At 65.9% G+C, this 57671-nt stretch carries 45 protein-coding genes (2 of these 45 running past the window's edge); 33 read left to right on the forward strand and 12 right to left on the reverse strand.

Annotated elements, in window-relative coordinates; all coding sequences use genetic code 11:
- On the forward strand, positions 1 to 17 hold the 3' end of the coding sequence (trmL, locus tag HNP46_RS09235; RefSeq protein WP_184587993.1) for a tRNA (uridine(34)/cytosine(34)/5-carboxymethylaminomethyluridine(34)-2'-O)-methyltransferase TrmL. The gene continues 445 nt to the left of window position 1, outside the view; the window shows 17 of its 462 coding nt (coding positions 446–462); its start codon lies beyond the left edge, outside the window; it ends in the stop codon at positions 15 to 17.
- A 480-nt stretch (positions 18 to 497) separates the two neighbouring features.
- Here the strand turns inward: trmL and ntrC are convergent, their stop codons facing one another.
- The 4 genes from ntrC to HNP46_RS09255 form a co-directional block, all read right to left on the reverse strand.
- Positions 498 to 1928 carry a two-component system response regulator NtrC gene (gene ntrC / locus HNP46_RS09240; protein ID WP_184587996.1) on the reverse strand — a complete coding sequence of 477 codons (1431 nt, stop codon included), beginning with the start codon at positions 1926 to 1928 and terminating at the stop codon, positions 498 to 500.
- 2 nt (positions 1929 to 1930) lie between these two features.
- Entirely contained in the window at positions 1931 to 3007 is a 1077-nt protein-coding gene (gene glnL / locus HNP46_RS09245) for a nitrogen regulation protein NR(II) (RefSeq protein WP_184587998.1), read from the reverse strand.
- Positions 3008 to 3213: 206 nt separating this feature from the next.
- Positions 3214 to 3798: a DUF4124 domain-containing protein gene (locus HNP46_RS09250; protein WP_409372426.1), complete on the reverse strand. Its 585-nt coding sequence runs from the start codon at positions 3796 to 3798 to the stop codon at positions 3214 to 3216.
- The gene (locus HNP46_RS09255) at positions 3795 to 4343 is read right to left on the reverse strand and encodes a DUF4124 domain-containing protein (protein ID WP_184588003.1); all 549 of its coding nucleotides are present in this window, start codon (positions 4341 to 4343) and stop codon (positions 3795 to 3797) included. The genes HNP46_RS09250 and HNP46_RS09255 overlap by 4 nt, the downstream gene beginning before the upstream one ends.
- A gap of 205 nt (positions 4344 to 4548) precedes the next feature.
- Here HNP46_RS09255 and HNP46_RS09260 point away from each other — a divergent pair, with 205 nt between their 5' ends.
- Entirely contained in the window at positions 4549 to 6747 is a 2199-nt protein-coding gene (locus HNP46_RS09260; protein WP_184588005.1) for a mechanosensitive ion channel domain-containing protein, read from the forward strand.
- A gap of 108 nt (positions 6748 to 6855) precedes the next feature.
- On the forward strand, positions 6856 to 8121 hold the full coding sequence (locus tag HNP46_RS09265) for a tetratricopeptide repeat protein (RefSeq protein ID WP_184588007.1): 1266 nt from the start codon (positions 6856 to 6858) through the stop codon (positions 8119 to 8121).
- A gap of 787 nt (positions 8122 to 8908) precedes the next feature.
- On the opposite strand, the gene glnA is transcribed toward HNP46_RS09265, so the two are convergent.
- Positions 8909 to 10318: a glutamate--ammonia ligase gene (glnA, locus tag HNP46_RS09270; protein WP_184588009.1), complete on the reverse strand. Its 1410-nt coding sequence runs from the start codon at positions 10316 to 10318 to the stop codon at positions 8909 to 8911.
- Between the two features lie 331 nt (positions 10319 to 10649).
- Here glnA and thiI point away from each other — a divergent pair, with 331 nt between their 5' ends.
- The 9 genes from thiI (at position 10650) to HNP46_RS09315 (ending at position 24396) form a co-directional block, all read left to right on the forward strand.
- A complete protein-coding gene (gene thiI / locus HNP46_RS09275; RefSeq protein WP_184588011.1) occupies positions 10650 to 12149 on the forward strand; it encodes a tRNA uracil 4-sulfurtransferase ThiI in 1500 nt (499 codons plus the stop codon).
- A gap of 126 nt (positions 12150 to 12275) precedes the next feature.
- Entirely contained in the window at positions 12276 to 14096 is a 1821-nt protein-coding gene (typA, locus tag HNP46_RS09280) for a translational GTPase TypA (RefSeq protein ID WP_184588013.1), read from the forward strand.
- A 458-nt stretch (positions 14097 to 14554) separates the two neighbouring features.
- The gene (locus HNP46_RS09285; RefSeq protein WP_184588016.1) at positions 14555 to 18280 is read left to right on the forward strand and encodes a DUF2339 domain-containing protein; all 3726 of its coding nucleotides are present in this window, start codon (positions 14555 to 14557) and stop codon (positions 18278 to 18280) included.
- Positions 18277 to 19641 carry a DUF3999 domain-containing protein gene (locus HNP46_RS09290; protein WP_184588018.1) on the forward strand — a complete coding sequence of 455 codons (1365 nt, stop codon included), beginning with the start codon at positions 18277 to 18279 and terminating at the stop codon, positions 19639 to 19641. The genes HNP46_RS09285 and HNP46_RS09290 overlap by 4 nt, the downstream gene beginning before the upstream one ends.
- Positions 19642 to 19741: 100 nt before the next feature.
- A complete protein-coding gene (estP, locus tag HNP46_RS09295; RefSeq protein ID WP_184588020.1) occupies positions 19742 to 21649 on the forward strand; it encodes an esterase EstP in 1908 nt (635 codons plus the stop codon).
- 198 nt (positions 21650 to 21847) lie between these two features.
- Entirely contained in the window at positions 21848 to 22861 is a 1014-nt protein-coding gene (locus HNP46_RS09300) for a class 1 fructose-bisphosphatase (protein ID WP_184588022.1), read from the forward strand.
- Positions 22861 to 23466, forward strand: a complete 606-nt coding sequence (locus HNP46_RS09305; protein ID WP_184588024.1) for a DUF924 family protein — start codon at positions 22861 to 22863, stop codon at positions 23464 to 23466. Before HNP46_RS09300 ends, HNP46_RS09305 begins: the two co-directional genes overlap by 1 nt.
- A gap of 73 nt (positions 23467 to 23539) precedes the next feature.
- Positions 23540 to 23794, forward strand: coding sequence for an outer membrane protein assembly factor BamE domain-containing protein (gene bamE / locus HNP46_RS09310; protein WP_184588026.1), 255 nt, complete (start codon positions 23540 to 23542; stop codon positions 23792 to 23794).
- A 35-nt stretch (positions 23795 to 23829) separates the two neighbouring features.
- Positions 23830 to 24396 (forward strand): lipocalin family protein, encoded by a 567-nt coding sequence (locus HNP46_RS09315; protein ID WP_184588028.1) that lies wholly within the window; start codon positions 23830 to 23832, stop codon positions 24394 to 24396.
- 291 nt (positions 24397 to 24687) lie between these two features.
- Here the strand turns inward: HNP46_RS09315 and HNP46_RS09320 are convergent, their stop codons facing one another.
- Positions 24688 to 26052, reverse strand: coding sequence for a formimidoylglutamate deiminase (locus HNP46_RS09320; RefSeq protein ID WP_184588030.1), 1365 nt, complete (start codon positions 26050 to 26052; stop codon positions 24688 to 24690).
- 248 nt (positions 26053 to 26300) lie between these two features.
- Between HNP46_RS09320 and hutC the strand changes: the two genes are divergently transcribed.
- Together hutC and HNP46_RS09330 are read left to right on the forward strand one after the other, a co-directional pair.
- On the forward strand, positions 26301 to 27011 hold the full coding sequence (gene hutC, locus HNP46_RS09325; RefSeq protein WP_184588179.1) for a histidine utilization repressor: 711 nt from the start codon (positions 26301 to 26303) through the stop codon (positions 27009 to 27011).
- Complete coding sequence (locus HNP46_RS09330; RefSeq protein WP_184588031.1) at positions 27008 to 27598, forward strand: HutD/Ves family protein; 591 nt, start codon at positions 27008 to 27010, stop codon at positions 27596 to 27598. The genes hutC and HNP46_RS09330 overlap by 4 nt, the downstream gene beginning before the upstream one ends.
- A 384-nt stretch (positions 27599 to 27982) precedes the next feature.
- On the opposite strand, the gene hutH (HNP46_RS09335) is transcribed toward HNP46_RS09330, so the two are convergent.
- Positions 27983 to 29512, reverse strand: a complete 1530-nt coding sequence (gene hutH, locus HNP46_RS09335; protein ID WP_184588033.1) for a histidine ammonia-lyase — start codon at positions 29510 to 29512, stop codon at positions 27983 to 27985.
- A gap of 234 nt (positions 29513 to 29746) precedes the next feature.
- Between hutH (HNP46_RS09335) and HNP46_RS09340 the strand changes: the two genes are divergently transcribed.
- The 9 genes from HNP46_RS09340 to hutG all read left to right on the forward strand — a co-directional run bounded on the left by HNP46_RS09340 (position 29747) and on the right by hutG (position 41205).
- A complete protein-coding gene (locus HNP46_RS09340) occupies positions 29747 to 30763 on the forward strand; it encodes an ABC transporter substrate-binding protein (RefSeq protein WP_184588035.1) in 1017 nt (338 codons plus the stop codon).
- A 569-nt stretch (positions 30764 to 31332) separates the two neighbouring features.
- On the forward strand, positions 31333 to 33000 hold the full coding sequence (gene hutU, locus HNP46_RS09345) for a urocanate hydratase (RefSeq protein WP_184588037.1): 1668 nt from the start codon (positions 31333 to 31335) through the stop codon (positions 32998 to 33000).
- A 220-nt stretch (positions 33001 to 33220) separates the two neighbouring features.
- Entirely contained in the window at positions 33221 to 34633 is a 1413-nt protein-coding gene (locus HNP46_RS09350; RefSeq protein WP_184588039.1) for a purine-cytosine permease family protein, read from the forward strand.
- Positions 34634 to 34713: 80 nt separating this feature from the next.
- Positions 34714 to 35679, forward strand: coding sequence for an ABC transporter substrate-binding protein (locus HNP46_RS09355; protein WP_184588041.1), 966 nt, complete (start codon positions 34714 to 34716; stop codon positions 35677 to 35679).
- A 62-nt stretch (positions 35680 to 35741) separates the two neighbouring features.
- Entirely contained in the window at positions 35742 to 36596 is an 855-nt protein-coding gene (locus HNP46_RS09360; protein WP_184588043.1) for an ABC transporter permease, read from the forward strand.
- Positions 36593 to 37408 carry a quaternary amine ABC transporter ATP-binding protein gene (locus HNP46_RS09365; RefSeq protein ID WP_184588045.1) on the forward strand — a complete coding sequence of 272 codons (816 nt, stop codon included), beginning with the start codon at positions 36593 to 36595 and terminating at the stop codon, positions 37406 to 37408. The genes HNP46_RS09360 and HNP46_RS09365 overlap by 4 nt, the downstream gene beginning before the upstream one ends.
- 48 nt (positions 37409 to 37456) lie before the next feature.
- Positions 37457 to 38989 carry a histidine ammonia-lyase gene (gene hutH, locus HNP46_RS09370; RefSeq protein WP_184588047.1) on the forward strand — a complete coding sequence of 511 codons (1533 nt, stop codon included), beginning with the start codon at positions 37457 to 37459 and terminating at the stop codon, positions 38987 to 38989.
- On the forward strand, positions 38986 to 40182 hold the full coding sequence (gene hutI / locus HNP46_RS09375) for an imidazolonepropionase (protein WP_184588049.1): 1197 nt from the start codon (positions 38986 to 38988) through the stop codon (positions 40180 to 40182). Before hutH (HNP46_RS09370) ends, hutI begins: the two co-directional genes overlap by 4 nt.
- A gap of 219 nt (positions 40183 to 40401) precedes the next feature.
- Entirely contained in the window at positions 40402 to 41205 is an 804-nt protein-coding gene (gene hutG, locus HNP46_RS09380; protein WP_184588052.1) for an N-formylglutamate deformylase, read from the forward strand.
- Positions 41206 to 41319: 114 nt separating this feature from the next.
- Here hutG and HNP46_RS09385 read toward each other — a convergent pair whose 3' ends face one another.
- The gene (locus HNP46_RS09385; protein ID WP_184588054.1) at positions 41320 to 42717 is read right to left on the reverse strand and encodes a hypothetical protein; all 1398 of its coding nucleotides are present in this window, start codon (positions 42715 to 42717) and stop codon (positions 41320 to 41322) included.
- Positions 42718 to 42877: 160 nt separating this feature from the next.
- Positions 42878 to 43786 carry a LysR family transcriptional regulator gene (locus HNP46_RS09390; RefSeq protein ID WP_409372423.1) on the reverse strand — a complete coding sequence of 303 codons (909 nt, stop codon included), beginning with the start codon at positions 43784 to 43786 and terminating at the stop codon, positions 42878 to 42880.
- Between the two features lie 126 nt (positions 43787 to 43912).
- Between HNP46_RS09390 and HNP46_RS09395 the strand changes: the two genes are divergently transcribed.
- The 3 genes from HNP46_RS09395 to HNP46_RS09405 are packed head-to-tail and all read left to right on the forward strand — an operon-like array spanning position 43913 to position 46472.
- A complete protein-coding gene (locus HNP46_RS09395; RefSeq protein ID WP_184588059.1) occupies positions 43913 to 45157 on the forward strand; it encodes a D-amino acid dehydrogenase in 1245 nt (414 codons plus the stop codon).
- A gap of 24 nt (positions 45158 to 45181) precedes the next feature.
- Positions 45182 to 45532, forward strand: coding sequence for a RidA family protein (locus HNP46_RS09400; RefSeq protein ID WP_184588061.1), 351 nt, complete (start codon positions 45182 to 45184; stop codon positions 45530 to 45532).
- A 40-nt stretch (positions 45533 to 45572) separates the two neighbouring features.
- Positions 45573 to 46472 (forward strand): transporter substrate-binding domain-containing protein, encoded by a 900-nt coding sequence (locus HNP46_RS09405; RefSeq protein WP_184588063.1) that lies wholly within the window; start codon positions 45573 to 45575, stop codon positions 46470 to 46472.
- Positions 46473 to 46476: 4 nt separating this feature from the next.
- Here HNP46_RS09405 and HNP46_RS09410 read toward each other — a convergent pair whose 3' ends face one another.
- Positions 46477 to 46953 carry an NUDIX domain-containing protein gene (locus tag HNP46_RS09410; RefSeq protein WP_184588065.1) on the reverse strand — a complete coding sequence of 159 codons (477 nt, stop codon included), beginning with the start codon at positions 46951 to 46953 and terminating at the stop codon, positions 46477 to 46479.
- Positions 46950 to 47378: a hypothetical protein gene (locus HNP46_RS09415; RefSeq protein WP_184588067.1), complete on the reverse strand. Its 429-nt coding sequence runs from the start codon at positions 47376 to 47378 to the stop codon at positions 46950 to 46952. The genes HNP46_RS09410 and HNP46_RS09415 overlap by 4 nt, the downstream gene beginning before the upstream one ends.
- 179 nt (positions 47379 to 47557) lie before the next feature.
- Between HNP46_RS09415 and pip the strand changes: the two genes are divergently transcribed.
- The 7 genes from pip (at position 47558) to HNP46_RS09450 (ending at position 56082) form a co-directional block, all read left to right on the forward strand.
- Positions 47558 to 48529 (forward strand): prolyl aminopeptidase, encoded by a 972-nt coding sequence (pip, locus tag HNP46_RS09420; protein ID WP_184588069.1) that lies wholly within the window; start codon positions 47558 to 47560, stop codon positions 48527 to 48529.
- Positions 48526 to 48963 (forward strand): D-aminoacyl-tRNA deacylase, encoded by a 438-nt coding sequence (gene dtd / locus HNP46_RS09425; protein WP_184588071.1) that lies wholly within the window; start codon positions 48526 to 48528, stop codon positions 48961 to 48963. The genes pip and dtd overlap by 4 nt, the downstream gene beginning before the upstream one ends.
- A gap of 200 nt (positions 48964 to 49163) precedes the next feature.
- Positions 49164 to 50732, forward strand: a complete 1569-nt coding sequence (locus HNP46_RS09430; protein ID WP_184588073.1) for a glucan biosynthesis protein G — start codon at positions 49164 to 49166, stop codon at positions 50730 to 50732.
- Positions 50725 to 53298, forward strand: coding sequence for a glucans biosynthesis glucosyltransferase MdoH (mdoH, locus tag HNP46_RS09435; protein ID WP_184588075.1), 2574 nt, complete (start codon positions 50725 to 50727; stop codon positions 53296 to 53298). Before HNP46_RS09430 ends, mdoH begins: the two co-directional genes overlap by 8 nt.
- A gap of 223 nt (positions 53299 to 53521) precedes the next feature.
- Positions 53522 to 54319, forward strand: a complete 798-nt coding sequence (locus tag HNP46_RS09440) for a transporter substrate-binding domain-containing protein (RefSeq protein WP_184588077.1) — start codon at positions 53522 to 53524, stop codon at positions 54317 to 54319.
- Positions 54320 to 54392: 73 nt separating this feature from the next.
- A complete protein-coding gene (locus HNP46_RS09445) occupies positions 54393 to 55355 on the forward strand; it encodes an amino acid ABC transporter permease (protein WP_184588079.1) in 963 nt (320 codons plus the stop codon).
- A complete protein-coding gene (locus tag HNP46_RS09450; RefSeq protein ID WP_184588081.1) occupies positions 55348 to 56082 on the forward strand; it encodes an amino acid ABC transporter ATP-binding protein in 735 nt (244 codons plus the stop codon). The genes HNP46_RS09445 and HNP46_RS09450 overlap by 8 nt, the downstream gene beginning before the upstream one ends.
- 299 nt (positions 56083 to 56381) lie before the next feature.
- Here HNP46_RS09450 and HNP46_RS09455 read toward each other — a convergent pair whose 3' ends face one another.
- Positions 56382 to 57671, reverse strand: the 3' portion of a protein-coding gene (locus HNP46_RS09455; protein WP_184588083.1) for a DEAD/DEAH box helicase. It continues 780 nt past the right edge of the window; 1290 of the gene's 2070 nt are visible here — the last part of the coding sequence; the start codon falls outside the window, past its right edge; the stop codon is at positions 56382 to 56384.

The following is a 57671-nucleotide window of genomic DNA, read 5'->3' on the forward strand; positions in this document are numbered from 1 at the left end:
ACTTCGCCATGGACTGAGCATTTTCTGATCGATCCGCGCAAACCCGCGCCAGGTGAGGAGCGCAGCGGCTTGCCCCAAGCTTATCCACAGGCGGGCGCACAGTGGATGTGGGCAAGCTGGGATTTTCTGCACAGAAACCGCGCAAACCCGCAGACCGCGCGTGCCCTGGGCTGTAGCACGTTCCTTCCCCGTGCCGTGCACAGGGTTATCCACAGGCTCTGGGGATGGATGTTGCGGGCTTGTGACGGCGCCTGCGGGCGTTGATCGCGGGTATGGTCCGCACCTATGCGGAGGGTTTTCCGCTGGGGCAGCCCCTCACCCTAACCCTCTCCCAGAGGGAGAGGGGACCGTACGGTGCAGGATGAAGCCATCGCGTCAGCCGGTACAGGCAGCTCCCTCTCCCTCTGGGAGAGGGCCGGGGTGAGGGAGGGGCCGGTATTGGACCGACAGGTGGCAGAAAAGCAGGGCCTTCCGGCCCCTTTTTCCACTCGAGAACTTCAGTCCTCGCCATCCTCGTCCGGGCCGTCGATCTTCATGCCCAGTTCCTTGATCTTGCGGGTCAGGGTGTTGCGTCCCCAGCCCAGCAGCACGGCGGCGTCGCGACGGCGACCGGCGGTGTGCTTGAGCGCGGTCTCGATCATGATCCGCTCGAAGGCCGGCACGGCGGTGTCCAGCAGGTTGGACTGGCCGCGGCCCAGGGCCTGGTCGGCCCAGTGGCGCAGGGCCTGCTCCCAGTTGGCGGCGGGCAGGCTGTCCTGCGGCTGGGTGAGCAGTTCCGGCGGCAGGTCGTCGACGTGCACCTCGCGGCCGGAGGCCATGACGGTGATCCAGCGGCAGGTGTTCTCCAGCTGGCGCACGTTGCCCGGCCAGCCGAGGTTCTTCAGGTATTCCTCGGTCTCCGGCTTGAGCAGCTTGGGCTCCACCGCCAGTTCCTGGGCGGCGCGGGCGAGGAAGTGCCGGGCCAGCGCGGGGATGTCCTCGCGGCGGTCGGCCAGGCGCGGGATGTGCACGCGGATGACGTTCAGGCGATGGAACAGGTCCTCGCGGAACTTGCCCTCGCGCACCAGGTTTTCCAGGTTCTGGTGCGTGGCGGCGATGATCCGCACGTCCACCTTCACCGGGGTGTGGCCGCCCACCCGGTAGAACTCGCCGTCGGCCAGCACGCGCAGCAGGCGGGTCTGGGTATCGGCGGGCATGTCGCCGATCTCGTCGAGGAACAGCGAGCCGCCGTCGGCCTGCTCGAAGCGGCCGCGGCGCTGGTTGGCCGCGCCGGTGAAGGCGCCTTTCTCGTGGCCGAACAGCTCGGATTCCATCAGGTCCTTGGGAATCGCCGCCATGTTCAGCGCGATGAATGGCGAGGCTGCCCGCGGGCTGTGGCGGTGCAGGGCGTGGGCGACCAGCTCCTTGCCGGTGCCCGATTCGCCGTTGATCAGCACGGTGATGTTGGAGTGGGACAGCCGGCCGATGGCGCGGAACACCTCCTGCATCGCCGGTGCCTCGCCGATGATCTCCGGAGTGCGTGTCTGGTTGGCCGGCGCTTCCAGGCCCTGTTGTTCCTGGGCGTGCTGGTTGGCGCGCTTGACCAGGGAGACGGCTTCGTCGACGTCGAACGGCTTGGGCAGGTACTCGAACGCGCCGCCCTGGTAGGAGGCCACGGCGCTGTCCAGGTCCGAATGCGCGGTCATGATGATCACCGGCAGGCGCGGGTGCACCTCGCGGATCTGCGCCAGCAGGTCCAGGCCGCTGGAGCCGGGCATGCGGATGTCGGAAATGATCACGTCCGGCTGCTGCCGGCCCAGCCGGCTCATGACGCTGTCGGCGCTGTCGAAGCTGACGGTGGTCATGCCTTCCTGTTGCAGGGCCTTCTCCAGCACCCAGCGGATGGAGCGGTCGTCGTCGACGATCCAGACGGTCTCTGATCGGCTCATGGTCAATGCACTCCTTGTTCCAGGGGCAGGAACAGACTGAATACGGTGTGGCCCGGATGGCTGTCGCATTCGATCAAGCCCTGGTGCTGGCTGATGATGTTCTGGGTGATGGCCAGGCCCAGGCCGGTGCCGTCGGCGCGGCCGCTGACCATGGGATAGAAGATGGTGTCCTGCAGTTCAGCCGGGATGCCGGGGCCGTTGTCGATGATCTCCACCTTGCACACCAGGCGATGGCGCGTGTGGCCGATGGTGAACTGGCGCAGGGTGCGGGTGCGCAGGGTGATGCGGCCCAGCTTGAGTTCGTTCTGCGCGGCGATCGCCTGCATGGCGTTGCGCACGATGTTGAGCACCGCCTGGATCATCTGTTCGCGGTCGATCAGCAGGTCGGGGATGCTCGGGTCGTAGTCGCGCAGCAGCGGGATCGTGCCCTGGGTCTCGGCCTCCACCAGGCTGCAGACGCGCTCCAGCACCTCGTGGACGTTGGTCACCGAGAGCTGCGGCAGCTTGTTCGAGCCGAGCATGCGGTCCACCAGGTTCCGCAGACGATCGGCCTCTTCGATGATGACGTTGGTGTAGTCCTTGAGCGACTCTTCCGGCAGCTCGCGGGAAAGCAGCTGTGCCGCGCCGCGAATGCCGCCCAGCGGGTTCTTGATCTCGTGGGCCAGGCCGCGCACCAGCAGCTTGGTGGTTTCCTGCTTGGACAGTTGCGCCTCTTCCTTGGTGATGCGCAGCAGCCGGTCACGCGGGTGCACTTCGAGCAGCAGCAGGGTGTCGCGACGGTCGAGGATCGGCGTCACCGCGTAGTCCACGGTGATGGTCTGGCCGGTCAGCGAGGTCAGGGTCGCTTCGCGCTTGGTGAAGGGGTGCGCCTCTTCCACCGCCTGGCGCAGCGACTGCAGCGCCTCGGGCGACTCGGTGAACAGCTCGCTGATGAACTGCCCGTGGCTGCGTTGGCCGCTGACCGCCAGCAGCATCTCCGCCGCCGGGTTCATGTACTCCAGGCGCAGCTCGGCATTGAGCAGGATCACCGCCGTGGTGAGGTTGTCGAGCAACAGGCGGAGCTGGGTTTCTGTAGGCATGGCGTAAGAGATGTCCCAAGACTGTGCGGGAAAATGCAAAAAGCAAACCAGGCCCAGAAAAGGCGCGTATTTCGCGGCATCGCGCTGATTTGCGGTGCGCAAGCGGCCGAATCGGGTCAGGAGAATGACCCGAAATGGGGAGAGTATAGAAAGTGGTGCAGGCTAACGCACCGATATGGTGCGTTTGTGTCCCGGCGCACGCCGCCTCAGTGGCTGGCGGCGCTGAGCGGGAGGGAAGTGTCGAGGTGGGTCGCCTCGGCCACGGAAACGCGGAACATGTGGAAGGGCTGGTTGGGCGTCTGCTCGATGGTGCGGCCGAGGGTGTCGACTATTTCCACCGACAGCTGGTGCGTGCCGCGGTCGATGTTGTCCAGCGGGAACACCGGGCTGCGGCCGGGTTCACCCACCGGCTTGCCATCGAGCAGCAGGCGGTACAGGTGGCCGGGCAGCAACGCCGGGTCGCTGGTGGCGGAGACGATCAGCGCGCCGTCGTTGGCGCGGATGGTGGCGTCCGGCTCGGGCACGAGGATGCGCAGCAGTTGGTAGGCCGGCGGGCCCGCCGGCAACGGCGGGGTGGCCGGGGCGTAGAGCGGCGGCGGCATGCGTACGCCGTGGGGCGCCTTCTGCGGGTCGTTGCGCGGTGTCATGTCCAGCTTCTGCGCGTTGCCGCGCGGTGGCTGGTCGGTGAAGACGCGGTTACCGTCCTTGTCGATGTAGGTGTAGACCTCGGCGTTGGCCGTCAGGCAGAACAGCATCGAGAACAGGAAAACTGCCAGAAGGCGCATCGTCAGCCGCCCGTCCTCGGTTGCACCTTGGGTCGTTGCGGGCTGTTGGTGCTGATCCGCTGCAGGGTGAAGCTCACCGGCGAACTGGCCTGGATCACCCGGCTGCCCTGCAGGACCTGGACGGCCAGGGTGTGCTCGCCGCGGTCGAGGTTCTGCATGGTGATGCTGGTGTCCCGCGCAGGGCTGCCGTAGGGCTGGCCATCGAGCAGCAGTTGCAGCAGGTGGTCCGGGTTGAGGGCCGGCTGCACCACCACATCGACCTGCACGGTGCCGTTGTTGACCCGCAGCGCTTCGTCGCTGGGAATGTTGCTCAGCGCCAGGATCGAGTAGGCGCGTGCGCTCTGGTCCTGGGTGCCGCTGGTGGCCGGTGCGGCGGCCGGGGCCTGGGTGCCGACGGTATTGGTCGGCGGCAGCTCCACGGGGGTGGCGCCGACGTTGGTGGGCGGCTGGTTGGTGAACACCGTCTTGCCGTTGGCGTCGGTGTACTTGTAGATCTGCGCGCTGGCTGGCAATGCGGCGGCGAGCAGCAGGGCGGTGAGGATCAGGCGCATGAAGGATCTCCGGATGGACTTGCCAAGCCTTGCACTGCCGACGGCAGCTGGCAAGTTGCCTATTGTCTTTCAGCAGGGCGTCGCGCGTTGTGCGCTGCTGCTCGTCGAAGGACCTTTCATACAGCGGCGCAGTCCATTACCGGTCCGAGTCCGGCGTGTGCGTCTGTATGATGCGGGCTGGCGTGATTGTCCATCGTTTCGGGGTGTGCTTGTGATTCCATTTCGTTACCTGCTTCGTCAGTGGCTGCTGCTGTGCTGTCTCGGGCTCGGCCTGGGCGTCGCCGGCCCGGCGTTGGCCGCACTTCCCGGCCCGCTGGCGGGCGTGTCGGGCGGCAGCGATGGCAAGGTCAGCGACGCCCAGTTGCAGCAGTCGCTGGACCAGGTGATCAAGACCCTGGAGAGCGACCAGCAGCGCGCCGACCTGCTGAAGAAGCTCAAGCAGCTGCGCGACGCGACGAAGAAGGGCGCCGAGGAGCAGGGCGGCGTGCTGGGCCTGATCGGCGACACCCTGGGCAGCCTGGAGAAGCAGTTCGAAGGCGCCAACAGTCCGCTGGTGCGCTGGTCCGACCTGTTCCAGGGTGCCGGCTACGAGCTGGATGCGCGCACCCCGTCGCTGGCCGAGTGGCCGGGCATGATCCTCGACTTCGCCCTGGTGCTGCTGCTCTGGGCCTGCGTCGCCCTCGGCCTGCGCTGGGTCGCCGGGCGCATGCGCAAACGTTTCGGCCTGGAAGATGAGCTGCCGCAGCACCCCAAGACCCGCGACCTGATGCTGTTCGCCCTGCGCAAGCTCGGTCCCTGGCTGGTGGCCTTCCTGATCACCGTGTACCTCTCGGTGGTGCTGCCCAGCTCGCTGGGCAAGCTGGTGGCCATGGTGATCGCCTATACGCTGGTGTGCGGCACGCTGTTCTCGGCGCTGTGCGTGATTTCCCTGTCGCTGCTCAGCGGCCCGCACCGCATGCGCGCCCTGGACATCCTGCGCCGTCGCGCCTTCCGTCCGCTGTGGCTGATCGGCAGCCTGGCCGCCGCCGGCGAGGTGATGCATGATCCACGTGTGATCGAGAGCCTGGGGCAGAACATCTCGCTGTTCGTCGGCTCGCTGGCGAACATCTGCGCGGCGCTGCTCACCGCGCTGTTCGTCCTGCAGTTCCGCCGGCCTATCGCCCACCTGATCCGCAACCAGCCGCTGGAGCGGCGCCTCAAGCGGCGCGGCCTGAGCGATCTGGTCGAGCTGATCGGCTCGATCTGGTTCCTGCCGGTGCTGGTGCTGGTCGGCATCTCGCTGTTCGCCACCGTGGTCACCGCCGGCGACAGCAGCTATGCCCTGCGCCGGGCGCTGGTCTGCGCGGTGGTGGCAGTGGTGGCGCTGACCGTCAACGGCCTGATCCGCCGTGCCCACCAGCGTTCGGCCCGCCGCGGTGCGCGCCGCCATGCGCCCTACATCGAGCAACTGCAGAGCTTCGGCTACACCCTGCTGCACATCGCCAACCTGCTGTTCTTCCTGGAGATCGGCCTGCGCGTCTGGGGCATGTCGCTGATCCGTTTCGCCGAGGGCGACGGCTCGCAGATCAGCCTGAAGTTCTTCAGCTTCGGCAGCACCCTGCTGGTCGCCTGGCTGGTCTGGATCCTTACCGACACCGCGGTGCAGCACAGCCTGGGCCTGGGCAGCAAGAGAAGCGCCAACGCCCGCGCGCTGACCATGCTGCCGCTGATCCGCAACGTGCTGTTCGTGACCATTGCGGTGATCGCGCTGATCGTCGCCCTGGCCAACATGGGCATGAACGTCACGCCGCTGCTCGCCGGTGCCGGCGTCATCGGCCTGGCCATCGGCTTCGGCGCGCAGTCGCTGGTGGCGGACCTGATCACCGGGCTGTTCATCATCATCGAGGACTCGCTGTCCATCGACGACTACGTCGACGTCGGCGGCCACCTCGGCACGGTCGAAGGCCTGACCATCCGCACCGTGCGCCTGCGCGACCTGGACGGCGTGGTGCACACCATCCCGTTCAGCGAGATCAAGAGCATCAAGAACTACTCGCGGCAGTTCGGCTACGCCATGTTCCGCTGGCCGGTGCCGGCGAGCATGCCGATCGACGACGCGCTGGCGCTGGTCAAGGAAGTCTCCAGCGAACTGCGCGGCGACCGCACCATCAACCGCGCCATCTGGTCGCCGCTGGAAATCCAGGGCATCGAGAGCTTCGACGCCGGCCAGGCGATCCTGCGCTTCCGCTTCAAGACCGCGCCGATCCGCCAGTGGGAAGTGCAGCGCGCCTTCAACCTGCGCCTGCGGCAGAAGCTCGACAAGGCTGGACTGGAGCTGTCGATGCCGCGCCTGAACGTGCAGCTCACGCGACCGTCGAGCCGGCGGGAAGAGGGCGACGAGCCTGGAGAACCGGCAGGTGTCTGAACCGACTTCATTCAATCCTGTCGGGTTTTTCGGAGTTCTCCGATGGGGGCGTCGGTAGCGTCCGCTTAGAGTGCCCGCCATTCCCTGAATGTGCGAGGCGCGGACGCGATGAAACCCCGAATTCCCCGTCAGACCGGCGGCACGAACCTGAAGCAGCTCAATGCCGCGCTCACCGCGCTGGGCGAGAAGGCCAATGCTGCCAGCGCCGCCGGTGACTACCGCACGGCACTGCAGTGTGCGCACCAGGCCCTGCGCATGGCGCCGCAGCACGCGGTGCTGTGGTCGGACGCGGCGGTCTACTGCATCAAGCTGCAGCTCTGGGATGAAGCGATCCAGCACGCCAGCCGCGCGCTGAAGGCCAAGGGCGATGGACTCGCCATCTATGATTCGCTGTCCCACGCCTGGGGCGCCAAGGGCGATGCCGCCCAGGTGCGTCGCTGGGGCGTGGCTGCGCTGAATCAACGCGACCAGCGCTTCGGTCTCGCGCCAGCGCTGGCCCATGACGTTCGTGGCAGCGCGCTGCCAGCCCCGCCCTCGGCTGCCACCCGTGACAGCAATCTGATCGCCTTCTCGCTGTTCGGCGGCAACCCCAAGTACTGCGAAACCGCGGTGCTCAACGTGCTGGAGCAGCCGGCAATCTACCCCCACTGGCGTTGCGTGTTCTTTGTCGACGCCAGCGTCCCGGCCGATGTCGTCGAGCGGCTGCGTGACGGCGGGCGGGTGATCGAGGTGACCGAGCCGGCTCTGCTCAGCGCTCCCGGCCCGATGTGGCGCTTCCTCGCCTATGACCTGCCGGACGTGCACCGGGTGATTTTCCGCGACGCCGACTCGGTGATCAGCCAGCGCGAGGCCGAAGCCGTGCAGGAGTGGATCGACAGCGGCGAGCGCTTCCACCTGATGCGCGACTACGCCACCCACACCGAGCTGATCCTCGCCGGGCTATGGGGCGTGTGTGCCGGCGCGCTGCCGCCGATGCGGGGGCTGATGGACAGCTTCCTGGCCCAGCCGGTGTCCTCGCAGCATTTCGCCGACCAGTACTTCCTGCGCTCCTGGGTCTGGCCCTATGCGCGGCAGAGCCTGCTGCAGCACGACTCGCAATTCGGTTTCCTCGAGGCCCGGCCATTCCCCTGCGGCACGTGGACCGCGGCCTCTCATGTGGGGGCGGCGGAAGGGGCTACCCACTTCAGCATGCCGATTGATGCGGCTGACGGAACGCCGGTGCTCTGGGTGCTGCACCACAAGGATGCTGAAGAGCGCGAAATCTGCCGCTATAAGAGCGTCGTGCAGCAAGGCTTGCTGACCGCCAACCTGCCGGCGCGCTATGGGCGCTCGATCAATGCGGGTGAAATGGGAATTCGCTACCAATTGATATGAGTGACAAGTGTGTGCAGCAGGCAGGGTTCCGCGCGCTACCAGAGGCTACCGAGAGCGATTGCTCTCATAGCGCCTTTGGGAGGCTGCTGCACAGATTCGCCTGATGTCGGCATTGCTGATACCACTGCAGCTGGATGGATAATCTCTCGTCATAGAGCGACAAGCGCGGCGCATATCGCGGTTGTCCAGTTTTTCGCATCGTTTGGCTTCCCCGGACGCAATCGCGATGCATTGCCGACGCATCTCACTGCTCTCTATTTCTTCACATCCGTAGCCGTCGGGAGATAACAGTGCTGTGCAGTAACGTCGCAGGTCCTTGCTCTCGATAGTGCCACAGTCCCATCTACTGCCACTTTCCTGGGCTTTGCACATCTGTTTGAGGTCGGGATCGGCGATTTTCTTGCAGCTGCTTTGGGCTTGCGCAGGCGCAATAACGAGAAATCCCAATAGCGGTACCAGCCAGAAAAATTTGCGCATGACGTCCATTTCCAAGTTAAGGCTGAGCACGCAGGACTACGAACGCGGGTTCGAAGCGCATCTGTCCTGCGCGAAAATGGGCCAAAGGTAATACGGGGGGATGAGCAGGTGCTGCGAGAGCTGCAGTAGGCGCAGCGATTTTCCAGACTGAGACCCGGGCAACACTCTGGGGGAAGCTGAGCTTCCCACCGTCATCTACGTAATCCTGAGGAAAACGCTGTGGTAGGCATTGGGGCCTTGCAGAAGAGGGCATAAAAAAGGCCTCCCGAAGGAGGCCTTAATACTGACGCTGTTTCTAGGTATTCGTGGATCAGACGCTGTAGTACAGGTCGTATTCCAGCGGGTGCACGAAGGTGCGCACCTTGATTTCTTCTTCCGACTTCAGCTCGATGTAGGCATCGATGAACTCGTCGGTGAACACGCCGCCCTTGGTCAGGAACGCACGGCCCTTGTCGAGTTCTTCCAGCGCCTCTTTCAGGCTGCCGCAAACCTGCGGGATTTCCTTGGCCTCTTCCGGCGGCAGGTCATACAGGTTCTTGTCGGCGGCATCGCCGGGGTGAATCTTGTTCTGGATGCCGTCCAGGCCGGCCATCAGCAGCGCGGCGAAGCACAGGTAGGGGTTGGCAGCCGGGTCCGGGAAGCGCGCTTCGATACGGCGGGCTTTCGGGCTGGAAACGTACGGAATACGGATCGAGGCGGAACGGTTGCGGGCCGAGTAGGCCAGCATGACCGGGGCTTCGAAGCCCGGAACCAGACGCTTGTAGGAGTTGGTGGCCGGGTTGGTGAAGCCGTTCAGGGCCTTGCCGTGCTTGATGATGCCGCCGATGAAGTACAGGGCGGTGTCGGACAGGCCGGCATAGCCTTCGCCTGCGAAGGTGTTCTTGCCATCCTTGGAGATGGACATGTGCACGTGCATGCCCGAGCCGTTGTCGCCGTACAGCGGCTTCGGCATGAAGGTCACGGTCTTGCCGTAGGCATCGGCAACGTTGTGCACGCAGTACTTCAGGGTCTGGACTTCGTCAGCCTTGGCAACGAGGGTGTTGAACTTCACACCGATCTCGTTCTGGCCAGCGGTGGCCACTTCGTGGTGGTGAACTTCCACGACCAGGCCCATTTCTTCCAGGGCGTTGCACATGGCGGTACGGATTTCGTGGTCGTGGTCGACCGGCGGTACCGGGAAGTAGCCGCCTTTCACGCCCGGACGGTGACCTTTGTTGCCGGTCTCGATGTCGGCGTCGGTGTTCCAGGAAGCCTGCTCGGAGAAGATCTTGAACATCGAGCCGGAGATGTCGGACTTGAACTTCACTTCGTCGAAGATGAAGAACTCCGGCTCCGGGCCGACGAAGACGGTGTCACCGATACCGGTGGACTTCAGGTATTCCTCGGCGCGCTTGGCGATGTTGCGCGGGTCGCGCTCGTAGCCTTGCATGGTGCTCGGCTCGATGATGTCGCAAACCAGGATCAGGGTCGGCTCTTCGGTGAACGGGTCGAGCACGGCGGTGCTGTCGTCCGGGAGCAGGATCATGTCGGAGGCTTCGATGCCCTTCCAGCCTTCGATGGAGGAGCCATCGAACATCTTGCCGGCTTCGAAGAATTCATCGTCCAGGGCGTCGCGAGCCGGCATGGTGACGTGCTGCTGCTTGCCTTTGGTATCGGTGAAGCGCAGGTCAACCCACTTCACGTCATGATCTTTGATCAGTTGTTGCGACTTGTACGACATGCTGTCCTCCAGGAGGGATTAGAGCTGGGAGCTTTCTGTGCCCCAGTATCGGGTGATGCCGGCCGGCATAGTCGGCCAGGGCAACCTGCCTCACAAGAGAGCAAGTTGCGTGCCAGTGCCCGTATTTGGGCAGGGCCCCTGAAATCACGGGCTGTGGCGGTGGTTACGGCGTATTGCGCTGAAATAGTGCACCGCTTTGGTGCTCCATCGTGGTGCATGAGCCCATTTTGGTGCACCAAAAAGAAAGTCTCCGATTTCTGCTCAAGTCTTGAGCAATTTCGGATATAATTCCGCCCCTTTTTTTCAGTCCCATGGCAATCGCCCGATTCGCATGAAACTCATCGTCAAGGTCTTCCAGGAAATCACCATCAAGAGCCGGCCGGTGCGCAAGCGCTTCATCCGCCAGCTGGCGAAGAACATTCGCACGGTGCTCCGCGACCTCGATCCCGAGCTGCTGGTCGAAGGCGAGTGGGACAACCTCGAGGTCGAGACCAGGGTCACCGAGCCCAAGGTGCTGCGCGAGATGATCGAGCGCCTGACCTGCACGCCGGGCATCGGCCACTTCCTGGAAGTGCACGAATACCCGCTGGGCGATTTCGACGACATCCTCGAGAAGTGCAAGGCGCACTTCGGCGACAAGCTGCCGGGCAAAGTCTTCTCCATGCGCTGCAAGCGCGCCGGCAAGCATCCGTTCACCTCCATCGACGTGGAGCGCTACGTCGGTGGCGGCCTGCGCCAGCACTGCGGCGCGGCTGGCGTGTCGCTGAAGAACCCGGAAGTGGAAGTGCGCGTGGAAATCCGCCACGACCGCCTCTACGTGATCCACGCCCAGCACGATGGCCTCGGCGGTTACCCGCTGGGCGCGCTGGAGCAGGTGCTGGTGCTGATGTCCGGTGGCTTCGACTCCACCGTGGCGGCCTACCAGATGATGCGCCGCGGCATGATCAGCCACTTCGTGTTCTTCAACCTCGGCGGCCGCGCCCACGAACTGGGCGTGATGGAAGTCGCGCACTACCTGTGGAAGAAGTACGGCAGCTCGCAGCGCGTGCTGTTCGTCAGCGTGCCGTTCGAAGAAGTGGTCGGCGAGATTCTCACCAAGGTCGACGACAGCTACATGGGCGTGACCTTGAAGCGCATGATGCTGCGCGCCGCCAGCCGCGTGGCCGAGCGTCTGGAAATCGATGCGCTGGTGACCGGCGAGGCGATCTCCCAGGTGTCCAGCCAGACCCTGCCGAACCTCTCGGTGATCGACCGGGTGACCGACACCCTGGTGCTGCGCCCGCTGATCGTCAGCCACAAGCAGGACATCATCGACACCGCGACGAAGATCGGCACCGCCGAGTTCGCCAAGCACATGCCAGAATACTGTGGCGTGATTTCGGTGAACCCGACCACCCAGGCCAAGCCGTACCGCGTCGACCACGAAGAAACCAAGTTCGACATGGCCGTGCTCGACCGCGCCCTGGAGCGTTCCACCCAGATGACCGTCGATCGCGTGATCGACGAGCTGGGCAAGGACCTGGCGGTGGAGATGGTCGACGAAGTGCTGGCCGGCCAGATCGTCGTGGACATCCGCCACCCGGATGCCCAGGAAGATGAACCGCTGGCCATCGAAGGTATCGAAGTGCTGCCGATGCCGTTCTACGCCATCAACAGCAAGTTCAAGGAACTGGACCCCAACCGCCAGTACCTGCTGTATTGCGACAAGGGCGTGATGAGTCGCCTGCACGCCCACCACCTGGTCAACGAAGGGCACACCAATGTTCGGGTCTATCGACCCGAGCCGCAGGCTGCAAGCGGCAAGCTGCAAGAGAAAAGCGAGTCCGCATGATCCTCTGCCGCATTAGCCGAAACGCAACCTGGCTGAGGCATCCTCCAGACGCCTGCGCCTGAACCGGATTTCCCGCCTGCAGCTTGAAGCCTGCAGCCTGAAGCTTTCTTTACTGAGACTGACACTGTGATCGAAAAACTGCGCAACATCGCCATCATCGCCCACGTCGACCATGGCAAGACCACCCTCGTAGACAAGCTCCTGCGCCTGTCCGGCACCCTCGACCGCAAAGAAGCGGAAAACGAGCGCGTGATGGACTCCAACGACCAGGAAAAAGAGCGTGGCATCACCATCCTGGCGAAGAACACCGCGCTGAAGTGGAACGACTACAGCATCAACATCGTCGACACCCCCGGCCACGCCGACTTCGGCGGTGAGGTTGAGCGCGTGATGTCGATGGTCGACTCCGTACTGCTGGTGGTCGACGCCCAGGACGGCCCCATGCCGCAGACCCGCTTCGTGACCCAGAAGGCGTTCAAGGCCGGCCTGCGTCCGATCGTCGTGGTGAACAAGATCGACCGTCCGGGCGCGCGTCCTGACTGGGTCATCGACCAGATCTTCGACCTGTTCGACAACCTCGGCGCCACCGACGAGCAGCTGGACTTCCCGATTGTCTACGCCAGTGCCCTGAACGGCATCGCCGGCATGGACCACGAGAAGATGGACGACAACATGGACGCGCTGTTCCAGGCGATCATCGACCACGTCCCGGCGCCGAAAGTCGACGTCGACGGCCCGTTCCAGATGCAGATCTCCCAGCTGGACTACAACAGCTTCCTGGGCGTGATCGGCATCGGCCGTATCGCCCGCGGCAAGGTCAAGACCAACACCCCGGTCGTGGCCATCAGCGACGACGGCACCAAGCGCAACGGCCGTATCCTGAAGATCATGGGCCACTCCGGCCTGCAGCGCGTCGAAGTCGCTGAAGCCGAAGCCGGCGACATCGTCTGCGTCTCGGGCATGGATGAGCTGTTCATCTCCGACACCCTGTGCGACCCGCAGAACGTCGAAGCCCGCCCGCCGCTGACCGTTGACCAGCCGACCGTGAGCATGACCTTCCAGGTCAATGACTCGCCGTTCGCCGGTAAAGAAGGCAAGTTCGTCACCAGCCGCAACATCAAGGACCGTCTGGACAAGGAACTGCTGCACAACGTGGCCCTGCGCGTCGAGCAAGGCGATTCCCCGGAGAAGTTCAAGGTCTCCGGCCGTGGTGAGCTGCACCTGTCGGTTCTGATCGAAACCATGCGCCGTGAAGGCTTCGAGCTGGCCGTAGGCCGCCCGGAAGTGGTGATCATCGAGACCGCCGATGGCGAGAAGCAGGAGCCGTACGAGAACGTCACCATCGACATCGAAGAGCAGCACCAGGGCTCGGTGATGGAGCAGATGGGCCTGCGTAAAGGCGATCTGACCAACATGATCCCCGATGGCAAGGGCCGTGTACGCCTGGAATACACCATCCCGGCGCGTGGCCTGATCGGCTTCCGTAACAACTTCCTGACCCTGACCTCGGGTACCGGCATCCTGACCTCGACCTTCAGCCACTATGGCGCGATCAAGGCTGGCGAAGTGACCAACCGTCTGAACGGCGTACTGGTCTCCATGGCTACCGGCACCGCGCTGACCTACTCGCTGGAAACCCTGCAGAGCCGCGGCAAGCTGTTCCTCGGCCCAGGCGACGAGATTTACGCAGGTCAACTGGCGGGCATCAACAGTCGTGACAACGACCTGGTGATCAACCCCACCAAGGGCAAGAAGCTCGACAACATGCGCGCTTCGGGCAAAGACGAAGTCATCGCCCTGGTTCCGCCGATCCGCTTCACCCTGGAGCAGGCGCTGGAATTCATCGCCGATGACGAGCTGGTGGAAGTGACGCCGAAGTCGATCCGTCTGCGCAAGAAGCTGCTCGACGAGAACGACCGCAAGCGCTACGAACGCGCCAAGGTCTGATTCGTCAGTACTGAAGAAAGCCGGGCATCTGCCCGGCTTTTTTTTGCCCGCATGAAAGGCCTCGACTGCAGGAGCGGACCTTGTCCGCGAAATCCCGACCGGCGCGCACCGATAAAGCCGGCGAGAAGGGAACCTCTTCGCGGACAAGGTCCGCTCCTACGAAGAAGTGCACATCCACGCGCTACGAACGTGCCAAGGCCTGATTCGTCTGGGTGTAGGGTGCATAACGCGCCAGCGTTATCTGCCGCGGGGTGTCCGGCGTATAACCCGTTCCGGGTTATACGCCCTACAAAAAGAAAGCCCTCCCGCGTGGCTACAGGGCGCTATCGCGACGTCTGATTCTTCGAAGCTGAGAGATGGTGGACGCAGGCCACGGACTTGGGCCGATATACTCAGCTTCCCGGACGATGCTGTCCGGTTCGGGATGGATTCGCAAAGAACCTCAAGGATTTGAAAGCATGCAATGGATCTTCATGCTGGTCGGCCTGGTCATCGGCGCCGCTGCGGGCGAGTCGATCACCGGGGCGGTGCTGGGCGCGGTGGTCGGCCTGGCGCTGGGGCAGACCCTCGCGCTGCAGGGCCTCAAGCGCGAGAACGACCACCTGCGCGGCGAGCTGAAGGCCTTTGGCGAGCGCTTCGACCAGGGCACCCAGGCGCTGTATGAGCGCCTGCTGCAGGTGGAGCGCCGTACCGAGCGCTCACCCTTGCCGGATGTGGAGTTCGTGGCGCCCGCCGCGGCTCCTGCCCCTGCTGCCGACCCCAGCGAGGTGGCGCGCGAGCCGCATGCTCCCGTGGCTGAGACCTCTCCGGGCGAACTGGACTGGAACATCGAGCTGCCCGCCGACGAGCTGGCGCCTGCTCCGGCCGCCGCCGCGCGGGAAGAAGCCACCGTCGAGTGGTCCGACCTGGCGCTCGAACCGCTGGAGAGCTCCGCCCCGCAAGCACGTAGCGAAGCGCCGGCGACTCCCGTACAGGCCGCTCCCGCCGCTCCGCCCCCACCGCCGCTACCTCCGGTTCCTTCCCTGTTCGACCGCGCCTTCGGCGCTGCCCGCGATTGGCTGCTGGGCGGCAACACCGTGCTGCGCGTCGGCGTGGTGCTGCTGTTCCTCGGCCTGGCCTTCCTGCTGCGCTACGCCACCGAAGGCATGACCATGCCGCCGCAGGGCCCCTACCTCGGCACCGCCGCCGCCGCGCTGGCGTTGCTCGGGCTCGGCTGGTGGCTGCGCCACCGGCGCCCAGCCTATGCGTTGGTCCTCCAGGGCACTGGCGTCGCCGTGCTCTACCTGACGGTGTTCGCCAGTATCAAGCTGTACCCGGCGATGAACCATGGCGAAGTGCTGATCGAGCCGAACGCCGGTTTCGTATTGCTGGTAGCGGTCACCCTGTTCTCGGCGATCCTCGCCATCCTGCAGGACGCGCTGGGCCTTGCTGCCGCCGCTGCGCTGGGTGGTTTCGCCGCACCGATCCTGGCGTCCACCGGCGGTGGCAGCCATGTCGCGCTGTTCAGCTACTTCGCCCTGCTCAATGCCGGCATCTTCGCCATCGCCTGGTTCAAGGCCTGGCGGATGCTCAATCTGATCGGCTTCTTCGGCACCTACGGCATCGGCCTGGCCTGGGGGCTGCGCTCCTACAAGCCGGAGCTGTTCGGCACCACCGAACCCTTCCTGATCCTGTTCTTCCTCACCTACGTCGCCATCGGCCTGCTGTTCGCCCGCCGTCGTCTGCGCGAGGCCGCCGGTGCGCCGGAAGATGACTCCCGCGAGGCGCTGCTGCGCTGGTCGGCGCGGCAGACCGACTACGTCGACGGCACCGTGCTGTTCGGCACGCCGCTGGTGGGCTTCGGCCTGCAGTACGCAATCATCCAGCACCTGGAGTTCGGCGCAGCCTTCAGCGCCCTGGCGCTGGGCCTGTTCTACATGCTGCTGGCCCGCGTGCTGGTCGGGCGCACTGCCGGCCGCGCGTTGCTGCTGGTGGAGACCTGCCTGGCGCTGGGCGTGGTGTTCGGCACCCTGGCGATCCCGCTGGGCCTGGACGCACGCTGGACCTCCGCCGCCTGGGCGGTGGAAGGCGCCGGCATCTTCTGGCTCGGCCTGCGCCAGCAGCGACCGCTGGCGCGGATCTTCGCCCTGCTGCTGCAGGCTGGTGCAGCGTGGGCGTTCGTGATGGGCCTGGGCTGGACGCCGTGGATCACCGATCCGCTGCTCGAGGGTGCCCCGCTCGGTGCGCTGATGCTCGGTGCCGCGCTGCTGTTCAGCTTCTGGAATCTGCGTCAGGCCGATGCGCACGTCCTGCGTAGCTGGGAACCGCACGCGCGGCCGGTCCTGGCGGCCTTCGGCCTGGCCTTCCTCTACCTGATCGCGCCGCTGTGCCTGGGCGTGGACGCTACCGCCATCGCCTGGGCGCTGGCCGGTCTGGCCAGCCTGTTCGCCGGCCTGCGTCTGCGTTCGCGCACCTTCCTGGCTTGTGCCTTTGCCGTTCAGCTGCTGGGCGGGGCGATCTTCCTGCTGCACCTGCAGGGTGCGGAGGAGGGCAGTGGGGTGATCGGCTCTGGCTGGCGCGGGCTGGTCACGGCCTCGCTGATCGGCCTGGCGCTGATTGCCGGTATGTTGATCGCCGCGCGGGATTCCATGGTCCGCGACGACCGCCGGCTGATGCTCGGCCTGAGCGTCGTCCTGCTGCTGGGGCTGGCCTTCATCAACCTCGCCGTGCTCTTCGTGTTGCCGTGGCAGACCGCGGCGGCGGTGTGGGCCGGCAGCGGCCTGCTGATCCTCTGGCTGAGCCTGCAACTGCAGCAGCGCGCGGCCTTCGTTTTCGGCCTGGTGCTGCAGGTGATCGGTGCCGGTGCCTTCCTCTTCGGCGGCGCGGCGCTGTTCGGCGACCTGCCCAGCGAAGGTCTGAAGCCGCTGGCGCACATGGGCTTCTGGACTCCGGCCGTACTGGCCCTGGCCGCGCTGATCGGCGCCTGGCGCCTGCACCGTGCCAGCGAGCGTGAGCGCAACCTGGCGCTGGGCGGCCTGGGCCTGGAGCAGCTGTCGCAGCTGCTGCTGGTGTGGGGTGCCGGCTGGTGGGCGCTGACTGCGCTGTGGGAGATATCCCGCTTCGTGCCGGTCGAAATGCGCGAGCATGTGGCGTTGCTGGTGGCGGCAATCAGTGTCGGCCTCTGGTCTCTGCTGGCGCGGCGCGAGCAATGGCGCGCGCTGGCGCTGCTGTGCCTGGCGCTGGTGCCGGTGTCGCTGGTGGCGCTGGCCAGTGCCTGGAACCTGGACTATCACCCGCTGGCGGAGCTGGGTTGGCTGGGCTGGCTGGCGGTGGTCGCGGTGCACTTCTTTACGCTGCGCCGACTCGATGCCTGGCTGCCACGCCGTGCCGCCCAGGCGGCCCATGTCCTGGGCTGCTGGCTGATCCTCGGCGTGCTGGCGCTGGAGCTGCGCTACCTGTTCTTCGCCCTGGCCGAGCATTACAACGCCTGGCGCTGGCTGGGCTGGGCACTGGTGCCGAGCCTCTACCTGATCCTCATGGGCGGTGTGCGGCGCCTGCCGTGGCCGGTGGCGGCCTTCGAGCGCGAGTACCGCGCCATCGCCGCCGCCCCTGTGGCCCTGGCGCTGCTGGGGTGGTTCTGGCTGGTCAACCTGTCCAGCAACGGCGCGGCCGATCCGCTGCCCTATCTGCCGCTGGTGAACCCGCTGGAACTGGGCATGCTCATCGTGCTGGCGGCGGTCTTCCAGTGGACGCGCCTGGGCCTGCCGCAACTGGGCGTGGCCGAGTCGAGCCTGCGCCTGCCGGTGCAGGCCGTGCTGGGTGCCTCGTTGTTCGCCCTGCTGACCTTGGCCGTGTGCCGCACCGCGCATCACTGGGGTGGCGTGCCGTTCGAGTTCGACTCCCTGAGCCAGTCGATGCTGGTGCAGGCCGGTCTGTCCATCGTCTGGGCGCTGATCGCCCTGGGCCTGATGATCGCCGGGCACCTGCGCGGCCGCCGCGACTTCTGGCTGGTCGGTGCGGTGCTGCTAGTCGTCGTGGTGATCAAGCTGTTCCTCGTCGACCGCGCCAGCGGCGGCAGCCTGGAACGCATCATTTCCTTCATCGGCGTCGGCGTGCTGATGCTGATCGTCGGCTACTTCGCGCCGTTGCCGCCACGCCGGCTGGCGCCCGAAGAGCATTCGCCACAGGAGCAACCTTCCGCATGAAGCTCAAAGCCCTCGTCCTGCTCGTTGGCGCCTGCCTGCTGGGCAGCCAGGTCGATGCCGCGCCCGCTCCGGCCGATTTCGCCAATCGCGTACCGCTGGAAACCTCCGGCAACGGCCCGTGGTACCGCGTGCAATTGCCCATCGAGGTGCTGTTTGCCGCGCGCCATGGCGACCTGCGCGACGTGCGTATCTTCAACGCCGAAGGCGAAGCGTTGCCGTACAGCCTGCGCACCAGTTCGGCCAGTGCCAGGGAAGTGCGTAGCGAAGTGCAGGCGCGCATCTTCCCGCTGCGCGGAACCTCCGGCAGCGCGGCCGGCGACAACCTGAAGATCGTCCGCAGCACCACCGGCACCATCCTCGAAATCACCCCGAACGCGCCGGCCCAGGACAAGACCCAGGTGCTGCGCGGCTGGCTGCTGGAGACCGGTTCCGGCGACCTGCCGCTGGATCGCCTGCAGCTGGATTGGACGGCCGACAGCGACGGCTTCCAGCGCCTGCGCATCGAGGCCAGTGACGACCTCGAACACTGGCGCTCCCTCGGCGAAGGGCAACTGGCGCGGCTGGACTTCAACGGCCAGCGCATCGAGCAGAACGACATCGCCCTGCCCGGCGAGACGGCGCGCTACCTGCGTCTGTGGTGGGAGTCGCCGGAGCAGGCCGCGCAACTGGTCGGCGCCACACTCAGCGGCAGCCGCAGCAGCACCGGGCCGACCCCGATGCTGTGGTCCGAACCGCTGGCGGCCCAGGCCGACAGCAACGGCGACTTCAGCTGGAGCCTGCCGCTGGCGCTGCCGGTGGAGCGCGTGCGGATTCCCCTGCAGCAGGACAACACCCTGGCGCCGGTGGTGATCTCTGGTCGCCACGACGGCAAGGTGCAGTGGACGCCGTTGGCCCGCGGTGTGCTCTACCGCCTGCCAGGACAGGGCGGCGAGATCACCCAGGAGGAGCTGGAATTGCCCGGCACCAGCCTGAGCCAACTGCGCCTGCAACTGGATTCGCGCGGCGGCGGCCTGGGCGGCTCGACGGCGCACCTGAGCGTCGGCGTGCGCGCCAGCGAGCTGGTGTTCCTCGCCCGCGGCGGTGCGCCCTACGAACTGGCGGTCGGCAACGGCTCGGCCACCGACGCCAGCCTGCCGCTGAGCACCCTGGTGCCCGGCTACGAGCCCAAGCGCCTGGCGAGCATGGGCGAGGCGCGGCTCAAGGGCACGCTGCAGGCGCCGGCGACACAAGCGCCGGCCACTGTGGCGAAGCCGGATACGAACTGGAAACGCTATGGCCTGTGGGCACTGCTGCTGGCGGGCGTCGGCCTGCTTGCGCTGATGGCGCTGAGCCTGTTGCGGAGCAATCGCCAGGCCGGTTGATCGACGCGGATCGCCGCAAGATAGGGGTGTCGCCTGTAGAAATTCTGATACTGTCTTGTTGTTCTGATTGCCGAATAACAACAAAGCATGGAGTAGCAGAATGATCAGAAAGGCGCTCACCCCGCTGGCGGCTGCGTGCGCGTTGGCCATTGCCACACAGGCCTCCGCAGCCCCTTCGCCGTATTCCACCATGGTCGTCTTCGGCGACAGCCTGAGCGATTCCGGCCAGTTCGCCGATGCCGGCGGTCCGGCCGGTGCCAGCACCCGCTTTACCAACCGCGTCGGCCCGACCTACCTGGACGGCAGTGGCGAGATCTTCGGCCCCACCGCGCCGATGATCCTGGGCGGCAAGCTGGGCATCAACGCCGCCGACCTGAATCCCTCCACCTCGCTGGTTCCCGGCACCGTGGATGGCAACAACTGGGCCGTGGGCGGCTACCGCACCGACCAGATCTACGACTCGATCACCGCGCCCGGCGGCTCGGTGGTGACCTCCGGCGCCGACAGCCGCACCCGTGACGGCTACCTGGTGAACAACCGCGCCGATCCGAACGCGCTGTACTACCTCACCGGCGGCGGCAACGACTTCCTCCAGCTGCGCATCACCAACGACCCCACCGCCCGCGCCGCCGCCGGCCGGCTGGTGGACAGCGTCGATGCGCTGCACAACGCCGGGGCGCGCTACATCATGGTCTGGCTGCTGCCCGACCTGGGCCAGACGCCGGCCACCAACGGCACCGCGCTGGAGTCCTTCGGCACCCAGCTGTCGGGCATCTTCAACCAGGAGCTGGTCAGCCAGTTGGCTGCCTCCAATGCCAACGTCATCCCGCTGAACATCCCGGCGATGTTCAAGGAAGTGCTGGCCAACCCGGGCGCCTATGGCCTGGCCACCGACCAGAACCTGATCGGCACCTGCTTCAGCGGCAACAGCTGCCCGGAGAACGCGGTGTACGGCCGCCACGGCAGCAACCCCGATCCGACCAAGCTGATCTTCAACGACGGCGTACACCCGACCATCGCCGGCCAGACGTTGATCGCCGACTACGCCTACTCGGTGCTCTCCGCGCCGTGGGAAGCGACCATGCTGCCGGAGATGGCGCTGGGTACCTACAACGCCTACCAGGACCAGCTGCGCAGCCAGTGGCTGTCCGACTGGGAGAACTGGCAGGGCGTCAACCAATGGCGCGGCTTCGTCGCCGGCGGCGCGCAGCATCTGGACTACGACGACCAGGACAGCGCGGCCGATGGCTCCGGTTACGGTGCCAACCTGACCCTGGGCACCAGCTATCTCCTGGATGACGCCTGGCGCGTCGGCGGTTCGCTGGGCTTCTACCGGCAGAAGCTGGAGCTGGGCGCGGATGATTCGGACTACAAGCTCAACAGCTACCTGGGCAGCCTGTTCGTGCAGTTCCAGCAGAACCGCTGGTGGGCCGATGCCTCGGTGACCGGCGGCAAGCTCGACTTCGATGACGCCAACCGCAAGTTCAGCATCATCAACCACGAGGTCGAGGAGAAGGCCGATACCGACGGCAGTCTGCTGGCCTTCAGCGGCCGCCTGGGCTACGACATCGCCCAGGGTGGCGAGAACTGGCACCTGTCGCCGTTCGTCAGCGCCGACTGGGCGCGGGTGAAGGTGGATGGCTACGAAGAGGGCAGCGGCCGTTCCACCGCGCTGGCCTATGACGAGCAGAACCGCTATTCCCGTCGCCTGGGCGTGGGCCTGCAGGGCAAGTTCGATGTCTCGCCGCAGACCCAGCTGTTCGGCGAAGTCGCCGTCGAGCGTGAATACGCCGACGATACTCAGAACGTCGGCATGAACTTCACCAGCCTGCCGGACATCGGCTTCAGCCTGCAGGGCTACACCCCGCAGAGCCACCTGCAGCGCGCCACCGTCGGCGTTGCCCAGAAGCTGACCCCCGAGCTGACCCTGCGCGGCGGCTACAGCGCGCACCGCAGCAGCGACGACCTGGCCCAGGGCGTGAACCTGGCGCTGAGCCTGGACTTCTGACGTCCGCCCCGTGCGGCTGCCATACAGGCAGCCGCACGGGGGCGCGCGGCCGAAGGTCGCAATGACCTTCGTACATGGGGAACTGCCCGACACCTGTGGGCTCCAAGCAGTCGGCGAGGCCACCGTGCAGGAGGCATCGCGGTCGTTTCCACGCTAGAATGCGCCCTGATTTTTCTACCTTCTCCCCTGGAGTCTTCCATGTCCCGCGTTACCCTGAGCCGCTACCTCATCGAGCAGACCCGCAGTCACAACACCCCGGCCGACCTGCGTCACCTCGTGGAAGTGGTGGCCCGCGCGTGCAAGGAAATCAGCCACGCCGTGTCCAAGGGCGCCCTGGGCGGCGTGCTGGGCAGCATGGAAACCGAGAACGTACAGGGCGAGGTGCAGAAGAAGCTGGACGTGCTGTCCAACGAAATCCTCCTGGAAGCCAACGAGTGGGCCGGCAACCTGGCCGGCATGGCCTCCGAGGAAATGGACCATCCCTACCAGATTCCGGGCAAATACCCCAAAGGCGCCTACCTGCTGGTCTTCGACCCGCTGGACGGCTCCTCCAACATCGACGTCAACGTCTCGGTCGGCACCATCTTCTCCGTGCTGCGCTGCCCGCAGGAATACCTGAGCCAGAACGACAGCCTGCGCGAGGAAGCCTTCCTGCAGAAAGGCACCACCCAGGTCGCCGCCGGCTACGCCATCTACGGCCCGCAGACCATGCTGATCCTGACCCTGGGCAACGGCGTGAAAGGCTTCACCCTGGACCGCGAGCTGGGCAGCTTCGTGATGACCCACGACAACATCACCGTGCCCACCAGCACCGCCGAATTCGCCATCAACATGTCCAACGAGCGCCACTGGGAAGCCCCGGTGCAGCGCTACGTCAGCGAACTGCTGGCCGGCAAGGAAGGCCCGCTGGGCAAGAACTACAACATGCGCTGGATCGCCTCCATGGTGGCCGACGTGCACCGCATCCTGACCCGCGGCGGCGTGTTCATGTACCCGCGTGATTCCCGCGAGCCGGAGAAGCCCGGCAAGCTGCGCCTGATGTACGAAGCCAACCCGATGTCCTTCATCATCGAGCAGGCCGGCGGCGCCGCCACCAACGGCCGCCAGCGCATCCTCGACATCCAGCCCGACAGCCTGCACCAGCGTGTGGCGGTATTCCTCGGCTCGAAGGAAGAAGTCGAGCGCGCCACCGCCTACCACCAGGAAGGCTGATGCGCGCCGCGCCCTGGCAGGAGCTGCTGGACTGGTGGTTCGGCAGTGCCCTGGACGCCAACGAGGTGGCCGCGCAGCGTAACGCGCTGTGGTTCGGCAAGAGCGCCTGCCAGGACGTGGACTCGGAAAACCGTTTCGGCGGCCTGGTGCGCCAGGCCCTGGACGGCGGCCTGCAGGAGTGGGAGCGCGAGCCGCAGAGCTGGCTGGCGCTGATCCTGCTGCTGGACCAGCTGCCGCGCATGATCTTCCGCGATTCTCCGCGCGCCTACGCCGGCGACGCCCGCGCCCAGCAACTGGTGCGCCAGGGCCTGCAAGCCGGGCTCGACCGCCAGCTGCCGCGCATCGAGCGGGTATTCGTCTACATCGTGTTCGAGCACGCGGAAGACCTCGCCAGCCAGAACGAAGCCGTGCGCCTGTACCAAGCGCTGCAGGGCGAATCCAGCGAGAGCGAGAAGGTGCTGTTCGCCGGCTACCTCGCCTACGCGCGCAAGCACCAGGTGGTGGTGGAGCGCTTCGGTCGCTTCCCGCACCGCAATGCCATCCTGGGCCGTGAGTCCACGGCAGAAGAAGCGCAGTTCCTCACGGAACCCGGCTCGCGTTTCTGACTCCAACCCGGCGGCCTTTCCGCCCGCCCTGTGCCAAGCTGTTGACCGGGCCCCTCAAACAATGGAGTTGTCGATGTCCTTTCGCCGCCTCGCGCTCGTCGCGTTCTGTGTCGTCCTGGCCGCTTGCAGCAAAGTGAACCAGGAGAATTATTCGAAGATCAAAACCGGCATGAGCAAGGTCGAAGTCGAAGACCTGCTCGGCAAGCCCACCGAATGCTCCGGCGCGTTGGGCGTGTCCAGTTGCACCTGGGGCGATGAGAAAGCCTTCATCAGCATCCAGTACGCCGGTGACAAAGTGCTGCTGTTCTCCGCCCAGGGCCTGAAGTAAGCGCCCGGGCAGGGCGGGCAGCCAAGGAGGAGCGAATGCGTCGATCGATCACCTGGCTGGCCTGCCTGGCCGCCCCTCTGGCCATCGTGCTGGGCGGTTGCGCCGGCTCGACCCAGCAACCGCCGCAGACCGTACAGGTCGACCTCAAGCGTTACGAGGGCACCTGGTACGAGTTGGCGCGCAAGCCGATGTTCTTCCAGCGCCAGTGCGCGCAGTCCGAAGCCCATTACCGCCTGCAGGAAGACTCCAGCATCGCGGTGACCAATCGCTGCCTGACCAAGGATGGCGAATGGGACCAGGCCACCGGCCGCGCCGAAGCCCAGGTGCCGGGCCGCACCGACAAGCTCTGGGTGCGTTTCGACAACACCTTCTCGCGCCTTTTCCCCGGTCTGGCCAAGGGTGATTACTGGGTGCTCTACGTCGACGACGACTACCAGACCGCGCTGGTGGGCAACCCGAACCGCGAATACCTCTGGCTGCTCTCGCGCCAGCCGGTGGTGCCGGACGCTACTCGCCAGCACCTGCTGGAACTGGCCCACGAACGCGGTTACCAGACCGACGACCTGATCTGGCGGACGGCGGAAACCGCCACCGCGCCCTGACGAAAAAACGCCCCTCGGGGCGTTTTTTCATGGCCTGTAGGTCGCCGGGTATCTCTACGTAGGATGGGTGGAGCGAAGCGATACCCATGCTGTCCTCGCTCGGATTTCGATGGGTATTGCTGCGCTCCACGCCATCCTACAGAAGCGCCACGGTCCGGCCCGTGCGGCTTTTTGTAGGTGAGCTCAGTTCCGTGTTGGCGGATAACGCCTCCGGCGTTATGCGCCCTACGACGCATAGTTCCGTAGGGCGGATAACCCGGAACGGGTTATCCGCCGTTTCAGCAAAGACGCTTAGTCCAGCAACTCGCGAAGTACGTTGGCGAACTCGCGCGCGCTCTGTTCTTCGAGCGCATGTCGCCCGTCGCGCACGCGCCACTGCCCAGCCACCATCACATCGCGCACCTGGCGATCGCCGCCGGCGAACAGCCAGCGGTTGAGGATGGCGTCGCCACGGGCGGTCTGCAGGTAGGGGTCGCCGCCGTCCAGCACCAGCAGGTCGGCGCGCTTGCCTACCGCCAGCTCGCCGGTGGGCTGGCCGAGGGCCTGGGCGCCGCCGGCCAGCGCCGCGTCGAACAGAGTACGGCCGACCATTGGCTGGTCCTGGCCATAAAGGCGGTTGCGGCGCTGGTCGCGCAGGCGTTGGCCGTATTCCAGCCAGCGCAGTTCTTCCACCACGCTGAGCGACACGTGGCTATCCGAGCCGATGCCGAAACGGCCGTGCTGAGCCAGGTAATCCACCGCCGGGAAGATGCCGTCACCCAGGTTCGCCTCGGTGGTCAGGCACAGGCCGGCCACCGCGCCGCTGCGGGCCATGGCGGTCACTTCGTCGGCTTCGGCATGGGTGGCGTGGACCAGGCACCAGCGCTGGTCCACGTCGACGTTTTCGTACAGCCACTGCAGCGGGCGACGGCCGCTCCAGGCCAGGCAGTCGTCGACTTCCTTCTGCTGTTCGGCGATGTGGATATGCACCGGGCAGCCGTTGGAATCGGCGCCCAGCACCTCGGCGATCTGCTGCGGCGTCACCGCGCGCAGGGAGTGGAAGCACAGGCCGAGGTCCTGCTGCGGCTTCGTCGCCAGGTGGGCGCGCAGACCGTCGATCAGTTTCAGGTAGCTCGCGGTGCTGTTGATGAAGCGGCGCTGGCCTTCGCTGGGTGCCTGGCCGCCGAAGCCGGCGTGGGAGTAGAGCACCGGTAGCAGGGTCAGGCCGATGCCGGCATCGGTGGCGGCCTGGCTGACGCGCAGGGCCAGTTCAGCCGGATTGGCGTAGGGCTTGCCGTCGACGTCGTGGTGCACGTAGTGGAATTCGGCGACGCCGGTGTAACCGGCCTTGAGCATCTCGATGTACAGCTGGCGGGCGATCACGCCGACCTGCTCGGGCGACAGGCGGCCGACCAGGCGATACATCAGGTCGCGCCAGGTCCAGAAGCTGTCGTTGGGGTTGCCGGCGACCTCCGCCAGGCCTGCCATGGCGCGCTGGAAGGCGTGCGAGTGGAGGTTCGGCATGCCCGCCAGCAGTGGCCCGCCGACGCGCTCGGCGCCTTCCGCGCTGGCGTCTGGAGTGATCGCGGTGAACAGGCCGTCGGCATCGATCTCGAAGCGGACATTGCGCGCCCAGCCGGAGGGCAGCAGGGCGGTTTCGGCGAACAGGACGGACATGCGCAGGGCCTCGCAGCGTGCTTATTGTATTAGCCTGGAATTTGTATATACATATACAGACGTTTGCCGGGACCGTAAACTGCCAGGCACCCGACGGTCGTCAGAGGACTTGTATGCACCGGTCGAATCCGGTACATGCCGGAGTCAGACCACCACTGCCCTGAACCGTCGCCACGACAAGGAGTTTCCCCGTGCCCGCATCGTCCACGCCTACCCCGCCCGCCGAGGGTTCGTCGCTCGCCGCGCAGATGGGGGAAATTCCCGCGCCGCTGTATGCCCGCGTCAAGCAGCTGATCATCCAGCAGATCCAGTCCGGCACCTGGCCGCCGCACCACCGCGTGCCGTCCGAGGCAGAGCTGGTCGAGGAGCTGAGCGTCAGCCGCATGACCATCAACCGCGCGCTGCGCGAGCTGACCGCCGACGGCCTGCTGGTGCGCATGCAGGGCGTGGGCACCTTCGTCGCCGAGCCCAAGGGCCAGTCGGCGCTGTTCCAGGTGCAGAACATTGCCGAGGAAATCACCGCCCGCGGCCACAAGCACCATTGCGTGGTGGTCAGCCTGATCGAAGAACTGGCAACTGCCGAACGCGCGCTGGCGCTGGACGTGCGCGAAGGGCAGCGCATCTTCCACTCGATCATCGTGCACTACGAGAACGACATCCCGGTGCAGATCGAGGACCGCTACGTCAACGCAGCCGTGGCGCCGGAGTACATGAAGCAGGATTTCACCGGGCAGACGCCGTTCGCCTACCTTACCCAGGTCGCGCCGCTGAGCGAGGGAGAGCACGTGGTCGAGGCGGTGCTGCCCAGCCCCGAGGAATGCAAGCTGCTGTCCGTCGACCGCCACGAGCCGTGCCTGCTGATCCGCCGGCGTACCTGGTCGGGGCGCAATACCGTCACCAGCGCGCGCCTGCTGTACCCGGGCTCGCGCTACCGCCTGGAAGGACGTTTCAGTTCATGACCGATTTGAAGATCCTGCGCGCCGTCGATTACCCGGCGATGCCCTGGAAAAACGGCGCAGGCACCACCCGCGAGATCGTCCGCGATGCCGGCGACGGCCTGGAAGGTTTCGGCTGGCGCGTGTCCATCGCCGACGTCGGCGCGCCGGGGCCGTTCTCTGCGTTCATCGGCTATCAGCGCGTGATCAGCGTGCTGGAAGGTGAGGGCATGCGCCTGAACGTGGATGGCGCCCATTCGCGCGACCTGCGTGCGCTGGACGCCTTCACCTTCGATGGCGCCAGCGCGGTAGATTGCACGCTGCTGGGCGGGGCGATCCGCGACTTCAACCTGATCTATTCGCCGACGCGTTATCGCGCGCGGTTGCAGTGGCTGAAGCTTGATGGCGCGGCGCATTACTTCAGCAGCGCATCGACCGTGCTGCTGTTCAGTGCGGGGGAGGGCGTTCATGTCAGCCTCAACGGCGCGGCCAGTGGTTTGCTGGGCCTGCATGACACGTTGATCGCCGAGGGCAGCGGCGCGCTGCGCGAATGGCGGCTGACAGTGACGGGCGGTGCGGATATCTGCGTGATCGAACTCGACGCACGCTGAGCAGAAAGGGCGCCGAGAGGCGCCCTTTGCATTTGTAGGATGGCGTGGAGCGCAGCGATACCCATCGATGTTTGCGCGGCGGACCGCATGGGTATCGCTGCGCTCCACCCATCCTACGGGCCAACTGGCTTTGGACTTGGAGCGCGTTTCATAAGAGCTGGAATATCGGCGCAAGAGTATCCCCTCACCCCAACCCTCTCCTGGAGGGAGAGGGAGTAGATCGTGCCGGCTGACGCTGTGGTGTCCTCCTGCACCAACCGGTCCCCTCTCCCCTTGGGAGAGGGTTAGGGTGAGGGCCGATCCGAGCACGGATGTATCTGCTAGGAGGCCATCTTGTCCGCCATGCTGTAGAACGCCACAGGCGTCATGCGCCCTACGTCGTGGTTACGAATACAGCCGCGAATAGTCGATCCACCGGCTCATCACCCCATCCTCCACCCACGCCCGTGCCGCGGCGATGTCCGGGGCGAAGTAGCGGTCCTGCTCGTAGTGCGGCACCTGGCTGCGGATCAAGGTGCACACTTCCTGCAATTGCGGCGAGCTCTGCAGCGGCGCGTGGAAGTCCACGCCCTGGGCGGCGGCGAGCAGTTCGATGGCGACCACGCCGGCGCTGTTGCCGGCCATGTCCTGCAGGCGGCGGGCGGCGAAGGTGGCCATGGAGACGTGGTCCTCCTGGTTCGCCGAGGTCGGCAGGCTGTCCACCGAGGCCGGGTGGGCCCAGGTCTTGTTCTCCGAGGCCAGGGCCGCCGAGGTTACCTGGGCGATCATGAAGCCGGAATTCAGCCCGCCTTCCTTGACCAGGAAGGCCGGCAGCCCGGACATAGCCGGGTCCACCAGTTGCGCGATGCGCCGCTCGGACAGCGCGCCGATCTCGGCGATCGCCAGCGCCAGCACGTCGGAGGCCATGGCCACCGGCTCGGCGTGGAAGTTACCGCCTGACAGAACATCACCGTCAGCGCTGAATACCAGCGGGTTGTCGGAAACGGCATTGGCTTCGCGCAGGAAAACCCCGGCGGCGAAGCGCAGGTGATCCAGGCACGCGCCCATCACCTGCGGCTGGCAGCGCAGGGAGTACGGGTCCTGCACGCGCTTGCAGTCGATGTGCGACTGGTTGATCGGGCTGTCGTGCAGCAACTCGCGGTACAAGGCGGCGACGGCGATCTGCCCCGGCTGGCCGCGCACTTCCTGGATGCGCGCGTCGAAGGGCACGAACGAGCCCTTCAGCGCTTCCACGCTCAGGCTGCCGGCGACCACCGCCGAGATGAACAGTTTCTCCGCCGCGAACAGTCCGCGCAGGGCCAGCGCGGTGGAGACCTGGGTGCCGTTGATCAGCGCCAGGCCTTCCTTCGGCCCGAGCACCAGCGGTTCGGCACCGGCGATGGCGAGGCCTTCGCTGGCTTCGAGGATGCGCCCTTGATGGCGTACCTGGCCGACGCCCAGCAGGGTCGAGGACAGGTGCGCCAGCGGCGCGAGGTCGCCGGAGGCGCCCACCGAACCCTGCGACGGAATGCACGGGTACACCCGCGCCTTGTAGAGCTTGAGCAGCGTCTCGATCACCGGCAGGCCGACGCCGGAGAAGCCGCGCGCCAGGGAGCCGATCTTCAGCGCCATGATCAGCGCCACGCTGGCGTCGTCCAGCAGCGGGCCGGTGCCGGTGCAGTGGGAGAGGATCAGGTTGCGCTGCAGGGTGGCGAGCTGGTCTTCGGCGATGGAAGTACGCGCCAGCAGGCCGAAGCCGGTGTTGATGCCATAGACGGTGCGCTGGTCGGCGATGATCTGGCTGACCGTCTGCGCACTGCGCAGGATGGCCTCGCGGCATTGGTCGGCGAGCTGCAGGTCGGGCTGATGCTGGTAGATGGCGCGCAGCTGGTCGAGATCGAACTGGCCGGGCGTCAGGAGCAGGGTTTGCGGCATGTCGGCATCCTGGATTCGGTGAAAGTGTTACCGTGGATCGTTCCTGTATATACAGGTATAGCAATCGCTGTGCCATGGCGCGCCAGAGCCCGCGGCTGGGTGATTCGTCCGGCTGTGGGCTGTTTCTGAAAGCAGTGAATGTCACCGCCGGTGGCATTTCCAGTCCGATGGTCGTGGGCAAATGACGGATCGGCGGCTAAACCCAAAGGACATCAACGCGCCCGGAGTCGGCCAATGTCCACCCCTCGTTGCCTGTTTGCCCTGTTGCTCGCCTTCGGGCTCAGTGCCCAGACTTTCGCCGCCGGCTGTCCCTACCCGAAACCCGTGGTGTTCGCCGGGCTGAACTGGGAGAGCGGCATGTTCACCACCGAGGTGCTGCGCTTCATCCTGGAGAAGGGCTACGGCTGCCAGACCGACGCGCTGCCGGGTAACACCGTGACCATGGAAAACGCACTGAAGCAGAACGACATCCAGGTCACCGGCGAACAGTGGGCCGGGCGCAGCACCGTCTGGCAGCAGGCGGAGCAGGCCGGCCAGGTGTTCTCCGTGGGCGAGACGGTGAAGGGCGCCAACGAAGGCTGGTGGGTGCCGGACTACGTGGTGCATGGCGATGCCAAGCGCGGCATCAAGGCCTCCGCGCCGGGTCTGAAATCGGTCGCCGACCTGCCCAGATACAAGGCGCTGTTCAAGGACGACGAGGAGCCGGATAAAGGCCGCTTCTACAACTGCCCCACCGGCTGGACCTGCGAGATCGTCAACACGCAGAAGCTCAAGGCCTATGGGCTGGACGACAGCTACGTGAACTTCCGCACCGGCGCCGGGCCCGCGCTGGACGCGGCGATCAGTTCGGCCATCGCCCAGGGCAGGCCGGTGCTCTTCTATTACTGGGCACCGACGCCGCTGCTGGGACGGTTCAAGCTGGTGCAGCTGGAAGAACCGCCGTTCAACGAGGCGGCCTGGAAGACTCTCACCGATCCTAACGATCCGAACCCCAAGGGTTCGCGCTCGCTGCCGGCGAAGATCAGCATCGGCGTATCCCGCGACTTCCACGACAAGGCGCCGCAATTGGTGCAGGTGTTCGAGAAGGTCGAGCTGCCGCTGCCGCTGTTCAATGCGCTGCTGGCGGACATGGCCGAACACCACCGGGACGTGGCGGACGTGCGGGCGAAGTTCTTCCGCGAGCATCGGGAGTTGTGGTCGACGTGGGTGTCGGCCGAGGCGGCGACGAAGATCGAGGCGGCGTTGAAGTGAATGGGTGCCTTCGTGGGGCTAATGGTGGGGGTGGCTTGCCCTCTCCCTAACCCTCTCCCTGAAGGGAGAGGGGATTGGCCTGGCGCGAGCTGATATTCCAGAGCTTGACGGTTGACTCCGTTGTAAGCGTGCACGCCGGACAACTCCCTCTCCCTTTAGGGAGAGGGCTGGGGAGAGGGTATTTCAGGCTGCCACTGAAGTCAGAGGCAGCCGCTTTTCCCTTAGCTCCACCGCTTATCTATACAACCTGTGTCCCTTGGTAGCGAGCGGTGTTACCGAACGCCACGAAACGGTGCAGCGAAGCCTTTTTCTGGTGCGATCGTCTGAAGGACGGCAGCAGCTGTCAGCTCCTATCGCTCTGCGATAAATACAATTTAATCCTTGATAATCAATAAGTTGATCTCGCCATAAGGCGAGCGGAAAGACCCGCTCGCCAAGGTTGGCCTTCGCTTTGCTTATACTTGTACATACAAGCATAGACATGATGGTGACGAGCTCCCTCGGCACCGTCGAATGAACCGCCAGGCCGCCCCCACGGCCACCGACCCGAGCAAGCGAAGGAGCCATCCGTGACCAAATTCCGCGACGTCGAAATCCGTGCCCCGCGCGGCACCCAACTGAACGCCAAGAGCTGGCTGACCGAAGCTCCGCTGCGCATGCTGATGAACAACCTCGACCCGGAAGTCGCCGAGAATCCTAAGGAACTGGTGGTGTACGGCGGCATCGGCCGCGCCGCGCGCAACTGGGAGTGCTACGACAAGATCGTCGAGACCCTGAAAGAACTGAATGAAGACGAGACCCTGCTGGTGCAGTCCGGCAAGCCGGTCGGCGTGTTCAAGACCCACGCCAACGCCCCGCGCGTGCTGATCGCCAACTCCAACCTGGTGCCGCACTGGGCCAACTGGGAACACTTCAACGAACTGGATGCCAAGGGCCTGGCCATGTACGGCCAGATGACCGCCGGCTCGTGGATCTACATCGGCAGCCAGGGCATCGTCCAGGGCACCTACGAAACCTTCGTCGAGGCCGGCCGCCAGCACTACGACGGCAACCTCAAGGGCCGCTGGGTCCTCACCGCCGGCCTCGGTGGCATGGGCGGCGCCCAGCCGCTGGCCGCGACCCTGGCTGGCGCCTGCTCGCTGAACATCGAATGCCAGCAGAGCCGCATCGACTTCCGCCTCGCCAGCCGCTACGTCGACGAGCAGGCCAAGGACCTCGACGACGCCCTGGCGCGCATCGCGAAATACACCGCCGAAGGCAAGGCCATCTCCATCGCGCTGCTGGGCAACGCCGCGGAAATCCTCCCGGAACTGCTCAAGCGCGGCGTGCGCCCGGACATGGTCACCGACCAGACCTCCGCCCACGACCCGCTCAACGGCTACCTGCCGGCCGGCTGGACCTGGGAGCAGTACCGCGACCGCGCGCAGACCGACCCGGCGGCCGTGGTGAAGGCAGCCAAGCAGTCCATGGCCGTGCATGTCAAAGCCATGCTGGAGTTCCAGAAGCAGGGCATCCCGACCTTCGACTACGGCAACAACATCCGCCAGATGGCCAAGGAAGAAGGCGTGGCCAACGCCTTCGACTTCCCCGGCTTCGTTCCGGCCTACATCCGCCCGCTGTTCTGCCGTGGCGTCGGTCCGTTCCGCTGGGCCGCGCTGTCGGGCGATGCCGAGGACATCTACAAGACCGACGCCAAGGTGAAGGAGCTGATCGCCGATGACGCCCACCTGCACCGCTGGCTGGACATGGCCAAGGAGCGCATCAGCTTCCAGGGCCTGCCGGCGCGCATCTGCTGGGTCGGCCTGGGCCAGCGCGCCAAGCTCGGCCTGGCGTTCAACGAGATGGTGCGCAGCGGCGAGCTGAAGGCGCCGATCGTGATCGGCCGCGACCACCTCGACTCCGGCTCGGTATCCAGCCCGAACCGCGAGACCGAAGCCATGCGCGACGGCTCCGACGCCGTGTCCGACTGGCCGCTGCTCAACGCCCTGCTGAACACCGCCAGCGGCGCTACCTGGGTTTCGCTGCACCATGGCGGCGGAGTGGGCATGGGCTTCTCCCAGCACTCGGGCATGGTGATCGTCTGCGACGGCACCGACGAAGCCGCCGCGCGCATTGCCCGCGTGCTGACCAACGACCCAGGCACCGGCGTGATGCGCCATGCCGACGCCGGTTACCAGATCGCCATCGACTGCGCCAAGGAGCAAGGCCTGAACCTGCCGATGATCACCGGCAAGTGATCGGGTAGGGCGGATAACCTGGAACAGGTTATCCGCCATTGTGTCCGCGGAAATTGTATTGGCGGATAACGCTGGCGCGTTATGCGCCCTACGGTCCGGTAACGCAGCCGCAGATTTTCAGGACCAGGGAAAGGGCCGCCGCACGGCGTGGTGCGGCGGCCCGGTCCGTAGAAATGCAGTACATCGACCGACAAGAATTCCCTTCGGGAGAACAATAACGATGTCCCAGGCCAGTGATAGCTCCAAACCCCTGATCGAAGTGCGTTCGATCAACTACATCCCCGAGGCTGAGCGCCACGGCAAGCTCTACAGCCAGTTCACCCTGTGGCTGGGCGCCAACCTGCAGATCACCGCCATCGTCACCGGCGCCCTGGCCGTGGTGCTGGGCGGCGACGTGTTCTGGTCGCTGATCGGCCTGCTCATCGGCCAACTGCTGGGCGGTGGCGTCATGGCACTGCACGCAGCGCAAGGGCCGAAGCTCGGCCTGCCGCAGATGATCTCCAGCCGCGTGCAGTTCGGCGTCTACGGCGCGGCGATTCCGATCGTGCTGGTGTGCCTGATGTACCTGGGCTTCACCGCCACCGGCACGGTGCTGTCCGGCCAGGCGCTGGGCCAGCTGTTCGGCGTCAGCGACAGTGTCGGCATCCTCATGTTCGCCAGCGTCATTGTGCTGGTGACCGTGCTCGGCTACCGGGTGATCCACGTGATCGGCCGCCTCGCCAGCGTCATCGGGGTGATCGCCTTCGTCTACCTGTTCAGCCGCCTGATGAGCCAGACCGACGTCGGCGCGCTGCTGGAAATCCGCCACTTCAGCTGGGGCAGCTTCCTCCTCGCGGTGTCCCTGGCGGCATCCTGGCAGATCGCTTTCGGTCCGTACGTGGCCGACTACTCGCGCTACCTGCCGAGCAAGACCTCCTCGGTGAAGACCTTCCTTGCCGTGGGCGCCGGTTCGGTGATCGGCGCGCAGGTAGCGATGATCTTCGGCGTCTTCGCCGCGGCCATGGCCAACGGGCAGTTCGCCGGCCGCGAAGTGGCCTACATCGTCGGCCTGGGCGGTACCGGCGCCACCGCGGCGCTGCTGTACTTCACCATCGCCTTCGGCAAGATCACCATCTCCACGCTGAACTCCTACGGCAGCTTCATGTGCATCGCCACGGTGATCAGCGGCTTCCGCGGCCACCTGGAAGTGACGCGTCTGCAACGCCTGGTCTTCGTGCTGGTGATCGTCGGCGCCGCGACCCTGATCGCGCTGCTCGGCCAGCATTCGTTCCTCGGCGCGTTCAAGTCCTTCATCCTCTTCCTGCTGGCCTTCTTCACCCCGTGGAGCGCGGTCAACCTCGTGGACTACTACTGCATCACCCGCGAGCACTACGACGTGCCGGCGCTGGCCGATCCGGAGGGCCGCTACGGCCGCTGGAACATCCCCGGCATCAGCGTCTATGTGATCGGCGTCCTGGTGCAATTGCCGTTCATTTCCACCAAGTTCTACACCGGCCCGCTGGTGGACGCCCTCGGCGGCGTGGATATCTCCTGGATCATCGGCCTCGTGGTTCCGGCCGTTCTCTATTACCTGGTCGCCCGCCGCGCTACGCGGGCAGTACCGGACCGGCTGATCCTGCCGGCCCGCACCTGAACAGACCCGGCCCGGCCGCGCCGCCACAAGCAGGCGCGGCCCTTTTACTGCCCAACCTCATTCACGTTTAGGAGCATCAGATGAACAACACCAAGAAGACGCTGCTGGGCCTGTTCCTCTCCGCCGGGCTGCTCGGCTCGCTGAGCGCCCAGGCCGCCGGCTGGTGCGAGAGCGGCAAGCCGGTGAAATTCGCCGGGCTGAACTGGGAGAGCGGCATGCTGCTCACCGACCTCATGCAGATCATCCTGAAGAACGGCTACGGCTGCGAAACCGACAGCCTGCCGGGCAACTCCATCACCATGGAGCAGGCCCTGGCGAACAACGACATCCAGATCTTCAGCGAAGAGTGGATCGGCCGCAGTGACGCCTGGAACAAGGCCGCCGCCGCCAACAAGGTGGTCGGCGTGGGCGCGCCCATCGTCGGCGCCACCGAAGGCTGGTACGTGCCGCGCTTCGTGATCGAGGGCGACAAGGCGCGCAACATCGAAGCCAAGGCGCCGAACCTGAAGGCCGTCACCGACCTCGCCCAGTACTCCGAGGTGTTCCGCGATCCGGAGGAGCCGGGCAAGGGCCGCTTCTACAACTGCCCGGCCGGCTGGACCTGCGAGCTGGAAAACTCCGAGATGCTGAAGAAGTACGGCCTCGAGGACAAGTACACCAACTTCCGCCCCGGCACCGGCCCGGCCCTGGATGCCGCCGTGCTGTCGAGCTACAAGCGCAAGGAGCCTATCCTCTTCTATTACTGGTCGCCGACGCCGCTGATGGGCCAGGCCGACCTGGTGAAGCTGGACGAGCCGGGCGTGAACAAGGACGTGAAGATCCAGGTCGGCCTGTCCAGGGCCTTCCACGAGCAGGCGCCTGAGCTGGTCGCCGTGCTGGAGAAGGTCAACCTGCCCATCGACCTGCTGAACCAGAACCTGGCGAAAATGGCCAAGGAGAAACTGACCTCCGAGCAGCTGGCCAAGGCCTTCCTCAAGGAACACCCGGAAGTGTGGACCACCTGGGTCAGCGAGGACGCCGCGAAGAAGGTCCAGGCCGCGCTCTGACGCTGCCCAACCCGGGGGAGCCCAGCTTCCCCGGTGATGCCCACTCCTGACGAGTACGTGCCATGTTCCCCGAACGCTTCACTTTCTCCATCGCCGACTGGGTCAACGGTTGGGTCGATGCCCTGGTCACCAACTACGGCGACGTGTTCCGCCACATCTCCGACACCCTGCTGTGGGCCATCGTCAACCTGGAGAGCGTGCTGCGGGCCACTCCCTGGTGGCTGATGCTGGCCATCGTCGCCGGCATCGCCTGGCACGCCACCCGGCGCATCCTGCCGACCGTGGTGATCGTCGGGCTGCTGTTCCTGGTGGGCGCGGTGGGCCTGTGGGACAAGCTGATGCAGACCCTGGCGCTGATGATGGTAGCGACGATCATCTCGGTGCTGATCGGCATCCCGCTGGGCATCGTCGCCGCGCGCAGCGACCGCTTCCGCGCGGTGCTGCTGCCCATGCTGGACATCATGCAGACCATGCCCAGCTTCGTGTACCTGATCCCGGTGCTGATGCTGTTCGGCCTGGGCAAGGTGCCGGCGATCTTCGCCACCGTGATCTACGCCGCTCCGCCGCTGATCCGCCTTACCGACCTGGGGATTCGCCAGGTCGACCGCGAGGTGATGGAAGCCATCACCGCCTTCGGCGCCAACCGCCGCCAGCAGTTGTTTGGCGTGCAACTGCCGCTGGCGCTGCCGAGCATCATGGCCGGCATCAACCAGACCACCATGATGGCCCTGTCGATGGTGGTCATCGCCTCGATGATCGGCGCCCGCGGCCTGGGCGAGGACGTGCTGGTGGGCATCCAGACGCTCAACGTCGGCAAGGGCCTGGAAGCCGGCCTCGCCATCGTCATCCTCGCCGTGGTCATCGACCGCATCACCCAGGCTTACGGCCGCTCGCGCCACACAGAGGCCAGCAAATGAGCAAGATCCAGGTCAAGAACGTCTACAAGATCTTCGGCGCCAAGGCCGATGCCGCGCTGGACATGATCCGCCAGGGCAAGAGCAAGGCCGAGGTGCTGGCCGCCACCGATTGCGTGGTCGGCGTCAACGACCTTTCGCTGTCCATCGAGGCGGGGGAAATCTTCGTCATCATGGGCCTCTCCGGCTCCGGCAAGTCGACCCTGGTGCGCCACTTCAACCGCCTGATCGATCCTACCAGCGGGCAGATCCTGGTGGATGGCGAGGACGTACTCGCCTACGACTCGGCCGCGCTGGAGAACTTCCGCCGGCGCAAGATCAGCATGGTGTTCCAGAGCTTCGGCCTGCTGCCGCACAAGAGCGTGCTCGACAACGTCGCCTACGGCCTGAAGATCCGTGGCGAGAGCAAGGCGCTGTGCCAGGAGCGCGCGCTGCACTGGATCGCCACCGTGGGCCTGAAGGGCTACGAGAAGTCCTACCCGCACCAGCTTTCCGGCGGCATGCGCCAGCGCGTCGGCCTGGCCCGCGCCCTGGCCGCGGACACCGACATCATCCTCATGGACGAGGCCTTCAGCGCCCTCGACCCGCTGATCCGCGCCGACATGCAGGACCAGTTGCTGGAGCTGCAGAAGACCCTGCACAAGACCATCGTCTTCATCACCCACGACCTCGACGAAGCGGTGCGCATCGGCAACCGCATCGCCATCCTCAAGGACGGCCAGCTGATCCAGGTCGGCGCGCCGGCCGACATCCTGCACAAGCCCGCCGACGAGTACGTCGACCGCTTCGTCCAGCGCCGCGTCGCCGCGCTGTAACGCATTCACCGGCGGGGAAGGGGGCTTCCCCGCCTACAGGAGTTCCGCATGTCGTCCGCTTCCACCATCACCCTGGGCAACGGCCCGCTGCGCTGGCAGGACCTGGTCGCCGTCGCCCGTCACGGCGCGCGCCTTGTACTGGCACCGGCCGCCTGGGCGCGCATCGACAACGCCCGGGGCATCGTCGAGCGCATCGTCAGCCGGGGTGAACGGGCCTATGGCATCAGCACCGGGCTGGGCGCGCTGTGCAACGTGGTGCTGCAGGGCGAGCAACTGGCGCAGCTGTCGCGCAACACCCTGCTCAGCCACGCCTGCGGCGTCGGCGAGCCGCTGAAGGACGAGCAGACCCGCGCGATCATCTGCGCGGCGATTACCAACTTCACGCACGGCAAATCCGGCCTGCACCGCCGGGTGGTGGAAGCGCTGCTGGCGCTGCTCAACCACGGCATCACCCCGCGCGTGCCCTCGCAGGGTTCGGTGGGCTACCTGACCCACATGGCCCACGTCGGCGTGGCGCTGCTGGGCATTGGTGAGGTGAGCTACCGCGGCGAAATCGTCCCGGCCTTCCAGGCGCTGGCCGCCGAAGGGCTGGAACCGGTGCAGCTGGGCGCCAAGGACGGGCTCTGTCTGGTCAACGGCACGCCATGCATGACCGGCCTGAGCTGCCTCGCCCTGGATGACGCCACGCGCCTGGCGCAATGGGCCGACGTCATCGGCGCCATGAGCTTCGAGGCCCTGCGCGGGCAGATCGACGCCTTCGACGCCGAGATCATCGCGCTCAAGCCGCACCCGGGCATGCAGAAGGTCGGCGCCAACCTGCGCGCGCTGCTCGAAGGCAGCGAGGTGATTGCCGCCAGCAAGGGCATCCGCACCCAGGACGCCCTGAGCATCCGCTCCATGCCGCAGATCCACGGCGCCGTGCGCGATCAGCTGGAGCACGCGGCGAAACAGATCGAGACCGAACTCAACTCCGCCACCGACAACCCGCTGGTGCTGGGCACCCCGGACGACTACCGCGTGGTCTCCCAGGCCAACCCCCACGGCGAATCCGTGGCCATGGCCGCCGACCTGCTGGCGATCGCCGTGGCCGAGCTGGGCGGGGTTGCCGAGCGGCGCCTGGACCGTCTGATCAACCCGCTGGTCAGCGGCCTGCCGGCCTTCCTGGTCAGCCAGCCGGGGGTCAACTCCGGGATGATGATCGTACAGTACGTCGCCGCCGCCCTCGCCGGCGAGAACCGCCAGCTGGCGCAGCCGGCGGTGGTGGACAACTACGTCACCTCCGGCCTGCAGGAAGACCACCTGAGCCTGGGCACCAGCGCCGCGCTCAAGCTGCACAAGGTGGTCGGCAACGTCACGCAGATCCTCGCCATCGAATACCTGCTGGCCGCCCAGGCCTTCGAATTCCTCAAGCCGCAACGCTTCGGCAGCGGCACCGACTGCGCCTGGAGCCTGCTGCGCGAGCGCGTGCCGGCCTACGACAGCGACCGCTGGCTGGCGCCGGACATCGCCCGCGCCGCCGCGTTGCTGGGCGAACCTGCCGCGCTGCAGAGCGTCGGAGCGAGCATCGGGAGACTGCAATGAAACACCTCTGGCAGCACTGCCACGCGGCGACCATGAAAGACGGCCGCTACTCGATCATCGAGGACGCCGCGATCATCACCGAAGGTGAACGCATCCGCTGGATCGGCCCGCGCGCCGAACTGCCCGAACGCCCCGTGCAGAGCACCGACCTGGGCGGCGCCTGGGTCACTCCCGGCTTCATCGACTGCCACACCCACCTGGTGTTCGGCGGCGACCGCAGCGGCGAATTCGAGCAACGCCTGAACGGCGTCAGCTATGCCGAGATCGCCGCAGCCGGCGGCGGCATCGCCAGTACCGTGCGTGCCACCCGCGAGGCCAGCGAAGACGAACTGCTGGCCAGTGCGATCAAGCGTGCCCGCCCGCTGCTGGCCGATGGCGTGACCGTGCTGGAGGTTAAGTCTGGCTATGGCCTGGACCTCGACAGCGAACGACGCATGCTGCGCGTGGCCCGCCGGCTGGAGCAGGAGTTGCCGGTGACGGTGCGCACCACCTGCCTGTCTGCCCACGCGCTGCCGCCGGAATACGCCGGGCGTGCCGACGAGTACATCGAGCAGGTCTGCCAGCACATCCTCCCGGCGCTGGCCGACGAGGGGCTGGTGGACGCGGTGGACGCCTTCTGCGAGCACCTGGCGTTCTCCCCGGCGCAGGTCGAGCGGGTATTCCAGGCCGCACAGCGCCTGGGGCTGCCGGTGAAGCTGCACGCCGAACAGCTGTCTTCGCTGCACGGTTCCAGCCTCGCCGCGCGCTATGGCGCACTGTCCGCCGACCACCTGGAGTTCATGGACGAGAGCGACGCCATCGCCATGGCCGAGGCTGGCACTGTTGCGGTGTTGCTGCCCGGCGCCTTCTTCGTCCTGCGCGAAACCCAGCTGCCGCCGATGGACGCCCTGCGCAAGCACGGCGTGCCCATCGCCATCGCCAGCGACCTCAACCCCGGCACCTCGCCGGCGCTGTCCCTGCGCCTGATGCTGAACATGGCCTGCACCGCCTTCCGCCTGACCCCGGAAGAGGCGCTGGCCGGCGTCACCCTCAACGCCGCCCGCGCCCTGGGCATGGCCGACAGCCACGGCAGCCTGGAAGCCGGCAAGGTCGCCGACTTCATCGCCTGGGACATCCAGCGCCCGGCCGAACTGAGCTACTGGCTCGGCGGCGACCTGCCCAAGCGCGTCATTCGTCATGGCGAAGAGCTGTGAGGCCACAAGATCAAATGCCCCTCACCCTAACCCTCTCCCGCAAGCGGGAGAGGGGACCGTACGGTGCAGGATGAAACCGCAGCATCAGCCGGCACGGACAGCTCCCTCTCCCTCGGGAGAGGGCTGGGGTGAGGGGGAAGCATCGGCACGGACTTTCAGCAGAAGACAATCGCTTCTACGAAAATGAACTCATCTCGCTTGGTGTGGAGATAGCACCCCATGAATAACGTTCTCACCTTCAAACGCGGCCACGTCCCGCTGCTGATCAGCATGCCGCACCCCGGCATCCGCCTGACCCCGGCCGTGGAAGCCGGCCTGGTGGATGAGGCCCGCGAACTGGCCGACACCGACTGGCACATCCCGCGGCTCTACGCCTTCGCCGAGGATCTGGGCGCCAGCACCCTGGCCGCCAACTACTCGCGCTACGTCATCGACCTGAATCGCCCGGCCGACGACAAGCCGCTGTACAGCACCGCCACCACCGGCCTCTACCCGGACACCCTGTTCGACGGCCGCCCGCTGTTCAAGGACGGCCAGACGCCGTCGCCCGACGAGCGCGCGCGCTACCTCGCCGAAGTCTGGGCGCCCTACCACCAGACCCTGACCGACGAACTGGCGCGCCTGAAGGCCGAGTTCGGCTACGCGCTGCTGTGGGATGCCCACTCCATCGCCTCGGTGATCCCGCACCTGTTCGACGGCAAGCTGCCGGACTTCAACATCGGCACGAACAGCGGCGCGAGTTGCGATGCGGAACTGGCCGAGCGCCTGGTCGCCGTCTGCGCCGACGCCCCGGCCTACCGGCACATCCTCAACGGCCGCTTCAAGGGCGGGCACATCACCCGTCACTACGGCCAGCCGCAGGACAACGTACACGCCGTGCAGCTGGAACTCGCCCAGTGCAACTACATGGATGAACACGCGCCCTTCGGCTACCGCGAAGACCTCGCCGCGGCCACCGCCCAGGTGCTCCGCCGGATGCTGGAAACCTTCATCGCCTGGGGCCGCGAGCACTACGGTCGCTGAGTTTTACGCAGCCTCCTGCCGCGCCGGGACTGTCGGCGCGGCGCCGCCGGACCACGCATCCCGGCGACGCTGCCCCGGTGCGGCAGGGGGCTGTCTTTTATTCCTGCATTCGTTTTAACGGAAGCGAACGATGCGTGAATCGGAATAGTAGAACTCATTGCGGCTGTCACCCTGGCGGAATACCAGGCCGTAGTCTTCCAGGAAGTAGCGGGTATCAACGCGTTTGTATTTGTCGTCGACTACCGAGCAGTGGATCTCCTTGGCGCTGCCGGAGAGTTGCGCGTTGAGCTCGGTAGCGGGCAACTCGCGAATCACTTCGCACCGAGTTTCCTGAGTGTCTCGGGTTTGACCGATGATGCTGAAGTTTTCTTTTCGAGTTAGGCGATAGCTGAGTTTTTCACCCACCGGCATTTGCTTCCAGTTGCCTTCCAGCTCCAGCTTTTCGACCTCGCGGGTACCTTGCGCCTTGCTGTAGTGGGTCACGCTGCTGAGTTCCAGCATGCCCATGAAGCTGGTGTCCTGGGATACGTAGCCGGTGCCCTGACGCTTGACGTGTAGCAGGCCAGGAGTTTCGCCGGGCTGGAACCAGAACTCCTCGATCAAAGGCCTGGTTTCGCCTTTGAAGGTAGAGGTGCCTTCGGTACGCAGGTACGTCAGAGACTTCCTGGGTGCATCGAGACCCAGCGCGGTGACGTTGCGCGCGACGGCGGTATTCAGCGCTGGTTGATTTTCCAAGTCCGGAACGGGCTTGTCGCGACTCTCGGCACGTGGCAGTGCGGACAGTTGCTCGCGCGGCTTACAGGTGGCTTGGAGAATGACAAGGTAGTCGGACGAGGCAGAGTCGAAAGTACGCGCGCCTGGAGTGGCCTCGATACGTCCATCCGTGACTCGCTGGCGAGGATCAAGGTCGTAGCCGGTCAACCAACTGTAAGTGCTACGGCCGCAATTCACTTGCAGTTGCTCGACCTTGCTGCCGTAGGGGGCTTGGTAGGGGGCATCGTAGGCTAGCGACGGATAGTCGAATGCTGCCCAGAGCTTAAGGTCACCGTCTGATTGTGGTTCCAGGCTGGCGATATCCAGTAGGACATGACCGCCATTGCCGCTTTCAAAGTTTGCGAGTTTGCGCCAGTCCGGAGTCCGCGTGCAGGCCTGGGCAACCTGCGGCAATATCCGCAGGGTTCTGGCCGTGTCGTTTGCCAGCGGGATGGGTTCACGATATTGCGACTGGCCCACGGCGTACATGCGGCTGGGGGTGTTTACGTACAGCCAGTTGGCGTTCTCGCTCGAGCAGCTCACCTGAAGCTGCAGTATGCCGCGCGGGAGGCGTAGGGCGAGGGCCACCTCGTTATCGGTACGCAGGACGCTATTGTCCACAACGTTGCTGGCGCTGGCTGCGTTGGTGACCAGCTCGTCGAGGACTTTCGTGGGTTTTTTTCCAGTAGCAGGTTGAGTGGCGCAGCCACCAACAGCGAGAAGAAGTAGTGCGAGCAGCTGCGGGCGAAGCAATAGCATGGCGAGTCCTTTCAGATTGAAACCCGATCCCAGCGGGGCGCGAAAGATTCGGTGATATTCCCCCGTTTGACAATGACGCGGAGCAATCAGGCCGGGCTAGCGCTCTGTTTTGCTTGCTGTAGCCGGCCGTTGGCAGGCGCTAGGAGCTCCTCTCACTGCTCTAGATCCTTATATAGGCCAATTGCCCCTCGGCATGCCGCACCAGCATCTCCAGCAGCAGCGCCTGGGTATGCGGTGGCGTTTCGTCGGCGCGGGTCAGGGCGTAGAGCGTGACCTTGAACGTGGGTGAGAGCGTGCGCTGCACCGTCAGGCGTTCGTCCGCGCCCAGCGCGGTGAAAGGGTCGACCAGCGCCAGTCCGGTGCCGGCTTCCACCAGCGTGCGTGCCAGGGCGTAGGTCTGCACCGCGATGCGTACGCGGGGTGGCGGTTCGATGTTGGCCAGATGGCCTTCCAGCCGCGCCGACAGCGGATCGGAGGTGGACAGGCCGATCATCGGTTCACCCGCCAGTTCGTCCAGGGTCAGCGGCTGCTCCAGGCGCTCTTCGGGCCAATGGCCGCGCGGCGCCAGGGCCACCAGTGGACCGCTGGCGATGGGTTGCGAGCGCAGGCCGGGATGGTCGGTCTGTTGCAGGGTCAGAGCGAGGTCGAGTTCGCGCATCAGCAGGTTCTGCACCAGTTCGCGGGAGTGCTGGGTGGCTAGTTCGCAGCTGCTTTGCGGGTAGCGGTCGGTCCATTCGCGGATCACCGGCGGCAGCAGCGACAGCGCCATGGCCGGCGTGGCGCCCACGCGCAGGCGGTTCTCCGGCTGGCCGCGCAGGCTCTGCGCAAGGCGCCGCACGCCCTGCAGGCTTTCGCTGACCTTGGCCACCTCGCGTTCCAGCTCCAGTGCCTCGGGCGTTGCCTGCAGTTTACCTTTCACCCTCAGGAACAGCGGGAAGCCCAGCTGCTGCTCGGCGTGCTGCAGCACCTTGGTCACCGCCGGCTGGGAAACGTGCAGCAATTGCGCGGCGCCGCTGACCGAGCCCGTCTCGCGGATGGCCTGGAACACTTCGATATGGCGCAGGCGCATGGGCGTCTCCCAGGTGTGAATACGCGTATAACGCAAGGTTATGGGTTGCCCATGTTTATTCATTGTTCGCCACCTGTCATCCGCGCCTAAGGTCGAGGCCAGGATTCGATTGGCAGTGAGACGGCAATGGCACAGCGGGTTTGCATCATCGGCGCGGGCGTGGTCGGACTGGCCACTGCACACGCGCTGGTCCTCGAAGGATTCGACGTCACCGTGCTGGAAGCGCGGGATGCGGCCGGGCTGGAAACCAGCTTCGCCAACGGCGGCCAGCTGTCCTACCGCTACGTGGCGCCGCTGGCCGATGCCGGCGTGCCGCAGCAGGCGTTGGGCTGGCTGCTGCGCGGGGATTCGCCGCTGCGCCTGCGCCCACGCCTGGACCCGGCGCAGTGGCGTTGGCTGCTGCAGTTCACCGCTGCCTGCCGGCGCTCGGTGAACCAGGCCAATGCCCAGCACCTGCTGCGGCTGGCGCTGTTCAGCCAGTCCACCCTGGCGCAGTGGCGCGACGACGGGCTGGAGGGCTTCGACTGGCGGCGCAACGGCAAGCTGGTGGCGTTCCGCGATGAAGCCAGTTTCCGTGGTGCGCGGCAGAGCCTGTCCGACCCTTCCGCGCAGCAGGTGCTCGATGCATACCAGTGCCGGCAACTCGATCCCGCACTGGCGGGCGCCCCCTTCGTCGGCGGCGTCTATACGCCGGACGAGGAGGTGGCCGATTGCTTCAAGTTCTGCCAGCAGCTGGCGCTGCAACTGGAGAAGTCCGGCCGCTGCCAACTGGTGTACGGCCATCCGGCTTCCCGGCTGGTGATGAGCAGCGGTGCGCTGGTAGGCGTGGAAGCGGGCGGCAAGACCTTCGAGGCCGACCACGTGGTGCTCGCCGCCGGCTACCGCAGCGCCGCCCTGCTGCCGGGCGGCCCGCGGCTGCCGCTCTATCCGCTCAAGGGCTACAGCCTGACCGCGCCGATCCGCACAGGCGACCACGCGCCGGACGTCAGCCTCACCGATTACGACCGCAAGGTGGTCTACGCCCGTATCGGCGATCGCCTGCGCATCGCCGCCATGGTCGACATCGTCGGCTTCGACCCGCGCCTGGAGCCCAAGCGGCTGGCGCTGATCCGCCAGCAGGCGGCGGACACCCTGCCCGACGCCTGCGACTACGGCGCCGCCGTCGAATGGGCCGGCATGCGCCCGGCGACGCCCACCGGCGTGCCGCTGGTCGGCGCCTGCGGACCGCGCGGCCTGTGGCTGAACCTTGGCCATGGCGCGCTGGGCTTCACCCTCGCCAGTGGCAGCGCGCAGTTGATTGCCGCACAGATCGCCGGGCGCCGCCCCGGCATAGACACCAGCGGCCTGACGCCCGAACGGCTGGCCGGCTGACTTCATCGGATTGGGAGAACCACCATGCAACTCACTCGTATCGCCACCAACGACCGCCTTTCCGGCGCTATGGTCTTCGGCTCGCTGGTGTTCCTCTCCGGGCAGGTGCCCGGTCAGGCCAGCGATATCCAGGGCCAGACCGGCGAGGTACTGGCGAAGATCGACGCACTGCTGGCCGAAGCCGGCACCGACAAGGCGCATATCCTCAGCGCGACCATCTACCTGAAGGACATCGCCGCCGATTTCGAGGCCATGAACGGCGTCTGGTCCGCCTGGCTGCCCGAGGGTTGCGCGCCGACCCGCACCACGGTGCAGGCGCTGCTGGCGCGACCATCGGTACGGGTGGAAATCACCGTGATTGCCGCGCGCCCCTGAAGCTCAAACCCGACTCACAACAACAAGAGGGATCGAACCCATGAAACGATTTGCACTGGGAATGCTGGCAGCCTCCAGCCTGGTCTGCACCATGGCGCAGGCGGACGAGGCGCTGGACGGCACGCTGAAGAAAGTGGCCGAGCGCGGCACGATAACCCTGGGTTATCGCGACGCCTCGGTGCCGTTCTCCTACCTGGGCGACAACAGCGGCCAGCCCATGGGCTACTCGGTCGACCTGGCCGGCAAGGTGGTCGAGCGCCTCCGGCAGAAACTCGACAAGCCGGACCTGAAGGTTAAGTACAACCCGGTGACCTCGCAGACGCGCATCCCGCTGGTGCAGAACGGCACCGTGGACTTGGAGTGCGGCTCCACCGGCGTCACTGCCGAGCGCCTGAAACAGGTCGCCTTCTCCTACGGCTTCATCTACGTGAAGGGCCAATTGCTGACCGCCAAGGACAGCGGCATCCAGGGCTTCAACGACCTCAAGGGCAAGAACGTGGTGACCACCGCCGGCACCACCAACGAGCGTTATCTGAAGGCCTACAACGCCGAGCACAAGCTGGGCATGAACGTGGTCAGCGCCAAGGACCACGGCGAAGCCTTCCTCATGCTGCAGTCCGGCCGCGCGGTGGCTTTCTACATGGACGACGCGCTGCTCTACGGCGAGAAGGCCAAGGCCCGCGACCCGCACCAGTGGGTGGTGGTGGGCGAACCGCAGTCGCGGGAAATCTACGCCTGCATGCTGCGCAAGGATGATCCGCAGTTCCTCGCCCTGGTCAACCAGACCCTGGCCGACCTGTACGCCTCCGGCGAGATCAAGGGTATCTACCAGCGCTGGTTCGAGCAGCCGATCCCGCCGAAGAACCTCAACCTGGAATTCCCGATGACCGCCGAGCTGCAGGCGATCATCGCCAAGCCCACCAGCGAGCCGGTGCAGTAAGCCGTCAGCGTTGCAGGCCGAGGTGGCGGATCAGTGGTTGCGCCTCGGCCAGGCGCTCCCAGACGTCGTCGAGCAATTCGGCGGGGTAGTAGGAGGGCAGGCGCGGCAGTTCCTGGCGCGGTACCCAGGCGACCTCGCGGATATCGAACTCGTCGCCGCCCAGCCCGCGCAGGTTGTCCAGGCTGACGCGGCCGTCCCAGGCGTCCACACGGTAGAACAGCTCCATGTGGAAGCGCCCGGCCACCGGCTCGGCGAACTCGCGGACGTAGACCAGCGGCCCGACCTCCACCGCCAGCCCGGTTTCCTCGCGGCACTCGCGGCGCACCGTATCGCGGGTGGATTCGTCCTTGTCCGACTCGAAGCCGCCGCCCGGCGGAATCCAGTACACGTCCCCGGCCACCTCGTGGCGCACCAGCAGGATTTCGTCGCTGCGCACCAACAGGCCGGCGGCGCGGATGCGGTGTTGCAGGGGGGAAGTCATTGCCAGTCGAGCCTCGCCAGTTTCCATTCCGAGCCCTCGCGCCACCATTCCAGCTTCACCGAGTAATGCCCGGCGCTGTCGGGGATAAAGCTCTCGGCGCCGGTGAGGGCGACCTGGGCGTCGGTGTGGCCGCGGTTGGCGTAGGTCGGGTCGATCCGGCTCTCGCTGCTGAGCAGGATCACCTTGACCTGCTGGTGACGCAGGAACATCAGCGTCATGGTGCGCCTGGCCCAGTCGCGGTCGAACTCGCCGTTGGCGCGGAAATCGCCGGCCAGCTGATCGATCACCGCCCCGCTATTCTTGGCTTCGAGGTTGTCCTGCAGTTGCTTGACGGCGGCGTCCAGTTGCGCGCGCGGGTCGTCGCGGCCGCAGCCGGTCAAGGCGAACAGCAGCAGGAACAGAGAAAGAAACAACTTCCGTGGCATGGCTCACTAACTCCCTTATGGGTTTTTCGCTGGCCCGAGTATCATGCCCGACACCGTGGGGGCCGAAGACTTTCGATGGAAGTCGCGCTGCGGCAACGCGACTTTCTATAAGTAGGCGACAGGCCCTAGGATGGTTACTGGTCCGGGAGCGACCGTACGCACTGATCCAGGAGCGAGCCATGCAAACTTTGTATCCGGAAATCAAGCCTTACGCCCGCCACGAACTGGCCGTCGAAGCGCCCCACGTCCTCTATGTGGACGAGAGCGGCACGCCCGACGGATTGCCGGTCCTGTTCATCCATGGCGGCCCGGGCTCCGGTTGCGATGCCATGTCGCGGCGCTTCTTCGATCCCAATATCTACCGCATCGTCACCTTCGACCAGCGCGGCTGCGGCCGTTCCACGCCCTACGCCAGCCTGGAGAACAACACCACCTGGCACCTGGTGCAGGACATCGAGCGCATCCGCGAGCAACTGGGCATCGACAAGTGGGTGCTGTTCGGCGGCTCCTGGGGCTCGACCCTGTCACTGGCCTACGCCCAGACCCACCCGGAGCGCGTGCTGGCGCTGATCGTGCGCGGCATCTTCCTCTGCCGCCCGCAGGAAATCCGCTGGTTCTACCAGGAAGGCGCGAGCCGCCTGTTCCCCGACTACTGGGAAGACTACCTGGCGCCGATTCCCGCTGACGAGCACGACGACCTGCTGCACGCCTTCCACCGCCGCCTGACCGGCGCCGACCAGATCGCCCAGATGCATGCGGCCCGTGCCTGGTCCACCTGGGAAGGGCGCACCGCCACGCTGCGGCCGAACCCGGCAGTGGTCGATCGCTTCGCCGACCCACACCGTTCGCTGTCGATTGCCCGCATCGAGAACCACTACTTCGTCAATGACGGCTTCCTCGAACCGGACCAGCTGCTGCGCGACATGCACAAGATCGCCCACTTGCCGGGCGTGATCGTCCACGGCCGCTACGATGTGGTCTGCCCGCTGGACAACGCCTGGGCGCTGCACAAGGCCTGGCCCAACAGCGAACTGCAGATCGTCCGCGACGCCGGTCACGTGGCCGGCGAGCCGGGCATTGCCGATGCACTGGTGCGCGCCACCAACGAAATCGGCCGGCGCCTGCTGAACCTGCCGCCGGAGGCGGAATGAAGGGACTGATCCAGCGCGTGCGCGGCGCCCGTGTCGAGGTCGACGGCGAAATTGTCGGTGCCATCGATCAGGGGCTGCTGGCCCTGGTGGGGGTAGAGCCCCAGGATGATGAGGAATCGGTGAACCGTTTGTTGCACAAGCTGCTTAACTATCGAGTGTTTGCCGACGATGAAGGTAAAATGAACCTTTCATTGAGCGATGTCGGCGGCGGCCTGCTGCTGGTGTCGCAGTTCACCCTGGCCGCGGATACCCGCAAGGGACTGCGGCCGAGTTTTTCCAGCGCGGCGCCCCCTGAAAAGGGCGCCGCGTTGTTCGATCTGCTCGTGGCAAAGGCACGAGAGCGTCATTCCCTGGTCGCCACCGGACGTTTCGGCGCCAACATGCAGGTCCACCTGGTCAATGACGGACCGGTGACCTTTCTTCTGGAGGCTTGAACGCGCGGCAGCTTGTCATATCGCCGTGGGATGATGGTTAGGGCTATGCACTTAGAACAATGCGCCTCCGGGAGTCGGAAGTACCCGTGGAAAATATCGGGGAATCATTCAGCCTCACCGGGGTCGGAATTCAATCGCCAGCAGATTGGCATCGCCTTTGCTGGCTTTAATCGTTTTGTGTTCACGGACGAGGGGGACTCGTGATTTTCCGTTCCGTTCAACAACCGCTTTCGCGCCAAATCCTTCGCGGACTGGTCGGCTCCGCCCTGTTGGCGTTGAGCGCTACCCATGCCTGGGCCTTCAATCTCGACGACGTTGGCGAAAAGGCCAAGGCGCTGGCTGCAGAGAAGTACAGCGCACCGACGAGCAACCTGCCATCGGAATTCAGCGAAATGAAGTTCGCCGATTACCAGCAGATTCGCTTCCGTAACGAGAAGGCCTACTGGGCTGACGAGAAGACCCCCTTCAAGATCAGTTTCTATCACCAGGGCATGCACTTCGATACCCCGGTGAAGATCAACGAAGTCACCGCCACCGACGTCAAGGAGATCAAGTACGATCCCTCGCGTTTCGACTTCGGTTCGCTGAAATTCGACGCCAATGCCACCAAGGACCTGGGTTACGCCGGCTTCCGCCTGCTGTACCCGATCAACTCTGCCGACAAGCAGGACGAGATCGCCACCTTCCTCGGGGCGAGCTACTTCCGCATCATCGGCAAGGACCAGTGGTGGGGCCTCTCCGCCCGTGGCCTGGCGCTGGACACCGCGCTGCCGTCGGGTGAGGAATTCCCGCGCTTCCGCGAGTTCTGGATCGAGAAGCCCAAGCCCAAGGACAAGCACCTGGTGATCTTCGCGCTGCTGGATTCGCCCCGTGCGACCGGCGCGTACCGCTTCACCATCCGTCCGGGCAACGACACCGTGGTCGATGTGAAGGCCCGCGTGTACCTGCGCGACAAGGTCTCCAAGCTGGGCCTGGCGCCGCTGACCAGCATGTTCCTGTTCGGCTCCAACCAGCCGTCGGCGGAGCACAACTTCCGTCCGGAGCTGCATGACTCCACCGGCCTGCAGATCCATGCCGGCAACGACGAGTGGATCTGGCGTCCGCTGAACAACCCCAAACACCTGTCCGTCAGCGCCTACAGCGTCGAGAACCCGAAAGGCTTCGGCCTGCTGCAGCGCGGCCGCGAGTTCTCCCGCTACGAAGACCTCGACGACCGTTACGACCTGCGTCCGTCCGCCTGGATCGAGCCGCAGGGCGACTGGGGCAAGGGCACCGTCGAACTGGTGGAAATCCCGACTCCGGACGAGACCAACGACAACATCGTGGCCTTCTGGAACCCCGAGAAGCGCCCGGAAGCCGGCGAGCCGCTGGACATCGCCTATCGCATGCGCTGGACCAAGGACGAGGAAGCCTTGCACGACGCCAAGAACGCCTGGGTCATGCAGACCCTGCGCTCGGTCGGCGACGTGAAGCAGAAGAACCTGATCCGCCAGCCGGACGGCAGCGTCGCCCTGGTCGTCGACTTCGTCGGCCCGACCCTCAAGGCGCTGGCCGGCGATGCCCCGGTGACCACCCAGGTGAGCACCGACGACAACGCCGAAGTGAAGGAAAACAGCCTGCGCTACAACGCAGTGACCCAGGGCTGGCGTCTGACTCTGCGGATCAAGGTCAAGGATCCGAAGAAGCCGACGGAAATGCGTGCCGCCCTGGTCAACGGTGGCCAGACCATTTCCGAAACCTGGAGCTACCAGCTGCCTGCCGATGAATAACTCCACCGCTACCACCGCGCCGGTGGCCGACTACCTCGCGCACCTGCCCCTTTCGGCGCAGGAGCGTGAGCAGCTGGCCCAGGCCGGTTCCTTCAGCGAGCTGCACGAGCAGCTCGCTGGCGACGCCCAGGGCGATGACGCTGCGCTGGCTTCGGTCGGTGCGCGTCTGCGCCACGGCTACGGCCAGGACCTGGACGACGCCCAGATGCTGGGCATGGACGACAACGGCCGCACCTACCTCAAGGCCGCGCCGCCGATCCAGCGCACCAAGGTGATTCCCGAGCCCTGGCGCACCAACCCGATCATGCGCGGCTGGCGTCGCCTGACCGGCCGCAGCAACCCGGCCAAGCCCGCCCGCGACCTGCCCAAGGCGCGCTGGCAGCGGGTCGGTTCGCTGCGTCGGTTCATCCTGGTCCTGCTCATGCTCGGCCAGACCAGCGTGGCCACCTACTACATGAAAGGCATCCTGCCCTACCAGGGCTGGGCCTTCGTCGACCTGGAAGAGATCAACCGCCAAACCTTCCTGCAGACCCTGGAACAGGTGCTGCCCTACGCCATCCAGTTCGGCGTGCTGGCGCTCTTCGCCATTCTCTTCTGCTGGGTTTCCGCCGGTTTCTGGACCGCCCTGATGGGCTTCTGGGAACTGCTCACCGGCCGTGACCGCTACCGCATCTCCGGCAGCAGCGCCGGCAGCGAGCCGATCGCCGCCGATGCGCGTACCGCCATCGTCATGCCGATCTGCAACGAGGACGTACCGCGCGTCTTCGCCGGCCTGCGGGCGACCTACGAGTCGGTGGCGGCCAGCGGCGAGCTGGATCGCTTCGACTTCTTCGTGCTCAGCGACACCAACCAGCCCGACATCGCCATGGCCGAAGAAAAGGCCTGGATCGAGCTGTGCAAGGAAGCCCTGGGCTTCGGTCGCATCTTCTACCGTCGCCGCCGGCGCCGGGTGAAGCGCAAGAGCGGCAACATCGACGACTTCTGCCGGCGCTGGGGCGGCCAGTACAAGTACATGGTCGTCATGGACGCCGACAGCGTGATGAGCGGCGACTGCCTGACCAAGCTGGTGCGCCTGATGGAGGCCAACCCCGAGGCCGGGATCATCCAGACCGCGCCCAAGGCGTCGGGCATGGACACCCTCTATGCGCGCATGCAGCAGTTCGCCACCCGCGTCTACGGCCCGCTGTTTACCGCCGGCCTGCACTTCTGGCAGCTGGGCGAATCCCACTACTGGGGCCACAACGCGATCATCCGGGTGAAACCCTTCATCGAGCACTGCGCCCTGGCGCCTCTGCCGGGCAAGGGCTCCTTCGCCGGTGCGATCCTCTCCCACGACTTCGTCGAAGCTGCGCTGATGCGCCGCGCCGGCTGGGGCGTGTGGATCGCCTACGACCTCGAAGGCAGCTACGAGGAATTGCCGCCCAACCTGCTGGATGAGCTCAAGCGCGACCGCCGCTGGTGCCACGGCAACCTGATGAACTTCCGGCTGTTCCTGGTCAAGGGCATGCACCCGGTGCACCGCGCGGTGTTCCTCACCGGCGTGATGTCCTACCTGTCGGCGCCGCTGTGGTTCTTCTTCCTGGTGCTATCCACTGCGCTGCTGGCGGTGCACCAGTTGATGGAGCCGCAGTACTTCCTGGAGCCGCGCCAGCTGTTCCCGATCTGGCCGCAGTGGCACCCGGAAAAGGCCATCGCCCTGTTCTCCACCACCCTGACCCTGCTGTTCCTGCCCAAGCTGCTCAGCGTCATGCTGATCTGGGCCAAGGGCGCCAAGGGCTACGGCGGTGTGATCAAGGTGACCCTGAGCATGCTGCTGGAGATGTTCTTCTCCGTGCTGCTCGCCCCGGTGCGCATGCTCTTCCACACCCGCTTCGTGCTGGCCGCGTTCCTCGGCTGGGAAGCCCAGTGGAAGTCGCCGCAGCGTGACGATGATGACACCCCCTGGAGCGAGGCGATCCGTCGCCACGGCCTGCAGACCCTGCTGGGCCTGTGCTGGGCGCTGCTGGTGGCCTGGCTCAACCCGCGCTTCCTGTGGTGGCTGTCGCCCATCGTCGGCGCGCTGATGCTGTCGATCCCGGTCTCGGTGATCAGCAGCCGGGTCAAACTGGGCCTGGCCTCGCGCGACGAGAAGCTGTTCCTGATCCCCGAGGAATACGACACCCCGCGCGAGCTGCGTGCCACCGACGAGTACACCTACCAGAATCGCTGGCAGGCGCTGAAGGACGGCTTCGTCCGCTCCGCCGTCGACCCGGTGCTGAACGCCCTGGCCTGCGCCATGGGCACCGCCCGCCACGGCCAGTCCGCCGCCATCGAAGCGACCCGCACCGCGCTGGTCGAGAAGGCGCTGGAAGCCGGTCCCGAGCAGCTCGACGGCAATCGCCGCCTGGCGCTGCTGAGCGATCCGGTGGCGCTGTCGCGCCTGCACCTGGCGCTCTGGCAGGGTGACAAGGAACAGTGGATCGGTCCCTGGCGGCAATCGCTGCAGGCCGACGCCCACGCTCCGGCGGTGCCCCTGGCGCCGGTCGCCGAGCAGAGCGCGATGGCGCTGCCTGCCGCGCAATCCTGACCCCGCGTCGCCCTTGTCCCGCCAGGGATGAGGGCGACTGGCCGGTTTCCCCTGTTTTCCCCGCGCACCGCTGCTGGTACCCTTCGCCAGCTATCCAGAAATGATTGAGATATCCGCCGCATGGGGTACGCTTCGCACCCTTCCGTGCACGGCCCGCCTTGGCGCGCCCGGTTCGATCGCTGGAAAAAACAACAAGTTCTTTCACTTGCTTGGGAGTTTGGGGATGAAAAAATATCTGGCATCGCTGGTGATGGGCGTCTGCGCCCTGGTCAGCGTGAGTGCGGCCCAGGCCGGCGCCATCGATGAAGCGGCCAAGCGCGGCACCCTGCGTGTGGGCATGGACCCGACCTACATGCCGTTCGAGATGACCAACAAGCGCGGTCAGATCGTCGGCTTCGAAGTGGACCTGCTCAAGGCCATGGCCAAGTCCATGAACGTCAAGCTGGAGCTGGTCTCCACCGGTTACGACGGCATCATCCCGGCCCTGCTCACCGACAAGTTCGACATGATCGGCTCGGGCATGACCCTGACCCAGGAACGCAACCTGCGCCTGAACTTCTCCGATCCCTTCATCGTGGTCGGCCAGACCCTGCTGATCCGCAAGGAGCTGCAAGGCGAGATCAAGTCCTACAAGGACCTGAACGACGCGAAATACCGCATCACCTCGAAGATCGGCACCACCGGCGAGTTCGTTGCCAAGAAGCAGCTGTCCAAGGCCCAGTACCACGGTTTCGACAACGAGCCCGAAGCGGTCATGGACGTGGTCAACGGCAAGGCCGACGCCTTCATCTACGACTCGCCCTACAACGTCGTCGGCGTGAGCAAGTTCGGCGCCGGCAAGCTGGTGCACCTGGATCAGCCGTTCACCTACGAGCCGCTGGCCTTCGGCCTGAAGAAGGGCGACTACGACTCGATCAACTTCATCAACAACTTCCTCAAGCAGATCCGCGAAGACGGCACCTACGATCGCCTGCATGACAAGTGGTTCAAGAACACCGACTGGCTCAAGGACATGGAATAATCCACGTCTGAAACTGGTTGACCCGACGCGCAGGCCACAAGCCTGCGCGTTCGCATTTTCACGGTAGAGATTCGTGGCTAGAACGAAACGCGCAACCTGGCCCTGGCACGGGCTGACCGGACTGATCCTGTTGCTGATCGGCCTGGCCCTCTGGTACTCCACTTCGCTGATCTCCTACGAGTGGCGCTGGAACCGCGTCCCGCAGTACTTCGCCTACCAGGCGGAGGAGCCGCAGCGGGCCGACAGCATCTCGCGGGTGGAGAAGATCGAGGAGCAGGGCAGCGACGCCCGCGTCACCCTGGTGGACGAAGACGGCCAGCAGCAGGTGCTGAGCGTGGCTGCCGACAGCCTGCAGTTCTCCGAGAACGACGACGTTGCCGAAGGCGATGTGGTCGGCTCGACCCGCCACTGGGCCGCCGGTCCGCTGGCCTGGGGGCTGTGGACGACGCTGTGGATCTCCTTCGTGTCCGGCGCGTTCGGCCTGTTCATCGGCCTGTTCACCGGTCTCTGCCGGTTGTCGAAGAACCCCACCCTGCACGACCTCTCGACCCTCTACGTCGAGCTGGTGCGCGGCACGCCGCTGCTGGTGCAGATATTCATCTTCTACTTCTTCATCGGCACCGTGCTGAACCTCTCCCGCGAGTTCGCCGGGGTCGCCGCGCTGGCGCTGTTCACCGGCGCCTACGTGGCCGAGATCGTCCGCGCCGGCGTGCAGTCCATCGCCCGCGGCCAGGACGAGGCCGCGCGTTCCCTGGGCCTTAACGCCGCGCAGTCGATGCGCCACGTGATCCTGCCGCAGGCCTTCAAGCGCGTGCTGCCGCCGCTGGCCGGGCAGTTCATCAGCCTGGTCAAGGACACGTCCCTGGTCTCGGTGATCGCCATCACCGAGCTGACCAAGAGCGGCCGCGAGGCGATCACCACCTCGTTCTCCACCTTCGAGATCTGGTTCTGCGTCGCCGCGCTCTACCTCGTCATCAACCTGCCGCTGTCGCATCTGGCGGGGCGCCTGGAGCGGAGGCTCGGCCAAAGTGATTGAAGTGCGTAACCTGACCAAGGTCTTCGACACCCGCGGGCAGGTCGTGCGCGCGGTGGACGATGTCACCACCGGCGTGGCCAAGGGCGAAGTGGTGGTGGTGATCGGGCCGTCCGGTTCGGGCAAGTCCACCTTCCTGCGCTGCCTGAACGGCCTGGAGGAGTTCGACTCGGGTTCGGTGAGCATCGACGGCGTCGATCTGTCCAACCCGAAGACCGACATCAACGCCTACCGCCGCGAAGTCGGCATGGTGTTCCAGCACTTCAACCTGTTCCCGCACATGACCGTGCTGGAAAACCTGTGCCTGGCGCAGAAAGTCGTGCGCAAGCGCGGCAAGGCCGAGCGCGAGGCCAAGGCCCGTGCGCTGCTGGAAAAGGTCGGCATCGGTCAGAAGGCCAACGAATATCCCTCGCGTCTCTCCGGCGGCCAGCAGCAGCGCGTGGCGATCGCCCGCGCGCTGTGCATGGAGCCGAAGGTGATGCTGTTCGACGAACCCACCTCGGCGCTCGACCCGGAAATGGTCGGCGAGGTGCTGGACGTGATGAAGACCCTGGCGCTGGAAGGCATGACCATGGTCTGCGTGACCCACGAAATGGGCTTCGCCCGCGAAGTGGCGGACCGCGTGCTGTTCTTCGACCACGGCAAGCTGCTGGAGGATGCCGCCCCGGCGGAGTTCTTCGCCCAGCCCAGGGACCCGCGCGCGCAGAGCTTCCTGCGGCAGGTGCTGTGAGTTTCGGGCCTTGCTGAAAAAGCCGCCTTCGGGCGGCTTTTTCATGTCCGTGCAACGGCGGTGCCCGTAGGAGCGGACTCTGTCCGCGATAGGTCCGCATCGCGTCGGAAGCCATCGCGGACGGAGTCCGCTCCTACGCTCACGGTCGGCTCTTGCGCTTGTAGGAGCGAGCTTGCTCGCGAACGGCAATGGCAGGGGGCTGGTTCGCGAGCAAGCTTGCTCCTACAAAAAAGCCATCTGTGCGGAGGCAAACCGCGGGCAAAAAGAAACCGCCCCGAAGGGCGGTTTCTTGCACAGCATCAGTCGCGGTTGCGGGTCAGCAGCGCGGGACGCTCGGTCTTGCGGCGCGGTTCCAGCTCTTCGAGCTGCTCCGGCGTCGGGAAGCGGTCGGTGCGGACCAGATCGCGCTTGTTGATCACCACCGGCTGGCGGGTCGGCTTCGCGGCGCCGTACTCGCTCGGCTCGCGCAGCGGGGCGTCGTTCATGCGCGAAGCCGGAGCTTTGCCACCGCGCTTGCGCTGGCCGGCCTTGCCCTGGGCGTTGCCGCCCTGGCCTTGACCCTGGGTGCGACCGCCGCCGTTAGGCTTCTTGGCGGCACGGCCCTGACCTTGACCTTGACCCTGGCCACGGCCTTGGCCGCTTCCGCCCTGGCCGCCGCCCTGACCACCCTGGCCACGAGCGCGTTGCTGGCCCTGGCCCTGGTTCTGGCCTTGGGCTTGACCCTGGCCCTGGCCGCCACGGCGGCGTTGGCCGCGAGGCTGGTCCTTGTCCGGGAACGGGCTGACGTAGTCGGCGCGGTTGCCGAAGTTGTCGAAGTCGTCGTCGAGGAATTCTTCCGGATCGCGATTGCCGTTGGCCTCGGCCTTCGGTGCGCGAGCCGGTCTGGCCTGCTGCTGGCGGCCCTGCTCCTGCTGGCGCGGCTGACGGGGTTCGCGCGGCTCGCGAGCCTGGGCGTTGGCATTCGGCTGAGCATCGCTGCCCTGGCCGTCGCCCTTCTTCTTGCCGCGACCGCCACGACGGCGGCGCTTGCCGGCCGGCTTGTCGCCGTCGGCGGCTTCGCCTTCAGCGCTGGGCGCGGCGTTCTGCTGCTCTTCGGCGTGCGGCTGTTGCGGCTTGTCCTTGTTGCGGTCCTTGCGCTCGCCGCGCTTGGCCTTGTCCTTGCGCGGCTGGCGCTGCGGGGCTTCCTTCGGCTCGGGCTGCTGGGCTTCCGGCAGCACGCTGTCGGGGTCGAAGCCCTGCATGTCGCCATCGGGGATGCGCTGCTTGGTCAGGCGCTCGATGGCCTTGAGCAGCTTGTCCTCGTCCGGCGCCACCAGCGAGATGGCTTCACCGGTACGACCGGCGCGGCCGGTACGGCCGATGCGGTGGACGTAGTCTTCCTCGACGTTGGGCAGCTCGTAGTTGACCACGTGGGGCAGCTGGTCGATGTCCAGGCCGCGGGCGGCGATGTCGGTAGCGACCAGGATGCGTACATCGTTGGCCTTGAAGTCGGCCAGGGCCTTGGTGCGCGCATTCTGGCTCTTGTTGCCGTGGATCGCGGCAGCCGGCAGGCCGTGCTTGGTCAGGTACTCGGCCAGGCGGTTGGCGCC

Source organism: Pseudomonas nitroreducens, from assembly GCF_014204515.1.
In the GTDB taxonomy this organism is placed as follows: Bacteria; Pseudomonadota; Gammaproteobacteria; order Pseudomonadales; family Pseudomonadaceae; genus Pseudomonas; species Pseudomonas nitritireducens_A.

Bases quoted from the DNA above. Each gene is read 5' to 3' on its own strand.
- HNP46_RS09410 (WP_184588065.1), bottom strand. From the start codon at position 46,953: ATGACTTCCCCCCTGCAACACCGCATCCGCGCCGCCGGCCTGTTGGTG.
- HNP46_RS09385 (WP_184588054.1), bottom strand. From the start codon at position 42,717: ATGCTATTGCTTCGCCCGCAGCTGCTCGCACTACTTCTTCTCGCTGTT.
- hutH (WP_184588047.1), top strand. From the start codon at position 37,457: ATGTCGTCCGCTTCCACCATCACCCTGGGCAACGGCCCGCTGCGCTGG.
- HNP46_RS09405 (WP_184588063.1), top strand. From the start codon at position 45,573: ATGAAACGATTTGCACTGGGAATGCTGGCAGCCTCCAGCCTGGTCTGC.
- HNP46_RS09400 (WP_184588061.1), top strand. From the start codon at position 45,182: ATGCAACTCACTCGTATCGCCACCAACGACCGCCTTTCCGGCGCTATG.
- ntrC (WP_184587996.1), bottom strand. From the start codon at position 1,928: ATGAGCCGATCAGAGACCGTCTGGATCGTCGACGACGACCGCTCCATC.
- pip (WP_184588069.1), top strand. From the start codon at position 47,558: ATGCAAACTTTGTATCCGGAAATCAAGCCTTACGCCCGCCACGAACTG.
- HNP46_RS09355 (WP_184588041.1), top strand. From the start codon at position 34,714: ATGAACAACACCAAGAAGACGCTGCTGGGCCTGTTCCTCTCCGCCGGG.
- mdoH (WP_184588075.1), top strand. From the start codon at position 50,725: ATGAATAACTCCACCGCTACCACCGCGCCGGTGGCCGACTACCTCGCG.
- HNP46_RS09350 (WP_184588039.1), top strand. From the start codon at position 33,221: ATGTCCCAGGCCAGTGATAGCTCCAAACCCCTGATCGAAGTGCGTTCG.
- glnA (WP_184588009.1), bottom strand. From the start codon at position 10,318: ATGTCGTACAAGTCGCAACAACTGATCAAAGATCATGACGTGAAGTGG.
- hutH (WP_184588033.1), bottom strand. From the start codon at position 29,512: ATGCCGCAAACCCTGCTCCTGACGCCCGGCCAGTTCGATCTCGACCAG.
- thiI (WP_184588011.1), top strand. From the start codon at position 10,650: ATGAAACTCATCGTCAAGGTCTTCCAGGAAATCACCATCAAGAGCCGG.
- HNP46_RS09305 (WP_184588024.1), top strand. From the start codon at position 22,861: ATGCGCGCCGCGCCCTGGCAGGAGCTGCTGGACTGGTGGTTCGGCAGT.
- HNP46_RS09320 (WP_184588030.1), bottom strand. From the start codon at position 26,052: ATGTCCGTCCTGTTCGCCGAAACCGCCCTGCTGCCCTCCGGCTGGGCG.
- HNP46_RS09390 (WP_409372423.1), bottom strand. From the start codon at position 43,786: ATGCGCCTGCGCCATATCGAAGTGTTCCAGGCCATCCGCGAGACGGGC.
- dtd (WP_184588071.1), top strand. From the start codon at position 48,526: ATGAAGGGACTGATCCAGCGCGTGCGCGGCGCCCGTGTCGAGGTCGAC.
- HNP46_RS09360 (WP_184588043.1), top strand. From the start codon at position 35,742: ATGTTCCCCGAACGCTTCACTTTCTCCATCGCCGACTGGGTCAACGGT.
- HNP46_RS09300 (WP_184588022.1), top strand. From the start codon at position 21,848: ATGTCCCGCGTTACCCTGAGCCGCTACCTCATCGAGCAGACCCGCAGT.
- HNP46_RS09440 (WP_184588077.1), top strand. From the start codon at position 53,522: ATGAAAAAATATCTGGCATCGCTGGTGATGGGCGTCTGCGCCCTGGTC.
- hutI (WP_184588049.1), top strand. From the start codon at position 38,986: ATGAAACACCTCTGGCAGCACTGCCACGCGGCGACCATGAAAGACGGC.
- hutG (WP_184588052.1), top strand. From the start codon at position 40,402: ATGAATAACGTTCTCACCTTCAAACGCGGCCACGTCCCGCTGCTGATC.
- HNP46_RS09265 (WP_184588007.1), top strand. From the start codon at position 6,856: ATGAAACCCCGAATTCCCCGTCAGACCGGCGGCACGAACCTGAAGCAG.
- glnL (WP_184587998.1), bottom strand. From the start codon at position 3,007: ATGCCTACAGAAACCCAGCTCCGCCTGTTGCTCGACAACCTCACCACG.
- bamE (WP_184588026.1), top strand. From the start codon at position 23,540: ATGTCCTTTCGCCGCCTCGCGCTCGTCGCGTTCTGTGTCGTCCTGGCC.
- HNP46_RS09415 (WP_184588067.1), bottom strand. From the start codon at position 47,378: ATGCCACGGAAGTTGTTTCTTTCTCTGTTCCTGCTGCTGTTCGCCTTG.
- HNP46_RS09330 (WP_184588031.1), top strand. From the start codon at position 27,008: ATGACCGATTTGAAGATCCTGCGCGCCGTCGATTACCCGGCGATGCCC.
- HNP46_RS09255 (WP_184588003.1), bottom strand. From the start codon at position 4,343: ATGCGCCTGATCCTCACCGCCCTGCTGCTCGCCGCCGCATTGCCAGCC.
- HNP46_RS09365 (WP_184588045.1), top strand. From the start codon at position 36,593: ATGAGCAAGATCCAGGTCAAGAACGTCTACAAGATCTTCGGCGCCAAG.
- HNP46_RS09290 (WP_184588018.1), top strand. From the start codon at position 18,277: ATGAAGCTCAAAGCCCTCGTCCTGCTCGTTGGCGCCTGCCTGCTGGGC.
- HNP46_RS09285 (WP_184588016.1), top strand. From the start codon at position 14,555: ATGCAATGGATCTTCATGCTGGTCGGCCTGGTCATCGGCGCCGCTGCG.
- HNP46_RS09395 (WP_184588059.1), top strand. From the start codon at position 43,913: ATGGCACAGCGGGTTTGCATCATCGGCGCGGGCGTGGTCGGACTGGCC.
- HNP46_RS09315 (WP_184588028.1), top strand. From the start codon at position 23,830: ATGCGTCGATCGATCACCTGGCTGGCCTGCCTGGCCGCCCCTCTGGCC.
- hutC (WP_184588179.1), top strand. From the start codon at position 26,301: ATGGGGGAAATTCCCGCGCCGCTGTATGCCCGCGTCAAGCAGCTGATC.
- HNP46_RS09340 (WP_184588035.1), top strand. From the start codon at position 29,747: ATGTCCACCCCTCGTTGCCTGTTTGCCCTGTTGCTCGCCTTCGGGCTC.
- estP (WP_184588020.1), top strand. From the start codon at position 19,742: ATGATCAGAAAGGCGCTCACCCCGCTGGCGGCTGCGTGCGCGTTGGCC.